General features: G+C 63.8%; 51 protein-coding genes and 1 tRNA gene (1 of these 52 only partly in view). 35 read left to right on the top strand and 17 right to left on the bottom strand.

What is annotated here, in order from left to right; all coding sequences use genetic code 11:
* From UP09_RS03925 to UP09_RS03900, 6 genes are all read left to right on the top strand, one after another.
* A protein-coding gene (locus tag UP09_RS03925; protein ID WP_052832947.1) for an EAL domain-containing protein crosses the window boundary here: on the top strand, positions 1-1,851 show its 3' portion. It extends 42 nt beyond the left edge of the window; the window shows 1,851 of its 1,893 coding nt (coding positions 43-1,893); its start codon lies beyond the left edge, outside the window; the stop codon is at positions 1,849-1,851.
* 96 nt (positions 1,852-1,947) lie between these two features.
* Complete coding sequence (locus UP09_RS03920; protein WP_044536680.1) at positions 1,948-2,133, top strand: hypothetical protein; 186 nt, start codon at positions 1,948-1,950, stop codon at positions 2,131-2,133.
* A 177-nt stretch (positions 2,134-2,310) separates the two neighbouring features.
* Positions 2,311-3,270 (top strand): catechol 2,3-dioxygenase, encoded by a 960-nt coding sequence (locus tag UP09_RS03915; RefSeq protein WP_044536679.1) that lies wholly within the window; start codon positions 2,311-2,313, stop codon positions 3,268-3,270.
* An 84-nt stretch (positions 3,271-3,354) separates the two neighbouring features.
* The gene (soxC, locus tag UP09_RS03910) at positions 3,355-4,632 is read left to right on the top strand and encodes a sulfite dehydrogenase (protein ID WP_044536678.1); all 1,278 of its coding nucleotides are present in this window, start codon (positions 3,355-3,357) and stop codon (positions 4,630-4,632) included.
* A gap of 31 nt (positions 4,633-4,663) precedes the next feature.
* Positions 4,664-5,164 (top strand): c-type cytochrome, encoded by a 501-nt coding sequence (locus UP09_RS03905; RefSeq protein ID WP_044536872.1) that lies wholly within the window; start codon positions 4,664-4,666, stop codon positions 5,162-5,164.
* 266 nt (positions 5,165-5,430) lie between these two features.
* Complete coding sequence (locus UP09_RS03900) at positions 5,431-5,736, top strand: BA14K family protein (protein WP_044536677.1); 306 nt, start codon at positions 5,431-5,433, stop codon at positions 5,734-5,736.
* Between the two features lie 251 nt (positions 5,737-5,987).
* Here UP09_RS03900 and aptA read toward each other — a convergent pair whose 3' ends face one another.
* Together aptA and UP09_RS03890 are read right to left on the bottom strand one after the other, a co-directional pair.
* Complete coding sequence (gene aptA / locus UP09_RS03895) at positions 5,988-7,334, bottom strand: omega-aminotransferase AptA (RefSeq protein WP_044536676.1); 1,347 nt, start codon at positions 7,332-7,334, stop codon at positions 5,988-5,990.
* Between the two features lie 12 nt (positions 7,335-7,346).
* On the bottom strand, positions 7,347-8,282 hold the full coding sequence (locus tag UP09_RS03890; RefSeq protein WP_044536675.1) for a GntR family transcriptional regulator: 936 nt from the start codon (positions 8,280-8,282) through the stop codon (positions 7,347-7,349).
* Between the two features lie 56 nt (positions 8,283-8,338).
* Here UP09_RS03890 and UP09_RS03885 point away from each other — a divergent pair, with 56 nt between their 5' ends.
* The 6 genes from UP09_RS03885 to ggt all read left to right on the top strand — a co-directional run bounded on the left by UP09_RS03885 (position 8,339) and on the right by ggt (position 16,308).
* On the top strand, positions 8,339-9,499 hold the full coding sequence (locus tag UP09_RS03885; RefSeq protein ID WP_044536674.1) for a C45 family autoproteolytic acyltransferase/hydrolase: 1,161 nt from the start codon (positions 8,339-8,341) through the stop codon (positions 9,497-9,499).
* Positions 9,499-11,070 (top strand): ABC transporter substrate-binding protein, encoded by a 1,572-nt coding sequence (locus UP09_RS03880; RefSeq protein ID WP_245301751.1) that lies wholly within the window; start codon positions 9,499-9,501, stop codon positions 11,068-11,070. Before UP09_RS03885 ends, UP09_RS03880 begins: the two co-directional genes overlap by 1 nt.
* A 16-nt stretch (positions 11,071-11,086) precedes the next feature.
* Positions 11,087-12,031: an ABC transporter permease gene (locus tag UP09_RS03875; protein WP_044536673.1), complete on the top strand. Its 945-nt coding sequence runs from the start codon at positions 11,087-11,089 to the stop codon at positions 12,029-12,031.
* The gene (locus UP09_RS03870; RefSeq protein ID WP_044536672.1) at positions 12,028-12,840 is read left to right on the top strand and encodes an ABC transporter permease; all 813 of its coding nucleotides are present in this window, start codon (positions 12,028-12,030) and stop codon (positions 12,838-12,840) included. Before UP09_RS03875 ends, UP09_RS03870 begins: the two co-directional genes overlap by 4 nt.
* Complete coding sequence (locus UP09_RS03865) at positions 12,837-14,450, top strand: ABC transporter ATP-binding protein (protein ID WP_044536671.1); 1,614 nt, start codon at positions 12,837-12,839, stop codon at positions 14,448-14,450. The genes UP09_RS03870 and UP09_RS03865 overlap by 4 nt, the downstream gene beginning before the upstream one ends.
* A 121-nt stretch (positions 14,451-14,571) precedes the next feature.
* Positions 14,572-16,308, top strand: a complete 1,737-nt coding sequence (ggt, locus tag UP09_RS03860) for a gamma-glutamyltransferase (protein ID WP_044536670.1) — start codon at positions 14,572-14,574, stop codon at positions 16,306-16,308.
* Between the two features lie 42 nt (positions 16,309-16,350).
* Here ggt and UP09_RS03855 read toward each other — a convergent pair whose 3' ends face one another.
* Positions 16,351-16,779 carry a hypothetical protein gene (locus UP09_RS03855; RefSeq protein ID WP_044536669.1) on the bottom strand — a complete coding sequence of 143 codons (429 nt, stop codon included), beginning with the start codon at positions 16,777-16,779 and terminating at the stop codon, positions 16,351-16,353.
* Positions 16,780-17,187: 408 nt separating this feature from the next.
* On the opposite strand from UP09_RS03855, the gene UP09_RS03850 reads away from it, so the two are divergent.
* From UP09_RS03850 to cyoD, 9 genes are all read left to right on the top strand, one after another.
* Positions 17,188-19,683, top strand: a complete 2,496-nt coding sequence (locus UP09_RS03850; protein WP_044536668.1) for a penicillin-binding protein 1A — start codon at positions 17,188-17,190, stop codon at positions 19,681-19,683.
* 113 nt (positions 19,684-19,796) lie between these two features.
* Positions 19,797-20,273 (top strand): DUF2231 domain-containing protein, encoded by a 477-nt coding sequence (locus tag UP09_RS03845; RefSeq protein WP_044536667.1) that lies wholly within the window; start codon positions 19,797-19,799, stop codon positions 20,271-20,273.
* The gene (locus UP09_RS03840) at positions 20,273-21,643 is read left to right on the top strand and encodes a PQQ-dependent sugar dehydrogenase (protein ID WP_082069954.1); all 1,371 of its coding nucleotides are present in this window, start codon (positions 20,273-20,275) and stop codon (positions 21,641-21,643) included. Before UP09_RS03845 ends, UP09_RS03840 begins: the two co-directional genes overlap by 1 nt.
* Before the next feature lie 50 nt (positions 21,644-21,693).
* Entirely contained in the window at positions 21,694-21,894 is a 201-nt protein-coding gene (locus tag UP09_RS03835) for a hypothetical protein (protein ID WP_044536666.1), read from the top strand.
* Positions 21,895-21,961: 67 nt separating this feature from the next.
* A complete protein-coding gene (locus UP09_RS03830; RefSeq protein WP_044536665.1) occupies positions 21,962-22,411 on the top strand; it encodes a PPC domain-containing DNA-binding protein in 450 nt (149 codons plus the stop codon).
* Positions 22,412-22,513: 102 nt separating this feature from the next.
* Positions 22,514-23,335: a ubiquinol oxidase subunit II gene (gene cyoA, locus UP09_RS03825; RefSeq protein ID WP_044536664.1), complete on the top strand. Its 822-nt coding sequence runs from the start codon at positions 22,514-22,516 to the stop codon at positions 23,333-23,335.
* Positions 23,335-25,329 carry a cytochrome o ubiquinol oxidase subunit I gene (cyoB, locus tag UP09_RS03820; protein ID WP_044536663.1) on the top strand — a complete coding sequence of 665 codons (1,995 nt, stop codon included), beginning with the start codon at positions 23,335-23,337 and terminating at the stop codon, positions 25,327-25,329. The genes cyoA and cyoB overlap by 1 nt, the downstream gene beginning before the upstream one ends.
* The gene (gene cyoC, locus UP09_RS03815; protein ID WP_044536662.1) at positions 25,329-25,970 is read left to right on the top strand and encodes a cytochrome o ubiquinol oxidase subunit III; all 642 of its coding nucleotides are present in this window, start codon (positions 25,329-25,331) and stop codon (positions 25,968-25,970) included. The genes cyoB and cyoC overlap by 1 nt, the downstream gene beginning before the upstream one ends.
* Positions 25,967-26,356 (top strand): cytochrome o ubiquinol oxidase subunit IV, encoded by a 390-nt coding sequence (gene cyoD, locus UP09_RS03810; RefSeq protein WP_044536661.1) that lies wholly within the window; start codon positions 25,967-25,969, stop codon positions 26,354-26,356. Before cyoC ends, cyoD begins: the two co-directional genes overlap by 4 nt.
* A gap of 16 nt (positions 26,357-26,372) precedes the next feature.
* Here the strand turns inward: cyoD and UP09_RS03805 are convergent, their stop codons facing one another.
* A complete protein-coding gene (locus tag UP09_RS03805) occupies positions 26,373-28,448 on the bottom strand; it encodes a methyl-accepting chemotaxis protein (protein WP_044536660.1) in 2,076 nt (691 codons plus the stop codon).
* Positions 28,449-29,360: 912 nt separating this feature from the next.
* On the opposite strand from UP09_RS03805, the gene UP09_RS03800 reads away from it, so the two are divergent.
* Entirely contained in the window at positions 29,361-29,672 is a 312-nt protein-coding gene (locus tag UP09_RS03800) for a hypothetical protein (protein ID WP_044536659.1), read from the top strand.
* Positions 29,673-29,730: 58 nt separating this feature from the next.
* Here the strand turns inward: UP09_RS03800 and UP09_RS03795 are convergent, their stop codons facing one another.
* Positions 29,731-30,456 (bottom strand): PdaC/SigV domain-containing protein, encoded by a 726-nt coding sequence (locus UP09_RS03795; protein ID WP_197082593.1) that lies wholly within the window; start codon positions 30,454-30,456, stop codon positions 29,731-29,733.
* Positions 30,457-30,598: 142 nt separating this feature from the next.
* Positions 30,599-31,120, bottom strand: a complete 522-nt coding sequence (locus UP09_RS03790; RefSeq protein WP_044536868.1) for a hypothetical protein — start codon at positions 31,118-31,120, stop codon at positions 30,599-30,601.
* 361 nt (positions 31,121-31,481) lie between these two features.
* On the opposite strand from UP09_RS03790, the gene UP09_RS03785 reads away from it, so the two are divergent.
* Together UP09_RS03785 and UP09_RS03780 are read left to right on the top strand one after the other, a co-directional pair.
* Positions 31,482-31,555, top strand: a tRNA-Gln gene (locus UP09_RS03785).
* Between the two features lie 332 nt (positions 31,556-31,887).
* The gene (locus tag UP09_RS03780; RefSeq protein WP_197082592.1) at positions 31,888-32,916 is read left to right on the top strand and encodes a transporter substrate-binding domain-containing protein; all 1,029 of its coding nucleotides are present in this window, start codon (positions 31,888-31,890) and stop codon (positions 32,914-32,916) included.
* 137 nt (positions 32,917-33,053) lie between these two features.
* Here the strand turns inward: UP09_RS03780 and UP09_RS03775 are convergent, their stop codons facing one another.
* Genes UP09_RS03775 through UP09_RS03765 form a run of 3 tightly spaced genes read right to left on the bottom strand, consistent with a single transcriptional unit; the run spans position 33,054 to position 37,972 of the window.
* Positions 33,054-33,590, bottom strand: a complete 537-nt coding sequence (locus UP09_RS03775; protein WP_044536656.1) for an invasion associated locus B family protein — start codon at positions 33,588-33,590, stop codon at positions 33,054-33,056.
* Positions 33,591-33,647: 57 nt separating this feature from the next.
* Positions 33,648-36,794, bottom strand: a complete 3,147-nt coding sequence (locus tag UP09_RS03770) for a multidrug efflux RND transporter permease subunit (protein ID WP_044536655.1) — start codon at positions 36,792-36,794, stop codon at positions 33,648-33,650.
* Complete coding sequence (locus UP09_RS03765) at positions 36,791-37,972, bottom strand: efflux RND transporter periplasmic adaptor subunit (protein WP_044536654.1); 1,182 nt, start codon at positions 37,970-37,972, stop codon at positions 36,791-36,793. The genes UP09_RS03770 and UP09_RS03765 overlap by 4 nt, the downstream gene beginning before the upstream one ends.
* 180 nt (positions 37,973-38,152) lie before the next feature.
* On the opposite strand from UP09_RS03765, the gene UP09_RS03760 reads away from it, so the two are divergent.
* The 8 genes from UP09_RS03760 (at position 38,153) to UP09_RS03725 (ending at position 45,404) form a co-directional block, all read left to right on the top strand.
* Positions 38,153-38,614, top strand: a complete 462-nt coding sequence (locus UP09_RS03760; RefSeq protein ID WP_044536653.1) for a MarR family winged helix-turn-helix transcriptional regulator — start codon at positions 38,153-38,155, stop codon at positions 38,612-38,614.
* 126 nt (positions 38,615-38,740) lie between these two features.
* Positions 38,741-38,980 carry a hypothetical protein gene (locus UP09_RS03755; protein WP_044536867.1) on the top strand — a complete coding sequence of 80 codons (240 nt, stop codon included), beginning with the start codon at positions 38,741-38,743 and terminating at the stop codon, positions 38,978-38,980.
* A 274-nt stretch (positions 38,981-39,254) separates the two neighbouring features.
* The gene (locus UP09_RS03750; RefSeq protein ID WP_052832946.1) at positions 39,255-41,819 is read left to right on the top strand and encodes a TonB-dependent receptor; all 2,565 of its coding nucleotides are present in this window, start codon (positions 39,255-39,257) and stop codon (positions 41,817-41,819) included.
* Positions 41,820-41,840: 21 nt separating this feature from the next.
* Positions 41,841-42,530 (top strand): Fe2+-dependent dioxygenase, encoded by a 690-nt coding sequence (locus UP09_RS03745; protein ID WP_044536652.1) that lies wholly within the window; start codon positions 41,841-41,843, stop codon positions 42,528-42,530.
* 293 nt (positions 42,531-42,823) lie between these two features.
* Entirely contained in the window at positions 42,824-43,042 is a 219-nt protein-coding gene (locus tag UP09_RS38920; protein ID WP_156164432.1) for a DUF2946 family protein, read from the top strand.
* 111 nt (positions 43,043-43,153) lie between these two features.
* Positions 43,154-44,125 carry a tonB-system energizer ExbB gene (exbB, locus tag UP09_RS03735; RefSeq protein ID WP_044536650.1) on the top strand — a complete coding sequence of 324 codons (972 nt, stop codon included), beginning with the start codon at positions 43,154-43,156 and terminating at the stop codon, positions 44,123-44,125.
* Between the two features lie 3 nt (positions 44,126-44,128).
* A complete protein-coding gene (gene exbD / locus UP09_RS03730; protein WP_044536649.1) occupies positions 44,129-44,596 on the top strand; it encodes a TonB system transport protein ExbD in 468 nt (155 codons plus the stop codon).
* A gap of 10 nt (positions 44,597-44,606) precedes the next feature.
* A complete protein-coding gene (locus UP09_RS03725) occupies positions 44,607-45,404 on the top strand; it encodes a TonB family protein (protein ID WP_044536648.1) in 798 nt (265 codons plus the stop codon).
* A 134-nt stretch (positions 45,405-45,538) separates the two neighbouring features.
* Here the strand turns inward: UP09_RS03725 and UP09_RS03720 are convergent, their stop codons facing one another.
* From UP09_RS03720 to UP09_RS03705, 4 genes are all read right to left on the bottom strand, one after another.
* On the bottom strand, positions 45,539-46,759 hold the full coding sequence (locus UP09_RS03720) for an ABC transporter substrate-binding protein (RefSeq protein ID WP_044536647.1): 1,221 nt from the start codon (positions 46,757-46,759) through the stop codon (positions 45,539-45,541).
* A 255-nt stretch (positions 46,760-47,014) separates the two neighbouring features.
* Positions 47,015-47,446, bottom strand: a complete 432-nt coding sequence (locus UP09_RS03715; RefSeq protein ID WP_156164431.1) for a hypothetical protein — start codon at positions 47,444-47,446, stop codon at positions 47,015-47,017.
* A 30-nt stretch (positions 47,447-47,476) separates the two neighbouring features.
* The gene (locus UP09_RS03710; RefSeq protein WP_044536646.1) at positions 47,477-48,157 is read right to left on the bottom strand and encodes a site-2 protease family protein; all 681 of its coding nucleotides are present in this window, start codon (positions 48,155-48,157) and stop codon (positions 47,477-47,479) included.
* Positions 48,158-48,260: 103 nt separating this feature from the next.
* Positions 48,261-49,172 (bottom strand): DMT family transporter, encoded by a 912-nt coding sequence (locus UP09_RS03705; RefSeq protein WP_044536645.1) that lies wholly within the window; start codon positions 49,170-49,172, stop codon positions 48,261-48,263.
* A 107-nt stretch (positions 49,173-49,279) separates the two neighbouring features.
* Between UP09_RS03705 and UP09_RS03700 the strand changes: the two genes are divergently transcribed.
* Positions 49,280-50,143 carry a LysR substrate-binding domain-containing protein gene (locus UP09_RS03700; protein ID WP_044536644.1) on the top strand — a complete coding sequence of 288 codons (864 nt, stop codon included), beginning with the start codon at positions 49,280-49,282 and terminating at the stop codon, positions 50,141-50,143.
* Here the strand turns inward: UP09_RS03700 and UP09_RS03695 are convergent.
* The 4 genes from UP09_RS03695 to gntR form a co-directional block, all read right to left on the bottom strand.
* Positions 50,140-50,886, bottom strand: a complete 747-nt coding sequence (locus UP09_RS03695; protein WP_044536643.1) for an SDR family NAD(P)-dependent oxidoreductase — start codon at positions 50,884-50,886, stop codon at positions 50,140-50,142. The two genes, UP09_RS03700 and UP09_RS03695, sit on opposite strands and share 4 nt — an antisense overlap.
* A gap of 26 nt (positions 50,887-50,912) precedes the next feature.
* Positions 50,913-51,644, bottom strand: a complete 732-nt coding sequence (locus UP09_RS03690; RefSeq protein WP_044536642.1) for an SDR family oxidoreductase — start codon at positions 51,642-51,644, stop codon at positions 50,913-50,915.
* Positions 51,645-51,773: 129 nt separating this feature from the next.
* Positions 51,774-53,618 carry an IlvD/Edd family dehydratase gene (locus UP09_RS03685; protein WP_044536641.1) on the bottom strand — a complete coding sequence of 615 codons (1,845 nt, stop codon included), beginning with the start codon at positions 53,616-53,618 and terminating at the stop codon, positions 51,774-51,776.
* A 203-nt stretch (positions 53,619-53,821) separates the two neighbouring features.
* Positions 53,822-54,850 (bottom strand): HTH-type transcriptional regulator GntR, encoded by a 1,029-nt coding sequence (gntR, locus tag UP09_RS03680; protein ID WP_044536640.1) that lies wholly within the window; start codon positions 54,848-54,850, stop codon positions 53,822-53,824.
* Positions 54,851-55,058: 208 nt separating this feature from the next.
* On the opposite strand from gntR, the gene UP09_RS03675 reads away from it, so the two are divergent.
* Both UP09_RS03675 and UP09_RS03670 read left to right on the top strand, forming a co-directional pair.
* Positions 55,059-56,120: an ABC transporter ATP-binding protein gene (locus UP09_RS03675; RefSeq protein ID WP_044536639.1), complete on the top strand. Its 1,062-nt coding sequence runs from the start codon at positions 55,059-55,061 to the stop codon at positions 56,118-56,120.
* 47 nt (positions 56,121-56,167) lie between these two features.
* Positions 56,168-57,481, top strand: a complete 1,314-nt coding sequence (locus UP09_RS03670; RefSeq protein WP_044536638.1) for an ABC transporter substrate-binding protein — start codon at positions 56,168-56,170, stop codon at positions 57,479-57,481.
* Positions 57,482-57,518 lie beyond the last annotated feature (37 nt).

Below are 57,518 nucleotides of genomic sequence, written 5' to 3'. Positions count from 1 at the left end.
AGTGGCTCGACCAAGGGGCTTGCCTTCTGCGCAGGCATGTTGGTCGGCAGCCTGCTCGGAAGTGCCACGGCGGGCTGGAGCGTGCGCGAGGGCCTGCTGACGGCGGCCGTCGTGATCCTGGCCGTCATTGTCGTCCTGGTGCTGAAGCGGCATCAGGTCTCGGACCAGCGGCTCGCGATCGAGCGTCGTAACCTCTCGACCGCTGTGAACAACATTCCGCAGGGACTGGTTCTCTACGACGCATCGGCGCGCATCATCATCTGCAACCAGCCCTACGTCGACATGTTCGGCCTCTCGTCCGACGTGGCCCAGCCGGGCTGCACGATGCAGCGGCTGATCGCGCACCGCCAGGAGACCGGCTCGTTCGATGGCGACGTCGACGAGTTCTGCGATGCCATCATCCGCAATGTGGCGCTTGGCAAGGGAACGCGTCAGCTCACGGAGGCGCCCGGTGGGCGCGCCATCGAGATCGTCAACAAGCCGCTGCCGCAGGGTGGATGGGTGGCGACGATCGAGGACATCACGGAACGCACCCGCGCCGACGAGAAGATCGCGCATATGGCGCACTATGATGCGTTGACCGATCTGCCGAACCGCGTGCTGTTCCGCGAACGGCTGTCGCAGGCGCTGAAGGCGATCCGGCCGGGCGAGCAACTGGCCGTGATGTATATCGACATCGACGAATTCAAGAGCGTCAACGACGCGCTCGGCCATCCGGTTGGTGATGCGCTGCTCAAGGCGATCGCCGATCGCCTGCGCTCCTGCCTTGGGGATGCCGATGTCGCGGCACGGCTCGGCGGCGACGAGTTCGCCGTGATCCAGACCGCAATCCGCAGTCACACCGAAACCATGCAGCTGCTTGCCGCGATCTATCAGACCATCCGCCAGCCGATCGATTGCAACGGACACCTGATCGCCACCGATGCAAGCATCGGCATCGCGCTCGCACCCGGCGACGGTCTCGACATCGACCAGTTGCTGCGCAACGCCGACCTCGCCCTCTATGGGGCGAAGAGCGACGGCCGCCGCACCTACCGGTTCTTCGAGGCCGGCATGGACGCGCGCGCCAAGGCGCGACGCAGCCTGGAGCACGAGCTGCGTCAGGCGATCGCCGACAGCAGCTTCGAACTTCATTATCAGCCACTGCTGCATCTCGAGGACGGCACGGTCAGCTGTTGCGAAGCACTGCTGCGCTGGCGTCATCCCGAACGCGGCATGATCTCGCCCGCCGATTTCATTCCGGTTGCCGAGGATACCGGCCTGATCAACGATCTCGGCCACTGGGTGCTCAACACCGCCTGCAGGGAAGCGGTGAACTGGCCGGATCACGTCAGCATCGCGGTCAACGTGTCCCCGATCCAGTTCAAGAGCGAGACCCTCGCGCTGCACGTCGCCGCCGCACTCGCGGCATCGGGGCTTGCGGCGTCGCGGCTCGAACTCGAGATCACCGAGGCGGTGCTGATCCGCGACGATGAGGCCGCGCTCGATATCCTGCATCAGTTGCGCGACCTCGGGGTCCGCATCGCGCTCGACGATTTCGGCACCGGCTACTCCTCGCTGAGCTATCTGCAGCGCTTCCCGTTCGACAAGATCAAGATCGATCGCGCCTTCATCAAGGATCTTGCCAGCACGGGCGCATCGTCCACGATCGTCCAGGCCGTCGTGAACATCGCCGCCGCCAGCGATATGACCACCACCGCCGAGGGCGTCGAGACCGAGCAGCAGCGCAACCTGCTGCGCACTCTCGGTTGCACCGAGATGCAGGGCTATCTGTTCAGCCGTCCGGTCCCGGCGGTCGACATCCGCAAGCTGCTGTCGTCGTACCGCGAGAAGACCGCCTCGGTCGCCTGACGGTCGGCTGCGGCCGTTCCTGGTAATGTGATATTGGCCACGGAATATCGTGCGATGGCCCGCCATCTTGTATCTACGCAACAGGAGGGCTCCGCCATGTACTATCTCGTCAACGCGCTTCTGGTTCTTGCGATGGCGTTCTTCTTCGTGCTGCCAATGACCGACCATCGGACGGCGCGCATGAAGCTTTGCGTGGTGTGCGCGCTCGCTGTGGCGCTGACGATGTCGGCGACCGCGTTCCGGCCATACGCACCGGCGCCCATCATGATGTCGCGGGGCTGAGCGCGGGCCCCAATCCTTCACGGGCTCCAATCCCTTCAGCGTCCGGCGCCAACCCAATAATTTGTTGACGAGACCTAATCTCTTGTACAGTAGTACAAATAGGTATGCGACGCGTAAGTCCGCCTGGGCGATGGCTTGCCGCGTCCGTTCGGCGCCGCCGCGGAAGGAGATTGCCCCATGCAGCCGGAACCGATCTTCGACCTCGCCCATCTCGGGCACATGGAGCTGCTGACACCGAAGCCGGACGAGAGCCTGGCATTCTTCGTCGACGTCATGGGCATGACCGTCAGTGGCCGGAAGGACGAGTCGGTCTACCTGCGCGGCTGGGACGACTACGAGCGCTATTCGCTCAAGCTCACGGCGTCGACAACGTCGGGCATGGAGCACATGGCGCTGCGCGCCCGCAGCCAGCAGGCGCTGGAGCGCCGCGTCGCCGCGCTGAAGGGCTCCGGTTTTGAGATCGGTTGGGTCGACGGCGATATGGGGCAGGGGCCGGCCTTCCGCTGCCGCGATCCGGACGGTCATGTCATCGAGCTCTATTACGAGACCGAGTGGTACCAGCCCCCGGCCGAGCTGAAGCCGGCGCTGAAGAACCAGGCGCAGCGCTTCCCGGCGCGCGGCGTCAACGTTCGCCGGCTCGACCATCTCAACTGCCTCGCGGTCGACATCAAGGCCAACCGACTGTTCTTCGAAAACTATCTCGGATGCCGGACCACCGAGCAGATCGTGTTGAATGACGGCACGGAAGCGGCGATGTGGATGACGATGTCGAACAAGAGCTACGACTTCGCCTACACGCGCGACCATTACGGCAAGACCGGCCGCTTCCACCACGTCACCTACGCGCTCGACAGCCGCGAGGAGATTTTGCGCGCCGCCGATATCTTCCTTGAGCACGGCGTGCATATCGAGACCGGGCCGCACAAGCACGCCATCCAGCAGACCTTCTTCCTCTACGTCTACGAGCCCGGCGGCAACCGCGTCGAGGTCGCCAATGCCGGCGCGCGGCTGATACTCGCACCGGACTGGAAGCCGATCGTGTGGACCGAGGAGGAGCGCAAGAAGGGACAGGCCTGGGGATTGAAGACGATCGAGTCGTTTCACACCCATGGTACGCCGCCAGTCGCGGGCAGTTGATCGCACGCCGCGCTTTGGATCGTTGCGAGGCCTCGGGCGTTTGGTGCTAGGTTGCACTGAGACGAACGTCAGAGGAAAACGTCGATGAGTGAACAGGCGACGGACAAGCGCGTGCGAGAGGCGTCTCGCAGGCATTTCCTTCAGGCGGGTGCTGCCTTGGCAAGCGGTTCTGCGATAGCAGGTCTCGCTGGCACAAATGCACTCGCCGGGTCCGACAGCAATCTCCCACCCAACGTGCCTGAATGGATGAAGGCGCCGGGCGATTCGATGGGAAGCCAGCCTTACGGCGCGCCATCGGTCCACGAGAAGGGCGTCGTCAAGAACATCTCGAAGACGCTGCCGCAATATATCTCGGCCTCGGGCCGTACGCCGTTGCAGGAGCTCGACGGCATCATCACGCCGAACGGCCTGTTCTACGAACGTCACCATGGCGGCGTGCCGACCATCGATCCGGCCGAGCACCGGCTGATGCTGCACGGCATGGTCGACCGCCCGCTGGTGTTCACGATGGAGGACATCCGCCGCTTTCCGTCGCAGTCGCGTATCCACTTCATCGAGTGCTCCGGCAATCCGGTCTACACCAAGCCCTATGGCAAGACGGCGTCCGATCTCGTCGGCCTCGTCAGCTGCGCCGAATGGACCGGCGTGCCGCTGAAGACGGTGCTGGATGAGGCCGGCTTGCAGCCGGGCGCCAAATGGATCGTGGCCGAGGGCGCCGATGCCGCCGCGCTGACGCGCAGCATCCCGATCGAGAAGTGCCTCGATGACGCCATGCTGGTCTACAGCCAGAACGGTGAGCGACTGCGTCCGCAGCAGGGTTATCCGCTGCGCCTGCTGCTGCCCGGCTTCGAAGGCAACATGAACGTAAAGTGGCTGCGCCGGCTCAAGGTCGTGGCCGAGCCCGCTTATTCGCGCGAGGAGACCTCGAAATACACCGACCCGATGCCGGACGGCACCTCGCGCGAATTCACCTTCACCATGGAAGCCAAATCGATCATCACGCGGCCCTCCGGCGGGCAGAAGCTGACCACGCAGGGCTTTCACGAGATCACCGGGCTTGCCTGGAGCGGTCGCGGCAAGATCAAGCGCGTGGAGGTCTCGGTCGATGGCGGCAAGAGCTGGCAGGATGCGGCGCTGCAGGAGCCGGTGCTGACGCGCGCGCTGACTCGCTTTCGCTTTCCCTGGCATTGGGACGGGGCGCCTGCGCTGATCCAGAGCCGCGCCATCGACGAGACCGGCTACATGCAGCCGACGCTTGTTGAACTGGTGGCGGTACGTGGGCTCAACTCGTTCTATCATAATAACGCGATCTGGCCGTGGCGGATCGATGCGAACGGCGAGGTGAGCAATGGCCAGGCTTGAGCTCACAACTGCGCTTCTGACCAGCGCGATCATGACAGTCGTCGTCGCGGCACACGCGGAAGAGCGTTACGGCATTGGCAGCCCGGCAACGCCTGCGGAGATCGCCGGCTGGAACATCGATATCGGCCGCGACGGCTCCAATTTGCCGCCCGGCAGCGGCAGCGTCGAGCGTGGCCGCGTCGTGTTCAGCGAGCAATGCGCGGCGTGCCATGGCGACAACGGGCAGGGCGGCGTCGGCGACCGCCTGGTCGGTGGGCAGGGCACGCTGGCAAGCCCGAAGCCGATCCGCACCGTCGGCAGCTACTGGCCCTACGCCTCGACGCTGTTCGACTACATCAGACGTGCGATGCCGCAGAACGCGCCACAGTCCCTGAGCAATGAGGACGTCTACGCGGTGTCCGCCTACATCCTCAGCCTCAACGGTGTCGTTCCGGCCAACGCGGTGCTCGACGCCAAGTCGCTCGCCGCCGTCAAGATGCCGAACCGCGACGGCTTCGTCAGCGACCCGCGGCCGGACGTGCACGACCGCTAGAGCCGTTTCCGTTCCGACGGAATCGGAACGGGGCTCTAGAATTTTGTTTTGACGCGTTTTCTTCACGCGAACCGGCATCCACTTCGCTCGAAAACGCTCTGGGGGCGCGCCGCGGTGGCGATGCGTCGCCGCGGCCACGTCGCGGCTTTGTGATCCGGTGTCTCCCTGCGGCCGGAATTTCCGTCTCACCCGATCGGTCCTTGATGTGAACGGGGGCGGTAGCGCTGTCCTCGGGCGGTTTTCAATCGACGCATCGGAGATGTCATATGACCGGACTCAAGGTGGTTGCAGCCGTCGTGCTGCTATCGGGAGCGATGTTCACACCGGCCGCGGCCCAGATTTCGGAACCTGCGGCATTCGACGCCCAGAATCCCGGGCGCAGCGCGATCAACGGCGGCGCCCTCACGCCATGGGGTGAGCAGCAATTGGCGGCCGAGCACCGCGGTGAGGCTGTCAACGCCTACGGCGCCATGGTCCCGTCGACGCCGTCGGCCTGCGCGCGTTACCATTCGTTCGATTCCGCGACCGGCACCTTCCGCAGCCGCGACGGCCGCCGACACGCCTGCCGGTAGTGGGCTGGCGCCGATCGCAGCCGGTTCGGTGTCATCACCCGCGCATGCGGTTGATCCAGTATTCCAGAGACAGACGTGCTTGAGCCGACGGGCTGCGGCGTACTGGGTCGCCCGGTCCATGTGCGCAATTGCGCACAGGCCGGGCGATGACAGCAGTAAATGGGGACGCAGCTTCGCGTTCTCGCGACATGATTTGTCCGAGCTTTGCTCTTCGTTCCACCCTCTCTTGGATTCCGTTGCGAGCCGAAGCTTTACTCGATCGCATCCAGCGCGCGGCGGATCGTCGAGAATATATCCTCGATCTGCTGCTCCGTGATGATCAAGGGCGGTGAGATCATCAGCGTGTCGCCGGCGGCGCGGATCAGGATGCCGTCGTCGTAGCAGCGGGTAGCGCATTCCGGGCCGCGTGCGGCCGGTGCGCCGTCGCGCGGCTTGAGATCGATCGCCGCCAGCAAGCCAATATTTCTGATGTCGGTGACATAGGGCGCGTCCCTCAGGGCATGGGCCGCGGTCTCCCAGACCGATGCGATCTGCCGCGCGCGGTCGAACAGGCCGAGATCCTGATAGACGTCGAGTGCGGCTAGCCCCGCTGCGCAGGCGAGCGGATGCGCCGAATAGGTATAGCCGTGGAACAGCTCCACGGTGTTCTCCGGGCCATTCATCAGCGCCTGATAAACCTTGCCGCTGGTGATGACGCCGCCCATCGGCACGGCGGCGTTGGTCATCCCCTTGGCGCAGGTGATGAGGTCAGGCGTCACGCCGAGCGCGTTGGCCGCGAACGGCGCACCGAGCCGTCCGAAGCCGGTGATCACCTCGTCGAAGATCAGCAGGATGCCGTGCTGATCGCAGATCTTGCGCAGCCGCTCGAGATAACCGACCGGCGGCGGGAAGACGCCGCCGGAGCCGGTGACGGGTTCGACGATCACGGCCGCAACCGTCGAGGGATCGTGGATCAGCAGCAGCTTGTCCAGTTCATCGGCGAAATGTGCGCCCCATGCCGGTTGCCCGCGCGAGAACGCCGCGTGCTCGGGATCATGCGTGTGCGAGAGGTGGTCGACTTCGGGCAGCAGCGGGCCGAAATCGCGGCGATGGCGGGAGAGGCCGCTGACCGACAGGCCGCCCCAGCCCATGCCGTGATAGGCTTTCATACGCGAGATGAAGCGGATGCGGCTCGCTTCGCCGCGCGCGCGGTGATAGCCGCGGGCGATCTTGAGCGCGGTGTCGACCGACTCCGAACCGGAATTGGTGAAGAACACATGGTCGAGGCCTTCAGGCGTGATTTCGGTGATGCGTCCGGCGAGCTCGAATGCGGCCGGGTGGCTCATCTGGAATGAGGAGACGAAATCGAGCTTCGCGGCCTGGGTCTGGATCGCCTCGACGATCCGCTTCTGGCCGTGCCCAGCGTTGACGCACCAGAGCCCGGCCATGCCGTCAAGAATGCGCCGCCCGTCCTGCGTGGTGTAGTGCATGCCCTCGGCGCCGGTGAACAGGCGCGGGCTGGACTTGAATTGACGATTGGGCGTCATCGGCATCCAGAACGGCTCCAGTGCCTCGCGGTTGAGGGGCGTGTTCGATGTTGCGGCGTGCGGTGTATGCATGGAGGCCTCCTGTTACTTGCTGTTGTTGTTGCGGCCGTCGGCCAGTTCGATCGTTTTCAGTCTGGCTGCGCTTTCGAGGTGACCGCGCAACAATTGCGCCGCGGCCTCGCGCTCGCCGGCCTCGAGCCGGTCGAGGATCGCAAGATGCTCGCGGCAGTTCACCACCACGCGCTCATACCCGAAGACCCAGTCGTAGTTCGCGAAGCGGCGCAGCCGGTTCTGCTGCTGCACGGCGACCAGGAGGAAGCGGTTGCCGGAGGCTGCCGCCAGTCCTTCGTGGAAGGCGGCGTTCATCTCGTAGAGCGCGATGCTCGCCGTCTCCTTCCACGGCTCTCGCAACGTCTCCTCGTGGCGCTGGCGCATCTCGGCGGCCCAGGCGGCATCGAGCTGGAAGTTCGGCTCCAGGAGGCCGGCCGGCTCGATCAGGATCCGGTAGCGGTAGCTTTCGGCGCGGGCTTGCACATCCGCGATGATCGGCTGGAAGCGCCAGCCGTGGCCCGGCTTGCGCTGCACAGCCGCAACCTCGGCCAGCTTCGCCAGTACGCGCTGCACCACGGGGCGGGTCGCATCGTAGCGCTGCATCAGGTCGCGCTCGGAGACGTCGATCGGAAGGCGCCCGCTGCGCCGGTCGCGCGCGATCGCAACGAACAGGCGGTCGGTATCCGCTGGCACGGGCTTCGCCGGCGCCTTCGGTGTAGCCGGAACCGTGTCCGCGACGAAATAACCTCGGCTTGCGCCGACCCGTACGAGGCGGCGGCGTGCCAATAATTTCAGCGCCGCGCGCACCGGCGTCCGCGAAACCCGCAGCCGCTGTGCGAGCGCCACCTCCGCAAGTCGCGTGCCGGGCGCCAGTTTTTCGGCCCGGATCAGCTCCAGGATGCCCGCGGACAGTTCGCGCTGCAGCCGGCTCGGGGCTGCCTTCGGAGTGGGCGAAGATTTTTGTTTCATGTACTTACAAAATACATTAGGCTTTCAGGAAACGCAAAAGGAAGTTGGCGCAAACGATGGTCGAACCGTTTCCCCTGATCGAAATCTCCGGTCCGCCGCATGAGCGCGGCAAGCAATATGGCCGCCTTGCCGCCGACCGCATCCGCAAGGGCACCTCGCATTACTTCGCCCAGCTCAAGGAACTCTCGCTCGACGCTGCCGGCGTCGCCGAACTGGTGCGCGACTATCTTCCCGTCATCGAGGCGTTCGAGCCCGCTTATATCGAGGAGATGCACGGCATCGCGGGCGGTGCCGGCGTTCCGTTCGAGGATATCGTGCTGCTCAATGCCCGCACTGAAATCCTGAAGCTCGCCGACCCCGAGGTGAGGGCGCGGCTGAAGACGCCCGACGAGCCCGATGGCTGCACCGGCGTCGTCGTGCTGCCGCAGGCCAGCGCGTCGGGGCGGCTGATCCACGCCCAGAACTGGGACTGGAAGCGTGAATGCGCCGAGACCGCGGTCGTGCTCAAAGTCCGCCGCGACGATGGTCCTGATCTCATGACCTTCACTGAAGCCGGCGCGCTCGGGCGCTGCGGCTTCAACGCGGTCGGCATCGCCATCACCGCGAATTATCTGCAGAGCGACCGCGACTATCGTCAGGTCGGCGTGCCGCTGGCGCTGATCCGGCGCAAGGTGCTGGAGAACGGGCATCTCGCGCTGGCGATGCGCTCAGTCTATTGCACCAAAAAATCCGCTGCCAATAACATGATCGTCAGCCATCGCGACGGCGTCGCGATCGATTTCGAATGCGCGCCCGACGAGACCTTCCAGGTGCACCCCAATCAGGGGCTTCTGGTGCACGCCAACCATTTCGTCAGCCCGGTCGCGCTTGGCAAGCTCAAGGACACCGGCGTCGCGAGCACGCCCGACAGCCTCTACCGCGACATCCGCGTCCGCGACCTCTTGCAGCCGCATCTCGGCGCCATCGGCTTCGATACCGTAAAAACGGCGCTGTTCGATGATTTCGCCTATCCCTGGTCGGTCTGCCGTCCGCCGCGACTCAACCTCGGCAACAATCTGAGCGCCACGGTCGCGATGATCCTGATGGAGCCGGCGAGCGGGCTCATGGAAGTGGCACCCTTGCCGTCGCTGAACCGGAAGTTCACGACCTATCGGCTCGACGTGGAAGCGAGCGCGAAGAACGACGCTGCGCCGGCCGCGATCGCGAAGGCATCGTGATGAATGCGCGTCGGCCATCATGTGTGATGATGGCCGGCCTGATAGCGCTGGCTGCGATGCTGGCGGCGGCGCCGGTGCGCGCCGGCGCCGAGACCCTGCTGCGCACCCGGCTCAACGCCGATATCCGCTCCACCGATCCCGGCACCAACCGCGACGCCAACACCGATGGCGTGATGGCGCACCTCGTCGAGGGGCTGGTCGCGTTTCGTGACGATACGTCGATCGGGCCGATGCTGGCGGACAGCTGGGATGTCTCGAACGACGGCAAGACCTACACGTTCCATCTGCGCCAGGGCGTCAAGTTCCACAACGGCGCCGTCATGACATCAGCCGACGTGGTCTGGTCGTTGAAGCGCTGGCTCGATCCGGCCACGCAATGGCGCTGCCTGTCCGAGTTCAGCGCAAGCGGGATCGCCCAAATCGAAAAGATCGAGGCGCCCGATACGCAGACCGTCGCCATCACGCTCGACCGGGCGACCGCGCTGTTCCTGCCGACGCTGGCGCGGCCGGATTGCGGGCAGGCCGCCATCATCCATCATGACTCGGTCGGGCCCGATGGCAAGTGGATCGCGCCAGTTGGCACCGGGCCATTCAAGCTCGGCGACTGGAAGCGCGGCCAGTATGTCGATCTCGTGCGCTTCGACGGTTACGTCGCGCGCAGCGAGCCGCGCAGCGGCAATGCCGGCGCCAAGACCGCGGACGTTGATCGCGTCCGCTTCAACATTATCCCCGACAGCTCGGCGGCCAAAGCAGGCCTGCTCTCCGGGGCGCTCGACGTGGTCAGCAATCTTTCGATTCCGGACCTCGAAGATCTCAAGGGACGGCCGGACGTGCAGCTCAGCATCACGCCGGCGCTCGGTCTCACCGGCATCCTGTTCCAGACCCGCGATCCCCTGCTGAAGGACTTGCGCATCCGCCGGGCGATCGCGCTCAGCCTCGATACGCCTGAGATCGTCGATGCGGTAATGGAGGGCACCGCGCGCGCAAATAATTCGGCGCTGCCGATCGGCAGCCCGTTCTACGGCGAGGCGGAAGCGCACGGCTACACCCAGAACGTCGCGGAAGCCAAGAAGCTGCTGGTACAGGCCGGCTATCACGGCCAACCGATCAAGATGATCGCCAACAAGCGCTATAGCTACGTGTTCGATTCCGCGGTTCTGGTGCAGGCGATGGCGCAATCCGTCGGCATAAATATCGAGATCGAGGTGCTGGACTGGGCCGCCCAGCTCGATCGCTACAACCGCGGCGACTACCAGTCTATGGCCTTTACCTATTCGGCGCGGCTCGATCCTTCGCTCTCGTTCGAGATGCTGACGGGGCCGAAGGCGACCCAGCCGCGCAAGGTTTGGGACAATCCGGAGGCGCAAGTGATGATGCAGCAGTCGATGATGATCGACGACAAGGCGAAACGCCAGGAGCTGTTCGACGAGATGCATCGCCGCTTCATCGACGACGTGCCGATGGTCGTGCTGTTCAACGGCTCCGAGATCGCCGGCCTGCGCAAAAACGTAAAGGGCTATGCCGGCTGGCTGTTCGCGCAACCGCGCTTCTGGGGCGTGAGCATCCGTTAAGGGAGGGATCGCGGCGATGCTGGGCTATCTTACGCGACGGCTGGCGATGACGATCCCGACGCTGTTCTTGGTGGCGATTGCGGTGTTCACGCTGGTGCGTCTGATTCCGGGCGATCCGGTTCAGGTGATGCTGGGCGACAACACCGACGCGGCTCAGGCCGCGCAGCTCCGCGCGCAGCTTGGGCTCGACCAGCCGGTGCCGCTGCAGTTCCTGTACTGGCTCGGCCATCTCGCGACCGGCGATCTCGGCCATTCCATCACCAACAATCTTCCGGTGTTGCCGCTGATCCTGGAGCGCTTCCAGGTCTCTGCCGTCATCGTGCTGGTGGCGGTCGGCCTTGCCGCCTGCATCGCGGTTGTGGCCGGGCTGATCGCGGCCTGGAAACAGAACAGTGCGCTCGACCTTGCGATCGTCGGCGGCGCGACGCTGCTGCTGTCAATCCCGAGCTTCTGGCTCGGCCTGCTGCTGCTGTTGCTGTTCGGCCTGAAGCTGAAATGGCTGCCGGTGATCGGCTATGTGCCGTTCTCGGAGAATTTCTGGCAGGCGGCTATGTTCATGCTGCTGCCGATCGCGACGCTCACCATCGTCGAAATCGGCGTGCTGACGCGGATGGCGCGCGCCGCCTCGATCGAGGTGCTGCGGCTCGAATATGTCACGCATGCGCGCGCCAAGGGCGTCCCGGAATGGCTGGTGCTCGGCCGCCACGTGCTGCCGAACGCCTTTGCGCCGACCTGGACGCTGATCGGGCTGGTGCTCGGCCATCTGCTCGGCGGCATCGCCGTGATCGAGACCGTGTTCACGCTGCCGGGCCTCGGGCGGCTGCTGGTCGATTCGATCTTTGCGCGTGACTATCCGGTGGTGCAGGGCTGCCTGCTATTCACCGCGGTGATCTATGTCGTGGTCAATTTGATCGTCGATCTCTGCTATCCGCTGTTCGACCCGCGGGTGGCCGTGGCATGAGATGGCGCGCCAACACCGCCATCGGCGGCACTTTGATTGCGCTGCTGCTCGGCACCGCTGTCGCGGCGGCGTTCTGGACGCCGTTCGATCCGCTGCGCATCAACCTGAAGGCGCGGCTGCAGCCGCCGTCGTCGCTGCACTGGCTCGGCACCGACGAATTCGGCCGCGACGTGCTGAGCCGGCTGATGACCGGCGCGAGCGCGAGCGTGGTGGTGGCGCTGGCCACCGTCCTGATTGCCGTCAGCATCGGTGTGCTGGTCGGCGGCGTCGCAGGTTATCTGCGCGGCTGGACCGATCGCATCATCATGGCCGTCAACGACGCGCTGCTGGCGTTTCCCGGCATCCTGCTGGCGCTCGCAGTGATGATCGTGGTTGGCGCCAACAAGACCGGCCTCGTGCTGGCGCTGGGGCTCGCCTACATCCCGTCGGTCGCGCGTGTCGTGCGCGGCACCGTGCTGTCGATCCGTGAGAGGGAGTATATCGAGGCCTCGCGCGTGATCGGAAACTCCGAATTCTATTCGATGGTCCGCCACGTGCTGCCCAACGCGATGGCGCCGGTGGCGGTGCTCGCGACCAGCATGTTCGGCTGGGTGCTGCTGGCCGAGAGCGCGCTCAGCTTCCTCGGCCTCGGCGTGCCACCGCCGGCACCGACCTGGGGCAACATGCTGGCGGCGAGCCGGCCCTATATGGAGACCGCCGCCTGGCTCAGCGTCGCACCGGGGCTCTGCATCGCGCTCACGCTGCTCGGGATCAATTTGCTCGGCGATTCCCTGCGCGACCGCCTCGATCCCAGGATGGCACACGGATGACGGCGACGTTGCTCACGGTCGATCATCTGCGCATCGAGGCCGCCAGGACCGGCGCTGTCGTCGTCGACGACGTGTCGTTTGCGATCGAGCGCGGGGAGTTTCTGGCCGTGGTGGGGGAATCAGGCAGCGGCAAGACCGCCGCGGCCCGCGCCATTCTCGGCCTGCTGCCGTCGGGCCTGCGCCATGTCTCAGGCCAGATCCGGCTCGACGGTGAGGATCTCGCTGATGTCACGCCGCGGCGCATGCGGACGCTGCGTGGCCGGGCTATCGGCATGGTGTTCCAGGAGCCGATGGTCTCGCTCAATCCGGCGATCAGTGTCGGTGCGCAGATGGCCGAGGGGCTCGTGATGCACGAGAAGCTTGCCAGGAGCGAGATCAAGCGTCGTTGTCTCGAGATGCTGGCGCGGGTGCAGATCCGCGATCCCGAACGGACTTTCGATGCCTATCCGCACGAATTCTCCGGCGGCATGCGCCAGCGCATCATGCTGGCCTCGGTGATGTTGCTGAAGCCGAAGCTGCTGTTGGCCGACGAGCCGACCACCGCGCTCGATACGCTGAGCCAGCGTGAGGTGCTCGATTTGATGGTCGAGCTGGCGCGCGATCACGGCACCTCGGTGATGCTGATCACCCACAATCTCGGCCTGGTGTCGCGGTACGCGCAGCGCGCGGTGGTGCTGCGGCAGGGTCAGGTGGTGGAAACCGGCAGCGTCCGGCAGATACTATCAGCGCCGCGCGAGGTCTATACTCGCCAGCTCGTCGATGCGCTGCCGCGGCGCCGCGTTGCGACCCCGCGGCGCGCGGCCGGCGAGCCGCTGATCAGCGTGCGCGGCCTCAAAGTGTCGTTCGGCGGGCGACAGCGGCTGTTCCGCCGCGACGCCGATGTCGCGGCGGTCGATGGCGTCGATCTCGAGATCGGCGCGGGCGAAACCGTCGCCGTCGTCGGCGGCAGCGGCTCGGGCAAGACCACGCTCGGCCGCGCCATGCTGCGGCTGATCCCGTCGGCCGGCGGCGAGATCCGCTTCCAGGGCAGGGACGTAATCGCGACCCGCGACCGCGCGTTTCGCCTGGCGTCGCAGCTGGTGTTCCAGGATCCGTATTCGTCGCTCGATCCACGGATGCGCGTCGGCGAGATCGTCGCCGAGCCGCTGCGCCATGTGCCGAACCTTGCGACAAGCGAGCGCGACCGCCGCGTCGCGGCCATGCTCGACGAGGTCGGGCTCGCCGGCTTCGCGCAGCGCTGGCCGCATGAACTCTCCGGCGGCCAGCGCCAGCGCATCGCGATCGCGCGCGCGATCGTGCGGCATCCGTCCTTCGTGGTGGCCGACGAGCCGGTTTCTGCGCTCGACATGACGATCCAGGCCCAGGTGTTGAAATTGTTCGAGCGGCTGCAAACGCAATATGGCTTTGCCTGTCTGTTCATCAGTCACGATCTCGCCGCGGTCGAGCAGGTTGCCGACCGCGTGGTCGTGATGCAGGGCGGCCGTATCGTCGAGCAGGGTTCGCGCGACGACGTGTTCGACCATCCCCAGCATGACTACACCAAGGCGCTGCTCGCGGCGGCACCGGTGCTGGATTTCGCCGGCGCGCCGGGCGCGCTGGCGTCGGGCTGAGGCGATGTCAAGGACGGAACTCGCGCGACGGCTATAGTGCGTGTGGGCACAGCCTGCTAGATTTGCGCCCTCAAATAGCAATATACGCCGCAACAATCGGCGTTGTCCGGGGGGAGTTCCAATGCGAAATCCAAGGATCGGCGCGCGGTGGATGGCTGCCGCGATCGTAACTGTTGGCGTCGCGGCCGCTGCGCCGGGTCACGCCGCATCTGTGGCGCCGGTCGCCTCCGAAAACGGGATGGTGGTTGCGGCCCAGCATCTGGCGACGCAGGTCGGTGTCGAGGTGCTGAAGCGCGGCGGCAACGCCATCGATGCGGCGGTCGCGGTCGGTTACGCGCTCGCCGTGGTCTATCCGGCGGCCGGCAATCTGGGCGGTGGCGGCTTCATGACCATCGAGCTTGCCGACGGCCGCAAAACCTTCCTCGATTTCCGCGAAATGGCGCCCAAGGGCGCCACCGCTAACATGTATCTCGACAAGGACGGCAACGTCATCAAGGGCCTGTCCACCAAGGGACATCTCGCGGTCGGCGTGCCCGGCTCGGTGGCGGGCATGGAATATGCGCGCGAGAAGTACGGCACCATGAAGCGCGCGGACGTAATCGCGCCGGCGCTGCAACTGGCCGAGGATGGCTTCGTGCTGGACCAGGGCGACATCAGTCTGCTGCTGACGGCAACCGATGATTTCAAGGACGATGCGGCCTCGGCCGCGATCTTCCTCAACAATGGCAAGCCGTTCCAGGTCGGCGAACGGCTGACGCAACATGAACTCGCCGAGACCCTGCGCGAGATCAGCAAGCGCGGCACCGACGGCTTCTACAAGGGCTGGGTCGGCACCGCCATCGTGGCCTCGAGCCAGGCCGGCAAGGGCCTGATCACGCAGGAGGACCTCGACAATTACAAGGTCCGTGAGCTTGCGCCCGTCGAATGCGACTACCGCGGCTATCACGTGGTCTCGGCGCCGCCGCCCAGCTCGGGCGGGGTAGTGATCTGCGAGATCCTGAACATCCTGGAGGGCTATCCGCTCAAGGATCTTGGCTATCACTCCGCAGAGGCTGTGCACTACCAGATCGAGGCGATGCGCCATGCCTATGTCGACCGCAACAGCTATCTCGGCGATCCCGACTACGTGAAAAATCCGCTCGACCGCCTGCTCGACAAGGCCTACGCCGCCAAGATCCGTGCCGTGATCGACCCGACCAAGGCCAGCGTGTCGAAGGACATCAAGCCCGGCGTCGCGCCGCATGAGGGCAGCAACACCACGCATTATTCGATCGCCGACAAGGACGGCAACGCGGTGTCGGTCACCTACACGCTGAACGACTGGTTCGGCGCCAAGGTGACCGCGGCGAAAACGGGTGTGCTGCTGAACGACGAAATGGACGATTTCACCGCCAAGATCGGCGTGCCGAATCTCTACGGCCTGGTACAGGGCGAGGCCAATGCGATCGCGCCCGGCAAGCGTCCGCTGTCCTCGATGAGCCCGACCATCGTCTCCAAGGACGGCAAACCGATCATGGTGGTGGGCACGCCGGGCGGCAGCCGCATCATCACGGCCGTGCTGCTGACGATGATCAACGCCATCGACTACGGCATGAACGCGCAGGAAGCCGTCGACATGCCGCGCTTCCACCAGCAGTGGCTTCCGGACCTGACCAATCTGGAGGACTACACGCTGTCGCCGGACACGCGGAAGATTCTGGAAGGGATGGGCCACAAATTAGGCCCGCCGCAGCCGGCCAATCACCTCGCGGTCATCATCATCGGCGCGCCGTCGCTGGGCGGCACGCCGGTCGGCAACAATCGCTTCTATGGGGCGAATGATCCGCGCCGCAACAGCGGATTGGCTGGAGGCTACTGATCGTCGTCGCGGGCGGGCTTCGCCGGCGGCGAGGGACTCGTATCAGGCGACGGCCGGCGACCTGCCGTCCGCTTGTTCGCCTGTGAGAAGCAGCCGCCTGCGAATCGCGTCCTCGACCTGCGCCAGCGTCTGCCTGGCCTCGCGTGCCTCGGTTTCGGCGACCTGGGCGCGAAATTCGAGTGCCGCCAGCTGGTCCTGCTGGGTCACGATGCGCTTTTGAGCCTCTTCCAGCGCCTTGGAAGCCTCTCTCAGCTTGCGCTCGGTCGTGCCGATGATGTCGAACTGTGCTCGTTCGGCGGCATCGGCCCGCATTTCGGTGGCGCGGACCCTGTCCTCGATGCCGCGGAACAGGTCCGCAGCCTGGTAGACGAGGTCGAGAGCCTGAGCGCCCGTGTTGGGCGAGGGCGGCCTTGGAAGCCCAAGGACGTTCTCGTCGGTTAAGAATGGTCTTCTGAAACCGCGCTGTGCCATGCAATTCAGCCCCGTCGCGAGAGAATTATCGGCTAACACGATGCGGCCGTTATGGTAAATGCAGGGTTAAAGGTTGCATCGACGCCGGTGATCGACCTATTCCCGCCGGTGATATCAGGAGCAGGGAGCCTCGCGCGAAAGGGGCCCTTTCGGCGCGATCCGATCGCTTCGCGCGGGTGACCCTCCACGCAACCGGGAGCGGGAATCGATCCAGCCGCCAGCTGTGCCTTTGGGACGCCCCTGATTTGGCCGCGCGCGAGCCGGGCTCTATGGCATAAGTTTGGCGTCCCACCTGCTTTAATTCTCCACCCCTGAATTGCGGGCACGCGGAGCGACCGATATACGGGACCGCGATCTGGCAGGCAGCGGGCTCAGAACGAGCCGCGCGTTCGCCATGGGAACTGGTCAATGCGATTCCTGGTGCGATTTTTCGGATTCTTGTTCGCGGCAGGGTCCGTCGTGTTCCTGGTCGGCGTGGCAGCGGTTGCCGGGCTGATCTGGCACTTCTCCAAGGATTTGCCCGACTATACGCAGCTGCAGAACTACGAGCCGCCGGTGATGACCCGCGTGCACGCGGTCGACGGTTCCTTGCTCGGCGAATTTGCCAAGGAGCGTCGACTTTATCTGCCGATCCAGGCCGTGCCGAAGCTCGTGATCAACAGCTTCCTGGCCGCCGAGGACAAGAATTTCTACGAGCATGGCGGCATCGACTACACCGGCATGGCGCGCGCCGGCCTGTCCTACATCCAGAACTACGGTTCCAACCGCCGCCCGCAGGGTGCGTCGACGATCACCCAGCAGGTCGCCAAGAACTTCCTTCTGACCAACGAAGTCTCGTTCACCCGCAAGATCAAGGAAGCCTTGGTCGCGATGCGGATCGAAAAGACCTATTCCAAGGACAAGATCCTCGAGCTCTATCTCAACGAGATCTATCTGGGTCTCGGCGCCTACGGCATCGCGGCGGCGTCGCTGGTCTATTTCGACAAGTCGGTGAACGAGCTGACGATCGCGGAAGCGGCCTATCTGGCCGCGCTGCCGAAAATGCCGGCCAGCCTGCATCCGGTGCGCAACCGGGCGCGCGCCATCGAGCGGCGCAATTATGTGATCGACCGCCTGCAGGAGAACGGCTGGATCACCCAGGCAGACGCCGACACGGCGCGCAAGGAGCCGCTCACCGTTACCAACCGCTCGAGCGGCGCGCACACCTTCGCCGGCGAATATTTCTCCGAAGAGGTCCGCCGCGACATCTTCGAGCGCTATGGCGAGAAGAAGCTCTATGAAGGCGGCCTGTCGGTCCGCACCACGCTCGATCCGAAGATCCAGGTGATGGCGCGCAAGACGATGGTGGCGGGCCTCGTGAACTACGACGAGCAGCAGGGCTACCGCGGCGCGATCAGCAAGCTCGACATCTCCGGCGACTGGGGCGTGCCGCTGGCGGACGTCAAGTCGCTCTCGGACATCTCTCCATGGCGGATGGCGGTGGTGCTGGAAAGCAACGATCAGTCGGCGCGGATCGGCTTCCAGCCGGGCCGCGAGCTCGGCGGTGCCGTCAGCAAGCAGCGCGAGACCGGCATCGTCACGCTCGACGGCGTGCGGTGGGCGAGAGTGGTCTCCGGACCGCAGAAGGGCAAGACGTCGACCTCGGTGGCGCAGGTGCTGCAACCCGGCGACGTGATCTACGCCGACCCGCTTTACACCAAGGATGGCCAGCGCGTCGAAGGCCAGTATCGGCTGCGCCAGATCCCCGAGATTTCAGGCGCGATGGTGGCGATGGATCCGCGCACCGGCCGCGTGCTCGCGATGGTCGGCGGCTTCTCGTTCGACCAGAGCCAGTTCAACCGCGCGACCCAGGCTTATCGGCAGCCGGGATCGACGTTCAAGCCGATCGTCTATTCGTCGGCGCTCGACAATGGCTATACCGGGTCGACCATGATGGTCGACGCGCCGATCGAGATCGATCAGGGGCCGGGTGGCGGCGGCGTCTGGCGTCCGGAGAACTTCTCCTCGGGCAAATACCAGGGCCAGGTCACGCTGCGCAACGCGCTGCGGCTGTCGCTCAACACCGTGACGGTGCGGCTGGCGCAGGAAATCGGTATGCCGCTGATCGGCGAATACGCCAAGCGCTTCGGCGTCTATGACGAATTGCCGAACTATCTCTCCTATGCGCTGGGCGCCGGCGAGACCACGGTGATGCGGATGGCCACGGCCTATTCGATGATCGACAATGGCGGCCGTCGCGTGAAGCCGACGCTGATCGACCGCATCCAGGACCGCTATGGCCGCACCATCTTCAAGCACGACCAGCGCGAATGCCGCGGCTGCGACGCGCCGGAAGGATGGAAGAACCAGCCGGAGCCGCAGCTCGTCGATCGTCGCGACCAGGTGCTCGATTCCATGACCGCCTATCAGATCACCGAATTGATGGAGGGGGTGGTGCAGGCCGGCACCGGCATCGCGCTGAAGGAGGTCGGCAAGCCGATCGCCGGCAAGACCGGCACCTCGAACGAGGCCAAGGATCTGTGGTTCGCAGGCTTTTCGCCGGACCTCGTCGTCGCGCTCTATGTCGGCTACGACAAGCCGCGCTCGCTCGGCAGGAATGCGCAGGCCGGTCATACCGCAGCCCCGATCGCACGCGACTTCATGAAGCTCGCGCTCGCCGACAAGCCGCCCGTTCCGTTCAAGATACCGCCCGGCATCAGGCTGGTCCGCGTCGTCGCCAAGACCGGCTCGCGGGCCGGGCCCGGCGAGACCGGCGGCGTCATCCTCGAAGCCTTCAAGCCGGGTCAGGCGCCACCGAGCAACGATCTCGTCGCAGGTACTGATGTTATCGACGGAACGCAGGCCGGGATTTCGCCGGACGCGGATCGCGCGGTGATGCGATCGGGGACGGGCGGGCTGTATTGATGCTTGAGCGCGTCCGAGCCGCGCTTTCGTTCCTGCGATTCCCGATGAGCCTTCGGGCGTCTTAGGAACCTCGCCTCCAGCGAGCCGTTGACGGCATGTCCTGGAGGCCCCTGATGCAAGACGCCACGTCAGTCGCAATAGCCGATACGTCGAATCCGGAGTCGACGGCGCGGGTCGCCCGGCACCCGATCCATGTGATGCTGGTGCCGTTTCCGATCGTGTGCTTCGTTGGCACGCTGCTGACCGACATCGCCTATTGGCGGACCGCCCAGATGATGTGGGCGGATTTTTCGGCCTGGCTGTTGTTTGCCGGCCTGGTCATGGGCGGGCTCGCGGCTATTGCCGGTCTGATCGATTTCTTCGGCAGCCGCCGCATCCGCACGCTGGCGCCGGCCTGGTATCACATGGCCGGCAATGTCGTGGTCATGCTGCTTGCGCTGCTCAATGCGTTCGTTCACAGCCGTGACGTCTGGACCTCGGTCGTTCCCACCGGATTGGTGCTTTCCGCGCTCACGGTGATCGTGATGCTGGTCACGGGGTGGCTGGGCGGAGAACTGGTCTATCGCCATCGGGTAGGAGTTGCGGATTAATGCCTGCGATTTTTGACTTCATTGATATTCGTCACCTTCAGCTCGCTGCCGGTCTTGTCGCCGTCTTGTGCCTTGCAGGCTGCGACGAAACTGCGCCAGATGCCAAGACCCAGATCGGTGCGCATCCTGATCTTCCGGCGCAGCAGCAATATTTGATGCCGCCGATGCATGTCGCTGCGGTCGTGGGATGGCAGCAGGGCGAGAAGCCGACGGTGCCCGATGGTCTTCAGGTCGACGCGCTTGCCACCGGTCTGCAGCATCCGCGGTCGCTTTACGTGCTTCCCAACGGGGATGTTCTGGTGGCCGAGTCGAAGGCGCCGGGGACGGAGCCGATCAAGCGGCCCAAGGACTTCATCATGAAGTGGGTGGAGTCATGGGCGACGTCAGGCGGCGACACCGGAGCAAGCAATCGCATCACGCTGCTGCGCGACGCTGCTGGCGACGGCAAGCCGAAGGTGCAGAGCGTCTTCCTCGATCATCTCAAGTCGCCGTTCGGCATCGCATTGGTCGGCGAAGACCTGTATGTCGCAAACACGGACGCGATCGTCCGCTATCCCTATCATGCCGGCGACACCAGGATCACAGCCCCCGGCGAGACGCTGACACAGCTCCCTGGTGGGCCGATCGATCATCATTGGACCAAGAGCCTGGTCGCGAGCCTCGACGGCTCGCTGCTCTATGTCGGCGTTGGCTCGAACAGCAATATCACCGAGAACGGCATCGAGGTGGAAAAGAATCGCGCCGCGATCTGGGAGGTCGACCGCGCAACCGGCCGATCGCGGATTTTCGCGAGCGGACTGCGCAATCCGAACGGGCTGTCCTTCGAGCCGCAGAGCCACGCGTTATGGGCGGTCGTGAACGAACGCGATGAGCTCGGCCCCAACCTCGTCCCGGATTACATGACGTCGGTCAAGGACGGCGCCTTCTACGGCTGGCCCTACAGCTATTACGGTCAGAATGTTGATCCGCGGGTGCAGCCTCAGCGTCCGGATCTGGTGGCAAAGGCGATCGCGCCGGACTACGCGCTCAGTTCGCACGTCGCGCCGCTGGGCCTCGCATTCAATAGTGGCGATGCACTCACGGCGTCCTATCGCGGCGGTGCATTCATCGGTGAACACGGCAGCTGGAATCGACCGCAGCTCAACGGTTACAAGGTCGTGTTCGTCCCGTTCGCCGACGGACATCCAAATGGCCCGGCACAGGATGTCGTGACCGGCTTTCTGAGCAAGGATGAGAAGTCACGCGGCCGTCCGGTCGGATTGGCGATCGACAAATCGGGCGCCCTATTGATCGCGGACGACGTCGGCAACACCGTTTGGCGCGTCACAGGGACGAGCCGCCAGCCAACGCAAGCCTCGAGCAGACCCTGACCAGACGTTTCGCACGGGTGGTCCGGATCGATTGAACCAAGGAGACGGCAATGGGATTGGCGCAATATTCGGTGATCGCCGTTGAAGGCGATTGGGGCGTGCTGCATGACGGCAATCTGAGCAGTGGCTACGCCACCAAGGAGGCGGCGTTCGAATCGGCTGCGGCGGCCGCGTCGCTCGCGATACGCCAGGGGCACGAAGTTCACGTCAGTGTGCCGGCGCGAGAGGCCCTGACGCAACGCGCGAAATGACCTTCGTCGATCAGCCTGCATCGATCAGGCTTGGCGTCCGCCACAACGACCATAGAGAAGGACTTTTATGAAAGCCAAGCTTGTCGCCGACAAGGCGGGCGGGAGAACGCATGTTGTCGTTCTGGATTCGGGTGAGGAAGCCTTCACAACCCTCACGACGATCGCAAGAAATTTGGGAATAGCGGCCGCGTCCCTGACCGCGATCGGCGCGTTCGAGAAGGCGACGGTCGGCTGGTTCGATCTCGAGCGAAAGACCTACAAGAAAATTGAGGTGCGGGAGCAGTGCGAGGTGTTGAGCGCGATCGGCGATGTCGCAATCGCCGATGACGGCCAGCCGGGCCTGCACGTGCATGTCGTTCTTGGGCTCTCTGATGGGACCACCCGCGGCGGTCATCTCCTCGAAGCGACAGTCCGTCCGACTCTCGAAGTCGTGATGACGGAGACGCCGGTGCGGTTGCGGCGGACGAAGCGGCCGGAACTGGGGATTGCGCTGATAGATCTCGGAAAAGACGGCTAAGCCTCCCGGGGCTGATTGAGCCGGCCAAGCGCATTTTTTTCGGGAACCGGAAAGTTCCGGCGACGTTGACTGCCCTGCAGACGTTTGGGGCGGCGTCAATCCATGAACATTTTTGATCCCCAAGGCCCGGTTGCTGCGGCGGAGCGGACGATCCTGGTGGATTCGGTCGCGATCATGCTTGCGATCGTGTTGCCCACGATCGCCGCCATTCTCGGCTTCGCTTGGTGGTATCGCGCCTCCAACCGACGGGCGCAGTACCAGCCGGATTGGGCGTATTCCGGCCGGCTGGAATTGGTGGTGTGGGCGATCCCAACGCTCACCATTATCCTGCTCGGTGGTGTCGCCTGGATCGGGGCGCATCAGCTGGATCCGGCCCGTCCGGTCGAGGGGACCGGGCCGCCGCTGAGAATTCAGGTGGTCTCGCTCGATTGGAAGTGGCTGTTCATCTACCCCGATCAGCGGGTGGCCAGCTTGAACGCGCTGACGGTGCCTGTTGGGTCTCCCTTACAATTTGAATTGACGTCGTCGAGCGTCATGAACGCGTTCTTCATCCCGCAGCTCGGCAGCATGATCTACACCATGAACGGGATGGTGACCCGGCTGCAGCTTCGGGCTGACAATGAGGGCACCTATCAAGGGCTGTCCTCGCATTTCAGCGGCGACGGCTTTCCCGGCATGATGTTCGACGTCCACGTCGTCTCGCAGCTGTCGTTCACGGACTGGGCGTCGAAGGCCGCCGGAAGCAATCAGGCGCTGAACGCCGAGAGCTACGGCAAACTGGCGCGTCAATCGATCGGAGATGCCAAGGTTACCTACCGGCTGGATGACCCCTTGCTGTTTCAGGCGGTGGCCACCCAGCATATCCCGGCAGCGCCCGGTCCATCACCGGACCAGCAAGCTCAAGTCTCGCCACGGAGTCCCTGATGTTCGGCAAGCTCAGCTGGTCAGCCGTCCCGCTTGATCAGCCGATCCCCATGGCGGCCTCGGGCAGTGTAGCCCTGGTCATCCTCGCAGTGCTCGCCTGGATCGTGCTTGCCGGCCATCTGCCGTATCTCTGGCGGGAGTGGATCACCAGCGTCGATCACAAGCGGATCGGCGTGATGTACACGCTGCTTGCCACGGTCATGCTGCTGCGCGGCTTTGCCGACGCGCTGATGATGCGGGCCCAACAGGCCGTCGCGTTGCACTCGCAGGGCTTTCTGCCGCCGGAGCACTATAATCAGATCTTCTCGGCGCATGGCACGATCATGATCTTCTTTGTCGCGATGCCGTTCGTGATCGGCTTGATGAACCTCATCGTGCCGCTGCAGCTCGGCGTCCGCGACGTCGCGTTTCCCACCCTCAATTCCGTCGGCTTCTGGTTGACGGCAACCGGCGCGCTGCTCGTCAACATCTCGCTTGTGATCGGCGAGTTCGCGCGGACCGGATGGTTGCCCTATCCCCCATTGTCGGAGATGACCTATTCGCCGGGCGTGGGCGTCGACTATTATCTCTGGTCGCTGGAGATCTCGGGTGTCGGAACGCTGGTTGCCGGCATCAATCTCGTCACCACGGTGCTGAAGTTGCGCACCAAGGGCATGACCTATTTGCGCATGCCGATGTTCTGCTGGACCACGCTGGCCTCAAATCTCCTGATCGTCGCGGCGTTTCCGATCCTGACTGCGACGCTGGCGATGCTGATCCTCGACCGCTACCTCGGCTTCCACTTTTTCACCAACGAGGGCGGTGGCAATGTCATGATGTTCATGAACCTGATCTGGGCATGGGGCCATCCCGAGGTCTACATTCTCGTCCTGCCCGCATTCGGGATCTTCTCCGAGGTCGTGTCGACATTCTCCGGCAAGGCGCTGTTCGGCTACCGTTCGATGGTGCTGGCGACCATGGCGATCTGCGTCATCTCGTTCATGGTGTGGCTGCATCATTTCTTCACGATGGGCGCCGGGCCGAACGTCAATGCGATCTTCGGCATCGCCAGCATGATCATCGCGGTGCCGACCGGCGTGAAGATCTACAACTGGCTGTTCACGATGTATATGGGGCGGATCCGGTTTACGACACCCATGCTGTGGTCGATCGGCTTCATGGTGACCTTCCTGCTCGGCGGCCTCACCGGCGTCCTGGTCGCGGTGCCGCCGGCCGATTTCCTGCTGCACAACAGCCTGTTCCTGGTGGCGCATTTCCACAACGTCATCATCGGCGGCGTGCTGTTCGGTGCGTTCGCCGGCTACACCTACTGGTTTCCGAAGGCGTTCGGCTTTCGCCTGCATGAGGGTCTCGGCAAGGCCGCGTTCTGGTGCTGGCTGATCGGCTTCTATGTGGCGTTCATGCCGTTGTATGTCGTCGGCTTGCTCGGGATGACGCGTCGCATGCAGCACTACGACGTTCCGGAATGGCGTCCCTGGCTGCTGGTCGCATCGGTCGGCGCCATCATCATTCTGATCGGGATCGCGTTCCAGATCGCGCAGCTCGTGGTCAGCATTCACCGTCGCGAGGAATTGCGCGACCACACCGGCGACCCCTGGGATGGCCGATCGCTCGAATGGGCGACGGCATCGCCGCCGCCGGTGTTCAATTTCGCCGTCACGCCCGACGTGAGCGGGGAGGACGCTTATTGGTCCATGAAGGAGCGCGCACGGCGCCAGGGGACGAGCGACGACAGCGTTGCCTACACGGACATCGAGATGCCGCGGAATTCGCCGACCGGATTTATCTGTGCGTTCTTCGCGACCATCATGGGGTTCGCGCTGATCTGGCATATCTGGTGGATGGTCGCAGCCGGCGCAATCGGCGCCTTCGCGACCTTCGTCGCTTTTGCCTGGCGCGACCACGATGAGTACGTCATCGCGGCTGATGATGTGGCGCGGATCGACCAGGCCAATCTCGCCGAACGGCGCGCCGTGATGAGTGGAGCAGGCTAATGGCGACAGCAGCAGTTGCACACGCCGATCCGCATCAGTTGCGTGGCCTGGCCGCCGCGGCGGAGCATGCCGGGCCGGCGCCCAAGCGAATCGTGACCGCCTACGGCTTCTGGATATTCCTGCTCAGCGACATCATCATGTTCTCGTGCTTTTTCGCGGCCTATGCGGTTCTCTCGGGGCAGACCGACGGAGGGCCGAAGGGATCCGAGCTGTTCGACCTCCGCTCGGTCACCGCGGAGACGGGATGCCTTCTGTTGTCGAGCTTCACCTGCGGATTGGCCAGCATCGCCGCCGACGAGCGCGAGACGACGTTGTTCCAGTTGGCCATGGCGCTGACCTGCGCGCTGGGCCTGGCGTTCCTCTCGCTCGAGCTCCGGGAGTTCGCAACCCTCGTTGCCCGCGGCGCGGGACCGTCGCGCAGCGCCTTTCTCTCGTCGTTCTTCACCCTGGTGGGGTGTCACGGCCTGCATGTGTCGGCGGGCGTGCTGTGGCTGCTGACCATGATGGCGCAGGTCACGGCCAAGGGGTTTCGCGCCGACATCAGGCGCCGCATCGTGTGTTTCGCGCTGTTCTGGCACGCGCTCGACATCATCTGGGTGGCGGTCTTCTCGGTGGTCTACCTGCTCGGAGCCGGTCAATGAGCGATCAGTCCCTGGAATCTCATGCGACCGATGTCGCGCCCGGCGATGAAGGCGAAGGCCGTGTCCGGACCCGCATCCTCGGTTACGTCGTGGGCTTGGGCCTTGCGATCGTGCTGACCGCAACGTCGTTCTTCATCGTCGGCACGGATCTCGTGTGGCAGCCCAGCATTCCCGTCGCGATCGTCGTGCTCGCGATCGCCCAGATGGGCGTGCATTTGGTGTTCTTCCTGCACATCACGACCGGACCCGACAACACTAATAACGTGTTGGCACTGGCATTCGGCGTCCTGATCGTCATCCTCGTGATCGGCGGCTCGCTCTGGATCATGGCGAATTTGAACGCGAACATGATGCCGATGGATCAGATCATGCAGATGCAGCGGTAACAATAGTCGCAACGTCTCAGGCCGTCCGCACCGCGCCGAGAAAGCGGCCGACCTCGAGTTTGAGCCGCCCGCTTTCGCTCGAAAGCGACTTGGCCGCGGCGAGCACCTCTGCGGAAGAGGCCCCGGTCTCGCTGGCTCCGCGGCGCACGTCCGCAACGCTGGTGGAAACCTGCTGAGTGCCGTGCGCGGCCTGCTGCACGTTGCGGGAGATTTCCCGCGTCGCGGCGCCTTGCTCCTCCACCGCGGATGCGATCGTCGATGCGATCTCCGACATTTTGGCGATGGTGTTTCCGATCTCCTTGATCGCGCCGACGGATTCCTGGGTGGCGGACTGAATTCCGCTGATTTGCTGGCTGATCTCGTCGGTCGCCTTGGACGTCTGCTCGGCCAGCGCCTTGACTTCCGACGCCACGACGGCGAAGCCGCGCCCCGCATCGCCCGCGCGCGCCGCCTCGATCGTCGCATTCAGCGCCAGAAGATTGGTCTGCGCCGCAATCGTGTTGATCAGTTCGACAACGTCCCCGATGCGGGCTGCGGCCTTGGCCAATTCGCCGACGCGATCGTTGGTCTGATGGGCCTGTTCGACGGCGGCTTTCGCAATCCGCGCCGAGTCGTGAACCTGACGGCTGATCTCGTCGACCGACGACGTCATCTCCTCCGTGGCCGAGGCCACCGACTGGACATTGGTCGACGCCTGTTCGGAGGCCGCGGCAACCGTGGTGGCGAGCTCGCTTGAGTGCTCGGCGGTTGCCGAAAGCGCGTCCGCCGAGGCTTCGAGCTTGCTCGAGGCTGATGACACGACATTGACGATATCGCCGACCACGGCCTCGAATTCGCGGGTGATGCTGTCCACACGTTGCCCGCGCTGGATCTTGGCTTCCGCCTCCAATGCGGCGGCTTCGTCGGCACCCTTCTTGGCGATGAGCGCGTCCTTGAAGACCTGCAACGAGCCCGCCATCGACCCGATTTCATCGTCGCGGCCGGTTGATGGAATGCTGACGTCGTGGCGGCCGGCGGCAAGTTGACCCACGGACTCCGTCAGCGTCGCCAATGGGACGATCACGCGACGACGGAGCATCACGGTGACGCCGGCAAGCACGCCGAGCAGTGCCAGTACGGCCGCGCCCGCGAGCATGAGCATCAGCAACGCATCCTCGCGCGCAGCACCTGCGCGATCCGCGGCCTCGGCGAGCGCCACGTCGCGCAGACCGAGAATGGTCATGAGCGCCGGGACGGTTCCAGCAGCGAGCTCCTCGGTGGTGATGCCGAATTTGCCGTCGCTGCGCCCCGCCGGCAGTTCCTTATCGACCACAAGTGCCGCACGTCCGAAATAGGCGTCGGACGCCTCCTTGAACACTTTCGTCAGCCGGGCCGGATTGCCGAGCTGATCGATGCCGGCAACGATTCTCTCGCGGTCCACCTCGACGCGGCCCTGGCTGCGATCCATCGTCGAGAGCTCGGCCGCGGTCAGGACACGGCGCGTGCCGACCGCGGCCGACATCGTGGCCGCGCGGCTGCCCGCCGAAACGCGCAGGTCCTGCGCGGTGCGGGCGATGTTCAACAGCGCCGTCAGCGATGCGTCGGCTGCGGCGACCTGGTTTTCGAGGCGATTCAGGATCGGGTCGATGGTCGCGGTGACGTCGGCAATACCAGGCAGAAAGCCTTTTGTGACGTTGGGGTCGCGCGCGCTCAGCGGGACGGCAAGCGCGCGATCGGTGGCCGTGCAGAGATCATCGAGCTTGCTGGCCGCCTGCCTCAGGCCGTCCAGGATGACGGCGCTGTCATTGCTACCGCTGACGGCGGCACGCGCCTTCGCAAACACCACCTCTGTCGCCTGCCTGAACTTGGTGATGGTTTCGAGCTGTGCCGGCGTGGCGGGACCGTCCTGAAACAGCGGGCTGAGATAGGGCGCGCGGATGCCGGCGACCTGCTGGCCGGCGGCCAAGACCGTTCCGAACGCCTCGACCGCCTTGATCGCCTCGGACTTCCCCGCAAATGTACGGGCCTGCGGAATGAGAACTTCGGTGCCGAGGATGACGGTCAGCACCGTCACCGACAGCATCGACATTGCAAAGAGCCGACTGATGCGCATCGTCCAAATCCATTGGGTTTTCGATTTTTGATAGACTTATTCAAATCGGACTAAGATCGCATTAACGATTGGGGCGCGTGCGATCGTGGGCGCCGCGCGACAAGGTGTTGGCTTTGGCCTTCGGCGTAATCATCGTCATCTTCGGTGTCGTCGCCCGCGCATGCGGGCGATCCAGTATTCCAGAGGCCGTTGTGCTTGAGCCGATGGGCCGCGGCGTACTGGGTCGCCCGGTCCATGTGCGCAATTGCGCACAGGCCGGGCGATGACATCTGTGGATGGGGACGCAGTTTTACGTTCTCGCGACATGGATCGTCCGAGCTTTGCACTTCGTTTCGCCCCCTCATCGAATAGAGGGCGCAGGGAAAGCCGGGTGCACGCTGCACCCGCGGTCTCGTGTGCAAAGTGAGAGAAAGAAACGCACACGAGCATACAGGTTCAGCGGAGGCACTCCGGCTTTCCCTGCGCGATGGGCTACGGCTTATACGTGCTCTCCCCGGCGACGACCGGGCTTTTTTGTCACCGTCATCCGCGAGAGGCGCTTGCTCCTCACGAACTTTTGCCTGCCACTGGGGCGTCGGGACCACACGATTTCACCGTCCGCCTTGCGCGCTCTCGTCAGTCGCACGCTCGGCGTCCACCGCATCCCACCGCGCGTTCGTGACGTGCGCTCGCCCCTCAATCGGGTGGGACGGGGAGATTCATACACCGAGTTGCGGTTCGGATAAAGCGAAATAGTTTTGTCGAGAGGCCTTGCGCCGTCGGGCAACTCAGCGCTAAGGGCCGATTTCCATTTCCACGTCATTCTGCTGCGGTAACCGTCTCTCCTATCCAATTTGTAATCGGGCTTTCTTGAACCGGCCTACCTCCGCCGGCAACGCATGTCTGCAAACATACGTTGGAGGAGGAGAGATCATGAAACGCCTTCTTGTTGCGGCCATGCTGTTGTTGAGCGGCGTCGTTGCCGCGCAGGCCGACACGACAAACTGGACAGCAGCCCATCCCCCGCAGAGCGATTCCCAGCTCCACGCCGCCGCGCGATATTGCGACCTTCAAATCGGCGATCCGTTGGGCGTTCCGACATCGGCCGAGTACAAGAAATGCATGCGCAGTCAGGGTTGGATCTACCGCAGCATGGCTCGCGATGGTAACTGGGTTAACCGCCGCGGAATGGACTGCCATCCCATTCTCAACGGCGGTGGCTCGGAATGCGACAGCGTCTGGTGAGCGGCTGCCGCGATCCGATGGATCAGATCATGCAGATGCAGCGGTAGCCACGGGTCGGTCAGCCTGCGGTGAAGACGTCCTTCCACTGCGGCGTGAGATATTTCGCGAACACGGCGACCGGCACCGCCAGACGAAAATCGCCCAGCACATGCGGCCATATCTGCCCGGCGCCGTACAGCAGCACGATGCCATTGGCCGCCGTCTGTCCCTTGGCGTAGGTCAACGCATAGGGCTTGAGCTTCTCGGGATCGGCGGCGATGCCGTTGCCGGCGCGGTCGGTATCCTGGCCTGGGCTCTGACCGCTGCGCTGAGTGTAGATTTCTGTCCAGGCTTTGCCGGCGGCATCGGCGATGGCTGATAGCGCTGACTTGACCTGATCCGGCTGAAACAGCGCTTCGATCGGCACGGCACGGTTGGCCTTCTTGTCCCAGACGACGGTCTGGAAGGCCTGGTTCGGATGCGCTCCGCCGGTGTCGGCATTGGTGTCGCCTGACAGGCTCACCACCGCCTCGTTCTCGAACGTCACACGCCAGATCGTGTCGATGCTGTAGGGATGGAAGCCGGGGTTGTCTTCCTTGTCCTGCTTGGCGTCGGCTTTGGCCTGAGCTGCGTCGGCCCTGTACAGCGCCAGGATCTTTTGCTTGAGCGGCGCGATGGACATTGCCGTCTCGGGCACAAGCAGATGCAATTCAACCAACGGTGACTTTTCGGTCGTGTCGTAGTCGGCGCCCAAAGCCGGCGCGATGGTCAGTGCGAGGCACATCAGGCCCGCGGCCAGAGCCATTTCCATTCCGATGAAATCGGAACGGGGCTCTAGATTCTTATTTTGACGCGTTTTCCCAGCCCGAACCGGTATCCACTTCGCTCGAAAACGCTCCAGCGACGTCATCTTCAAACTTTCTTTGGAAGACGCGGGATCGAAAAGGTCAGGCGCAGGTCGTGTTCATATTGGTGCAGACCTGCCTGGTCCAGCCGGTGCCGATCTTGACATGAATCTTGAGAAATTCACCCCAGCAGCCCAGCAAGTCAACCTGCTGGTCACCGGCCGCGTGGAGATCGATCGGGCTGCTTCCGGTGTCGTGATTGCTGTAGATGGCGCCGCCGTTCTGTAGGCCGCTGACGCCGAGCACGCTCTTGTGCAGGTAGCCATGGCCGCGGAAGATCACGTTCTCTCCGGCAGGCAGATCGGCACCGCGGAGCTTCGCGCGGTCGATTTCGTACCAGTCACCGAGCTGGCCGGTGAGATGCACTTCGATCCAGCCGTCGCTGCTGGAATTCTTCAGCGACGCAATGACCGCGCCGCCCGGCGTGGCCCGCACATTGGTGCCCTTTGGATCGGTATCGGTGATGTCGACCGAGGCGTTGCATGCCTGCTTCTCGGCAGATTGGGCCCAGCAGGCCGCGGCCGGCGTTAGCATCAGGAATGCGAGTGTCAACGACGTCTTCATCGAGATGTCCCCGGGACCGTGGCAGCCGCGCATTGGTTGCACCTGTCGATATCAGGTTCAAGACGATCCGCGTCGCTGATGATGCGGCGGATTTCGTCGTGTACGCATTCAGCGTTTGCCGCCGCTGCAATGACCGGCGCTCTTGATTGGTGTTGGGTCGAGACGCACCGGCCAATGGGGGCCGACAAAGGCGTGGGGGATTTGCCCCTTGTTTTCCGGCCCCAAATCTCCGCCATCAATGCTTGCCAAGCCGGGGACCAAGCGGGTAGAAGGGCGCACTTGCGGGCGCTGATTGGAATGCGTTCTACCGCAACAAGATTGCCAAGTCATTCGGCTAAGCCATTGATACCGCAGCAATTCTTGGGGAATGGTGTAACGGTAGCACAACAGACTCTGACTCTGTTTGTCTAGGTTCGAATCCTAGTTCCCCAGCCAATCCGCCACATGGTGTGGCCGCCCTCGAAAAAACCCGACGCAACGAGTGCCGTGACCACGTGCGAGGACGTCGCATCCGCGCCGGCGATGTTGCCGCGATCGGCGATGACCTCGCCAACGTAGCCTGCGTCATGCTCATCGCATTCAAGCGGCGCGCCACACGGTGAGGATGTCGGTTGCTCCGCTGGGGCAGAAATATCCGTCATCGACGGGCGCTATCGTGCCGTATGGATTTTGTTTGTTTCATCAATTGCCGCGACATTGTCGGTCGCATCGCTGCCGCACGGGCGGGCCTTTGTCTGCTCATTCTCCTCGTGCTCGCCAGCGCGGGGATGGCAGCAGAGCCCGGCACGCCGCCGCCCCTGCACGTCGCGGTCTATGACGTCGAGCCCTATGGCGGGCGGGATCGCGACGGGCTGTTCACGGGAGCAAGCGTCGATCTCTGGCGTCGCGTCGCGGAGGATCGCCACTGGCGGTATGAACTGACACTGGTGTCGCGGATGGACGATGTGCTGTCGGGGCTGGAGCGGCACACCTACGATGTCGGGATCGGCGCCATCACGATCACGCCCGAACGGCTTGCGCGGGTGGATTTCTCCTATCCCACGCATCGGTCCGGTGCCGCCGCGGTGTTCGCCAAGCGAACCGACGCCGCATCTGCGTTCTATGACTACGGCGCGGCCGCCGGCGAGGTTGGCCTGCTGATCGTCGCGATCCTTGTGCTGCTGGCGGTGATCGGCGTGCTGATGTGGTGGTTCGAGCGATCCCGTGCGAAAGACAGCACATCGGAGGCCGCATCGGCCGTGACGTCATGGCATGAGGGCGTGTACTGGGCCGTCGTGACGATGACCACGGTCGGCTATGGCGACAAGACGCCGAAGACACATCTGGGCCGCGGGCTTGCCGTGGTCTGGATGGTCGGAAGCCTCGTGCTGGTCTCGCTGCTGACAACCAATCTGATCGCGCGCATCACCGTGAGCCGTGTCGAGGGCATGGTCGCGAACCGCACCAGCGACCTCACAGGCAAGCGGCTCGGCGCCGTCTCGGCGTCGTCGGGCGCTGAATATCTCGACGGCCAACACCTTGCCTATCAGAGGTTCGAGAATCTCCCCGATGCCCTCAATGCCGTTGCCTCCGGAAAGTTGGATGGCGTCGTCAACAGTATTGGTGCGTTGCAATATTTGGCGCGGACGCGCTTTACCGATGCGATTGCGCCGCCGCACGGCGTGTTGGCGCCTGCCTACATGGCGTTTGCGCTGCCGATGGATTCGGTGCTGAAGCGGCCGCTCGATCGCGCACTCACGATCGTCTCCGCAAGCCCGGAATGGCGGTCCGTCGAGGACACTTATTTCGGCCCATGAGACGCGGCACCCGGCGCGCGCAATGTTTGCGCGCAGCGCGTGGGCCTGACGCGGATGGGTGGAGCGAAGCGATACCCATCACCTTCAAGCGGCACGATCGATGGGTATCGCTTCGCTCCACCCATCCTTGTGAGCAACTACTTGATCTTCTCGTACACTGTCGCGAAATCGGCGAGCGGCATTGGGATGGTGATCGTTTCCTTGGAGAGGTTCTGGAACGATACCTTCAACTGCTTGCCCGATTTCAGCGCGGCGAGGATGTCGGCGCCGACAGGGGTGTTGATATAGCAACCGCGTGCCTCGCAGGTCTGCACCGGTACGTCGACGGTCTTGCCCTCGTCGACCTGCAGCCTGGCGCCCATCGGCAGGTTCAGCCCGAGCGGCAGCTGGATCAGCGCGACGGGCGCGCGGGTGTCGCCGGGGATGCGGATATTGACCAGCACGACAAGCTGGCCGGTCTTGCTGAGAACAGCGGTCTGCTCCATCGCGCATTCGAGCGGGGCGTCTCGGCTTGCAGAGGTGCAGCGTGCGACCCAGCCGGGATTGGCGGCGGGCGCGGCATCGGCGGGAGAAGGAGCCGGTGCCGTCTTGGCCTTGGAGGTCTGGGCGTGGCCGAGGCCGGCCGCACCGAACACGGCAAACAGAATGAACAGCGACTTTGCGACAATCTTCACGGCAGCAACTCCGAAAGGAACGCCCTTCGGATGTGCCGGTAGAAGGGCAAAGTCAAGTCACTCGGCGGCCTGCTTGACCGAACCGTCCTCGCCGTGATCCGCGTGGTCATCGGCGCGCGACGAGCGGCCCCAACTCGCAAAGGCGTTGGAGAGCCGGTCGAGATAGAGATAGACGACGGGGGTGGTGAACAGCGTCAGCGCCTGGCTGACGATCAGGCCGCCGACCATTGCGTAGCCGAGCGGTTGACGGATTTCCGAGCCGGTACCGGTGCCGAGCATCAGCGGCACGCCGCCGAGCATGGCGGCCATCGTCGTCATCATGATCGGGCGGAACCGCAGCAACGCCGCCTTGCGGATCGCCGCCTCCGGCTCCAGGTGCTCGTCGCGCTCGGCGGCGATCGCGAAGTCGACCATCATGATGCCGTTCTTCTTGACGATGCCGATCAAGAGGATGATGCCGATCAGCGCGATCAGGCTGAAGTCGAAGCCGGCAGCCATCAGGATCGCCAGCGCGCCGACGCCGGCCGAGGGCAGGGTCGACAGAATCGTGATCGGGTGGATGTAGCTTTCGTAGAGAATGCCGAGGATCAGGTAGACGACCACGAGCGCGGCCAGGATCAGCAGCGGCACGGTCGACAGCGATTGCTGGAACGCCTGCGCAGTGCCCTGGAAGCTCGAGCTCAGCGTCGGCGGTGCGCCGATCTCGACCATCGCCTTTTGCACCGCTTCCGTCGCCTGACCGAGGGCTGTGCCCTGAGCCAGATTGAACGAGATGGTAATCGCCGGAAACTGGCCCTGGTGGCTGATCGAGAGCGGCCGCACCGGCACGCTGGTCCATTTCGCAAACGCCGACAGCGGCACCTGGTCGCCGGTGGCCGGTGACTTGATGTAGATATTGTTCAGCGTGTCGATCGCGCCCTGCAGCTCCGGCAGCACTTCGAGGATCACGTGGTAGCTGTTGAGCTGGGTGAAGTACTGCGTCACCTGGCGCTGGCCGAACGCGTCATAGAGCGTGTCGTCGACCAGTTGCGGCTGGATGCCGTAGCGCGAGGCGGTGTCACGATTGATTTTCAGCTCGAGCGTGGTGCCGTTGGTTTGCTGGTCGGTCGCTACGTCGCGCAGTCCTGACAGCGTCTGCATCTTGCCCAGGATCTTGGGCGCCCATTCGTTCAGCTCGGCAAGGTTGGCGTCCTGCAACGTGAATTCGAACTGGGTGCGCGTCGGGCGGCCGCCGAGGCGGACGTCCTGCGCGGCCTGCATGAACAGCCGGGCGCCTTCGACCTTCTCCAGCTTCGGCCGCAGGCGGGCGATGATCTGCTGGGCGTTCGCATCGCGCTCATTCAACGGCTTCAGCGTGATGAACATGTTGCCGTTGTTGCCGGCGCGGCCGCTGCCGCCGATGTTCATCGCCACCGTTGCCACCGCAGGATCCTGCATCACGATCTTGCCAAGCGCCTCCTGCTTCCGCTTCATGTCGGCGAAGGAGATGTCCTGGTTGGCTTCCGACGTCGCGGAGATCAGGCCGACGTCCTGCTGCGGGAAGAAGCCCTTCGGGATGACCACGAACATATAGACCGAGAGCGCAAGCGTTGCGAAGAACACCATGAGCGTGGTGCGCTTCCAGCGCATGGCGAGGTCGAGACCGCTCTCGTAGCCGCGCAGCATGGCGTCGAAACCGCGCTCGCTGAGCTGATAGAAGCGGCCATGTCTCTCCTCGTTGTGGGCGCGCAGGAAGCGCGACGCCATCATCGGCGTCAACGTCAGCGACACGAACATCGAGACGAAGATCGTCATCGCCAGCACCACCGCGAATTCGCGGAACAGGCGGCCGATGATGCCGCCCATCAGCAGCAGCGGGATCAGCACTGCGACCAGCGAGATGCTGATCGAAACGATGGTGAAGCCGATTTCGCGCGAACCCTTGAAGGCCGCGGCCATCGGCTTTTCGCCTTCCTCGATGTAGCGGCTGATATTTTCCAGCATCACGATGGCGTCGTCGACCACGAAGCCGACCGCGATCGTCAGCGCCATCAGCGACAGATTGTCCAGCGTGTATCCGAACACCCACATCAGCGCGCAGGCGCCGAGCAGCGCCAGTGGCACCGTCACGGCCGGAATCACGGTTGCCCAGAAACTGCGCAGGAAGACGAAGATCACCATGACCACCAGGAAAATGGTCAGGAGCAGGGTGGACTGGACGTCTTCCACCGCGGCGCGGATCGTGGTGGTGCGGTCGCTGATGACCTCGATCTTGATCGCGGGCGGAATGGCGGCGACGAGACGCGGCAACGAGGCTTTGATCTTGTCGACGGTGTCGATGACGTTGGCGCCCGGTTGCTTGAAGACGACCAGGAACACACCACGCTTGCCGTTGGCCCAAGCCGCCTGCTTGGCGTCTTCCGCCGCATCGACCGCCTGGCCGATGTCGCGGATCCGCAACGGCCCGCCGTTGCGGTAGGCGATGATGACATCGTTCCAGGGCGACGCCGTCAGCAACTGGTCGTTGGCATAGATGGTATAGGCGCGGGTGTCGCCGTCGATATTGCCCTTGGGACTGTCGACGGTCGCGATGTTGATCGCGTTGCGGACGTCCTCCAGCGACAGGCCTTTGGCGACCAGCTTGGCCGGATCGATCTGGACGCGGACCGACGGTTTCTGCTGCCCGCCGATGAGGACCTGCGCGACGCCGGACACCTGGCTGATCTGCTGGGCAAGCTGGGCGTCGACGGAATCGCTGACCGTGATCAGCGGCAGCGTGTCGGAGGTCGCCGACAGCAGCATGATCGGCGAATCCGCCGGGTTGACCTTGCGATAGGTCGGCGGCGACGGGAGGGTCTTGGGCAGTTGGCCGCTCGCCGCGTTGATCGCGGCCTGCACGTCGTTGGCGGCACCGTCGATGCTGCGGTTGAGATCGAACTGGATCGTGATCGCCGACGTTCCAAGATAGCTCGTCGAGGTCATCTGCGCGATGCCGGGAATCTGCGCGAACTGGCGCTCCAGCGGCTGGGCGACCGAGGTCGCCATCGTTTCCGGGCTGCCGCCGGGCAGCGACGCGGTGATCTGGATGGTTGGGAAGTCGACCTGCGGCAGCGGCGCGACCGGCAGCAGGGGGTAGGCGACCAGACCGACAAAGAGAATGCCGGCCATCATCAGCGAGGTGCCGATGGGGAAGCGAATGAAGGGTGCGGAAATTCCGTCGCTCATTCCTGCGTAACCTTCGCCTTGAGCTGATCCTTGGGCTGATCCGAACTCGCTACCGCCGTGGTCACCAGGGTTCCCGGCGAGACCTTGTACTGGCCTCCGGTGATCACCTGCTGTCCGGGCGAAAGACCGTCGTCGATCACCGACTTGCCATCGACCGACTGGCTGACCTTGATCTTGCGAAGCTCAGCCTTGTTCTCCTGATTGACCGAAAATGCGTAGAGGCCGTCGGTGCCATGTTGCACTGCTTCGTCAGGGACAACGGCGGCATCCTTCAAGGTCCGCACCAGCAGCCGGGTCGAGACCGATTGGCCTGGCCACAGCGCATGGTCCTTGTTGTCGAACACCGCCTTCAGCCGAATAGTCCCGCTCGTGGTGTCGACCTGGTTGTTGATCAGCGCCAGGGTGCCGGTGGACAGCACCCGCTTGCCGTCGGTCGACAGGGCAATGGCCTTCGGCGGCGCCACGGCAAGTGCGGCCTTGATATCAGGCAACTGGTCCTCGGGCGCGGTGAAGATTACCGTGATCGGCTCGATCTGGGTAATCGTGACGATCGCGGTCTGGGTCGCGGCGTTGACGATGTTGCCGATATCGACCAGTCGCAGGCCGACGACCCCGTCGATCGGCGACTTCACCGTCGCATAGTCGAGCTGGGTCTCAGCGTTGAAGATGGCCGCGTCGTCGGCCGCGATCTGGGCGGTCAGCTGGGCGACGGTGGAGCGCTGCGTATCGAGCTGCTGGCGTGTGGCGAACTCGCCGAGCTTGGTGTAGCGCTGCAAATCGAGGTTGGCGTTGGCGATATTGGCCTCGTCCTGGACCTTCTTGGCCTTGGCCTGGTCGAGGGCGGCTTGATAGGGCCGCGGATCGATCTCCACCAGTGTGTCGCCGGCCTTGACGAACTGGCCTTCCTTGAACGCCATCTTGGTGATCTGGCCGTCGACCCGGGTGCGGACCTGGACGGTGTTGAAGGCCTGCACGGTGCCGAGGCTGAGCAGGTAGACCGGGAAATCGGCCTTTTCGACCGGTGCGGTCTTGACCGGAACCGCGGGCCGCACCGCGGCGCGCCTTTGCGCGGCCTCGGCAGCCAGCTTGTTGTCTGTGTATTTCTGCCAGCCGAAATAACCGGCTCCGCCGACCGCGGCGATCAGCAGGACCCAACCAATGGTACGTGAATTCGACATGCGGACTCTTGGGTTGCGCAAGCAATAATGGGTGATCGAAACGGTTCCCAGAGCTTGCGGATATAATATGCGTGCACTTAATGTGTAAACACACTACGACTTGAGAATCCTAAACATTTGGAAAGGTTTAGGCAAGAAACGAACAGAAACAAACGCCTTGGGAACGCTCCGGGGACCCCTATGTCGCAGGATCTCAAACGCCAGTTCATTGCCCAGCTCGTCGAAAGCTCGCGGCTGCTGCGCAACTATATCGATCATCGCGCCAAGGCGCGAGGGACAACCCGCGCCCAATGGATCGTGCTGTTCCGCCTGCGCGAGCAGGAGGGGCTCTCCCAGGTCGATCTCGCCGATGTCCTCGAGCTGCAGCCGATCTCGCTGGTGCGGCTGCTCGATCGTCTGGTCGAGCACGGCCTGCTGGAAAGGCGGCCTGATCCAAGGGATCGTCGCGCCAACAGGCTTTTCCTGACCAGGAGCGGACGCCAGCTCGTCGATGACCTCGACAGCTTGCGCGACGCGATCGCGAGCGACGTGCTGGGCGACGTGCCGGCCGAGCATGTCGAAAGCGGGCTCGCCACGCTTCGCGAGGTCAAGGATCGCATCAAGACTCTCGGCGAGGGACCCGAGCGCATCGCTGCGAAATAGCGCACGCCTCGTCGCGCAACGCCATTTTCGATCCGCTCGCGTCACCCGGCTGATGCAGTGCAGTTGAAACGCGGCATGATGTCGTTCATATCGCGCACATCGGTGTTGCGAGACGAGGGGGCCGCGATGGATGAATTGAACGGGCGCATGATGGCGTGTCAGATCCTGGTCACGGGGTTGATCGCGCGGGTCGCCAACGAGCAGCGTGATCCCTTGCGCTTCCTCACCGACTTCCGCGACGAGATCAGAGCGGTGGTGAGCGGCGTCAACATCGCCGGCATGGAGAACACCGAGCAGGTGCGGCAAGTCGCGCAGCGAACCGTCGACGAGCTGTTTTCGCTAATGAAGCCGCCAAGCACCGAGTGAAGCGGCCAACGTTGAAGCGGTTGGTATGCATCCAGCAGTGCTTGCGAAGCTGCTCAAAGCGGCGTGCAATAATTTAGAACGATTATTAGAACGCTTACAAAGTAGATTTAGAACCATTGCAGACTGCAGATTAGAATCGCTTTGAATTATGGCGATTCAAGCGCGCTGTTGCAGCAATCGCATTGACCCAAAATTTCACGCTCGGTAACCGATAGAGACAGTTCGTCGCACTGCGATGTCGCAGATGAGCTTGCTTTTTTGGGGGCGTTTGGAAATGAACACGGTGAAGGCACCGAGGTCGCTGCGTTTCGACTCGGTCATGGGCTCGGCCAACGATCAAACAACTTATTCCGGCACGAAGGTTTCCGCGGTCGCAGGCCTGATCGCGGTGGCATCCTTTTCGGGTGCTGAAGCGCAGCAGTCCAACCTCCCGCCGGTGACGGTCGATGCCCCGGTCGCTCGCCCGCGTCCTGTTACGTCTCAGCCTTCGCCGGACCAGGTCCGCGCCCGCACCGCGCTGCGCCGCGCCGCGCGCCGCAACCAGCAGGCGCAGCAGGCCCCGGTGCCGTTCCCGAACGCCGGCAGTCTTTCTGCCGACCGCAATCCCTATGCGGATGCAGCTGCGCCCTACAAGGTCGACCACGTCCAGGCCTCCGGTAAATTCCCCGAGCCGATCCTGAACACGCCGAAGACGATTACGGTGTTGTCGAAGGAAGTGCTGGCGGACGAAAACGCCACTTCGTTGAAGCAGGCGGTCCTGAACACCGCCGGCGTCACGCTCGGCACCGGTGAGGGCGGCAACGCCTTTGGCGATCGCTTCTTCGTCCGCGGCTTCGATACCCGCAACGACGTCTTCATCGACGGCGTTCGTGATTCCGGCGTCAGCGTCCGTGAGAATTTCTTCACCGAGCAGGTCGAGATCCTGCGTGGTCCCGGCTCGTCATTCGCCGGCCGCGGCACGACGGGTGGCGCGATCAACATCGTGACCAAGCAGGCGACCACCGAGAAGTCATTTTACAACATGGACACGACGTACGCGAGCGACAACACCAAGCGCGTCACGCTCGACGTCAACCAGGTGATCAGCCCGACATTGGCCATTCGGGCCGGCGGCGTGTACCAGGATGCGGGCGTTGAAGGCCGAAGCTTTATCACTGACAATCGCGGTGGCGGCTTTGTGGCTTTGACCTGGAAGCCGGTCGATGCGGTGAAGGTGACCGCGGATTACGTTCACACCGATATCTACGGAATGCCAGACTTTGGCGTGCCGTACCTGCGGACGGGACCCACCAACGCCCTCGGTCAATATACGACCACCGCCGGCGGCCCGGCACCGGAATATGGCGTTAATCGCGATAATTTCTACGGCTACGTCAACCGCGATTTCTTCGAGGTCCATCAGGATATCGCCACCGTCAATGCCGAAGTGAAGATCACTCCCGACTTGACCTTCAGCAACAAGGTTCGGGGTTCGGAGTCGCTGCTGAATTACATCGGTACGATTCCGGAGTCGCCCAACGTTGTAGCGAATACGCTGACCGCCAACACGCTGAGCCGCTATCAGCCCACGGATGTCGTCGCCAACCAGAGCGAGTTCACCTACAAGTTTGATACCGGACCCTGGCGCCACACCGCAGTGGCCGGCGTCGAGGTTTCGCGTGAAACCTCCAGCATCGATACGTATACCGGGCTGAACGGGGAGAGCCTCAACGGTGTGGTTAACAACGCCACCGGCTCGGCAACCAATGTGAGCATCACCAATCCGCAATTCACATTCGCGCTGCCCACGTCGCAGCCCGCGCTCACGGGCAAGCCGACGCAAATCGCGATCGACACGACGAGCGGCTATTTGATGGATTCCGCCAATTACCGCGATCTGCTGATCCTCAATGGCGGCATCCGCTTCGATGACTACAACATCAAGGCTAGCGGTTACGGGACATCAGGCAAGGCGGCGGGTGTCTTTGGGTCGCAGGCCGCGGAGTCTGGCATGCCGAACTTCAATCTCGGCCTGACGCTGAAGCCACTGCCGATCACCAGCATCTATGTCGCCTATGCGACATCATCCAACCCGGTTGGTGCCGAATTTGACGGTACCAGTGCAGCTTATGGAGGGCTTGCGCCTGTCCTCAACGGTGGCTCGAACCAGATATTCGGGCCGATGAAGAACACGGCGATCGAAGTCGGCAACAAATGGGAGCTGTTTGATCGCCATTTGCTCGTAAGCGGCGCTTTGTTCCAGACCAACGTCACCAATGCGCGAGAGTCGGTGAACGTGACCTCAACAGCAAACCAGACGGCAACTTGCCCATATAATGTTACGATAGGGGGCACGCAGCCTTGCATCACTGCCGGGGCAGCCTATCAGATCCGCGGCATCGATCTCGAAGTTGCCGGCAAGATCACTGACAAATGGAGCGTGTTCGGCGGCCTCGTGCTGATGAAGTCGGAGGTGACGAAGTCGCTGGTCGCCCCGGCCAACCCCGCATTGTACAGCTCAAACGTGGGGCTGCCGCTGGCCAACATCGCCAATCAGTCGTTCAGCCTGCTCAGCAAATACAAGATCGACGACAGGTGGGAGGTCGGCGGCCAGGCCGTCTATCGTTCCAAGATGTATGGCGGCACCTTGCTTGCGGCAAACCAGGGCACGTCGCTGCCGAGCTTCTGGCGTTTCGATAGCTTCGCGGAGGCCAAGATCGACAAGAACTGGACTGCGAAGCTGTTCGTCAACAACATCTTCAACAAGCTCTATTACACCGCGTTTTATCAGAGTGCGGCGCCATTCACTCTGGAAGCACCCGGGCGTACCGTGGCGTTCGTGCTCTCCGCACGTTACTGACGGAGGCATCAAGGCGGCGCGATGCTGATATGCGTTCCAAATGTCCTGAGCAAAAGCGATGTGGCGGACTTCCGCCGCATCATGGACGCCAGCGCGTGGGAGGACGGCCGCTCGACCGCCGGCGCGGCCTCCGCGCTGGTCAAGCGCAACGAGCAGCTGCCGCCCGACAGCGAGGTCGCGCGGCAGCTCGGCAACCGCATCATGTCGGCGCTGTCGGCGAGCCCGCGCTTCATCTCGGCGGCGATCCCGCTGAAAATCTTTCCACCCCTGTTCAACCGCTACGCCGCCAGCGACGGGCACCATTTCGGCCTGCATGTCGACAACGCCGTGCGCGGCGACAAGCTGACGGGCCTGCGGATCCGCACCGACCTGTCGGTCACGCTGTTTTTATCGGAGCCGGATGAATACGATGGTGGTGAGCTCGTCATCGAAGACCTCTACGGATCCCACGAAATCAAGCTGTCGGCGGGCGATCTGGTACTTTATCCTGCGTCCAGTTTGCATCTGGTCACGCCGGTCACGCGGGGGACGCGGGTTGCGTCTTTTTTCTGGCTGCAGAGCATGATACGAGATGCACACGCGCGCAGCCTGATCTTCGATCTCGATACGGCGATCCAGGCCTTGGTGGAGCGACTGGGACGTGATGACCCCGAAACGGTCAAATTGGCCGGCATCTATCACAACCTGATCCGCCACTGGGCCGAGGTATGAAGACTTCGCTAGGTGCTGATCCAAGGATGTTATATTGTAACATCGGGGGTTCCGGCCTATCAGCTGACGTCCCGGTCAAGGCGCATGTCGACATGAAGTGGTTCCGAGCAAACATCAGACAGGGTTCGCGGCTCGCGCTGTTAGCGCTCGCAATTCAGTTTGTGCTGTCGTTCGGACATCTCCACGAAAGCTTTGCGCAGGCAGCCCGGGACGCCCCGCGGCACGTCGTTCGCGCTACGGTAACACATACATCGCACGACGCCTGGGATGCGGTCGCATCCTGGGTCGTCCGCTTGAAGACGCCCGCGGGCCATCATTCCGACGATGGGCTCGCCGATGATTGCCCGATCTGCGCCGTGCTGGCGCTCGCCAACGCGACGCTATCGGCGACATCGCCCTTGCTGCCGGCGCCTCAGGCTGCCGAGTTCGCCTATTTGATCACCAACGCGACGTCGGTCGATCTGGGGTGCGCCGACGCTGCGTTCCAACCTCGCGCTCCGCCCGTCGCCTGACAACGTTGGCCGGCGTTGACGCGTCGCGGCCGCAATCTCGGCATCAGGCACCGGCCGCAGCTGACCTGATGCATTCGTCATGATTGAATGATCCAGTTCCCGGGCCGAAGTATGAATATGTCACCGTTTCGAGCTTCCCGTTGTTTGATCCTGGCACTGGCGATGCTGTCGCTCGCGTCGCCCTTGTCGGCACAACAGGCCCCGCCTCCCGCGCCAAAACAAGTTCCCGCGCCGACGCAAGCGCAGGCCCCACCGGCACCGGCAGCCGTGGCGCCGGTGCAGGCGCCCGCATCGCCCGCTGCTGCGCCGTCGGCAGAACCCGCGCCGCAGGCGATCGCGGCACCGGCGGATAGCGAGAGCAAGCCGCTGAAGTCCACCAGCACCGGCATGCACGAGCTGTCGCCGTGGCTGATGTTCATGTCGGCCGACGTGATCGTCAAAGCCGTCATGATCGGCCTTGCCTTCGCCTCGCTCGTCACCTGGACGATCTTCATCGCCAAGATGATCGAGTTGACCGTGGTCCAGAACAAGCTGCGCGGTGCGCTCGCCAAGATCAGCGACGCGCGGTCGCTGGCGGAAGCGCAGTTCGCGCTCGGCGCCAAGGGCAGCGTCTTGTCGTCCTTCATCGCGGCCGCGATGCGTGAGGGACGGCTGTCGGCCGGGATCTCCAGCGACAGCGGCATCAAGGAACGCGCGGCCTCGAGCTTTGCCGAGATCATGCGCTCCGAGGCCCGCCGTATCCGGCTCGGCATGGGCTTGCTCGCCACCATCGGCGCGACGTCGCCCTTTGTCGGCCTGTTCGGCACCGTCTGGGGCATCATGAACAGCTTCATCGGCATTTCGAAGTCGCAAACCACGAACCTTGCCGTGGTCGCGCCAGGCATCGCCGAAGCGCTGCTGGCGACCGCGATCGGCCTGGTCGCGGCGATCCCCGCCGTGATCATCTACAACCACTTCTCGCGCGTCACGAAGGGCTATCTGGAACTGGTCAGCCGCGCTTCCGGCGCCGCCGGGCGTCTGTTGTCGCGCGATCTCGATCGCACCCATGGCGAGGTTCCTCGCGCGCGCGCGGCGGCGGAGTAGGCGATGGCAGTTTCGCTCGCAGACAACGATAGCGACGACGAATTCGCCGAATCGCACGAGATCAACGTCACGCCGTTCATCGACGTGATGCTGGTGCTGCTGATCATCTTCATGGTGGCCGCGCCGCTCTCGACCGTCGACTTGCCGATCGATTTGCCGACCTCGACGGCGACGCCGACGAAGAAGCCGGACAAGCCGACCTATGTCAGCATCAAGCCGGACCTCGCGGTCGCGATCGGCGAGAACATGGTCAAGCGGGTCGATCTGGTGCGCACGCTCGACGGCATGGCCGACATGGGCAAGGACAAGTTCATTTTCCTGCGCGCGGACCGTGCGGTCCCCTATGGTGAGCTGATGGACGTGCTGGAAATGCTGCGCGCGGGGGGCTATTCCAAGATCAAGCTGGTGACGCTGGAGGGGGTTCCGGACGCCGCGGCGCAGCAGGGCGCGCCGGCGACAGCGAACCCATGACGAAGGCCTGATGCCGATGTCCGATCTCGAACAGAAGCCCTCCCGGATGCTGTGGGTATCTGCCGCGGTGGTTGCGCTCGCGCTTCATCTCGGCGGCGCCGCGCTCGCACTCACCAGTCTGCAGGCCGAGGAGCCCGACGACGACGCGCTTGGCGCCTCGGCGATCGAAGTCGGCATCGATCTCGCCGCCGTGCATCGCGAGGCGACCGACCTGCCGCCGGGTCCGGACACCGACGCCTCCGTGGCCTCGCCGCAGCTCGTCGAGCAGAAAGCCGAGGTGAAGGAAACCGATCTGCCCAAGGACACTCCGACCGAGACCGAAGACGCTGATCGGGTGGTGACCGAGAACGACAACAAGAAGCCGAAGGAAGAGGAACAGAAGGTCGCCGCGGTCCAGACTGCCGCATCGCAGGAATCGATTGCGGCCGAGGCGACCGCGACGCCGAGCTCCGAGGTGATCCCCGAGGGCCAGAAATCGGTCGCGCCCGTGCTCGGCACCGGCGACACCGCCCGCCGCGTGCGCGCCACCTGGCAGAAGGAGCTGATGGCGCATCTCGACAAGCACAAGAAATATCCCGCCGACCGCGCCCTCAAGACAGCCGAGATCTATGTCCGTTTCACGCTCGACCGGGTCGGCCACGTGCTCGATATGGCGATCGAGAAGGGATCGGGCGATGCCGCGTTCGACGAGGCCGCGCTTGCGATGGTCAAACGCTCCGATCCCGTTCCCGCGCCGCCGCCGCTCGTCGCCGACGAAGGCCTGAGCTTCACGCTCCCTGTGATCTTCCGCGTCAAGAACAAGAGCTGAGGCTCCGAGAATTCGGAATTTTCCGTCATTCCGGAGCGCGACGAAGTCGCGAACCCGGAATCCATTTCACCATTGAACGGGTCGCCCGATGGATTCCGGGTTCTCGCTTCGCGAGCCCCGGAATGACGCTTGGGTCAGCTCTTCTTCACCAGCGGGCAGACGCTCTTCTCCAGCGGCAGCCAGGCTTCGTCCGCGGGGATGGTCGCGACCAGCTTGTAATAGTCCCACGGATATTTCGATTCCGCCGGTGTCTTCACCTCGAACAGATAGGCCGGGTGGATCTTGCGGCCGTCGGCGCGGATCGAGCCCTTGCCGAACAGCGGATCGTCGGTCGGTAGCTCCTTCATCTTGGCGACCACGGCGCGGCCGTCATGCGGATTGCCGCCGAGCGCCTCCAGCGCCTTGAAGTAATGGATCAGCGACGAATAGACACCGGCCTGCACCATGGTCGGCGGGTTCTTCTTGAAGCGTTCCATGAAGCGCTTCGAGAAGGCGCGGGTCTGGTCGTTCATGTCCCAGTAGAAGGTCTCGGTGAAGTTGAGGCCCTGCGCGACGTTGAGGCCGAGCGCGTTGACGTCGGTGATGAACATCAGCATGCCTGCAAGCTTTTGGCCGCCGGCGACGATGCCGAATTCGGCCGCCTGCTTGATCGCGTTGGTGGTGTCGCCGCCGGCATTGGCAAGGCCGACGATCTTGGCCTTTGAGCTCTGCGCCTGCAGCAGGAACGAGGAGAAGTCGGCGTTGTTGAGTGGGTGCTTGACGCTGCCGAGCACCTTGCCGCCATTCGCGATGACGACCGCCGACGTGTCGCGCTCGAGCGCCTGGCCGAACGCGTAGTCCGCGGTGAGGAAGAACCAGCTGTCGCCGCCGGATTTGACCAGCGCCTTGCCGGTGCCGTTGGCGAGCATGTAGGTGTCGTAGACCCAGTGCACCGTGTTCGGTGAACACTGCGCGCCCGTGAGGTCGGATGAGGCCGAGCCCGAGTTCAGATTGACGACGTTCTTGTCCTTGGCAAGGTTGGCGATCGCAAGCCCCACGCCCGAGCTTGCGAGATCGACGAACACGTCGACCTTCTCGACGTCGATCCACTGCTTGCCGATGTTGACGGCGATGTCGGGCTTGTTCTGGTGATCGGCCGAGATGACGTCGATCTTCCAGCCCTTGGCGAGCAGCCGGGAATCCTCGATCGCCATCTGCGCCGCGATCGTCGAGCCGGGTCCGCCGATGTCCTGATAGAGGCCGGATTGATCGCCGAGGCTGCCGACCTTGACGACCTTGTCCATCGTCTGCGCCAGCGCGGCGCCCGCAAATACCAGGCTCGTGGTCAAAACCAATGCTGCAATCGAACGCTTCATTGCCCCTCCAAATGCTCTTTTGAGTGAATTGATTTGTATTGTGACTATGCCCGGCATTCGGTTCCCCGCCTAGCTAAGCGCGGCCAAACGTCCGATATTCCGTGGGGTGGGGAAATGCAGCGAAAGCGCCACAGCCGTCAATTGCGAGGAGCGATAGCGACGAAGCAATCCATATTGCCGCTTGTGCCGCTATGGATTGCTTCGCTTCGCTCGCAATGACGGGAAGCAGCCGCGCCAGGCGGGTGGAGGGAGCGGCTACCGCCAGTAATACCGGATCGCCACATACACCACGACGAGGCAGACGAAGATCAGCGCGACCGGCAGCGGACGCTTGGCGTTCAGGCCGGATGCGCCCGGCTTCGGCTTGGCGGGCAGGCGGCGGAAGGCAGTGACGGTTCCGGTGTCGGTGACCGGTTCGCGCGCGCGGGCAGGAACCTCCGGCGCTGCGCCGGCGCCGCCCATCTCGGCATAGTAGCTGCGGTACATCAGCTGGATCGTGGCCTCGCTCGCCTCGGCGTCTTCCATCTTTTCCGAGAGCTTCTTATAGCTCGTCAGGAAAGTCTGCGCCTCCGGCGGCAAAGCGGAGGCACCGTTCAGCTTGGCCATCATCCGCCAGGTCGCAAAGTCAGCCCGCGCACGGGTGTCGGCGCGTCGCGCAATCAGCATATCGGCAGCTTTGATCACCATGGCCTCGACGCGTTCCCACCTGAAATAGAGCTACGTGTTCCCGGTGATAAGGAGAAGGGCCTGGATCACATAGCCGGTCAGTGTTCGCAGTATTGTCGAAATAACATCAAGATTTAGGCCGAAGCGGGTGCCGACCATCGGCAGCAGGATCAACAGGGCGATCAGGATCAGCATCCCGTAGGGCTCCAGCCGGGACAGCGGATAGGCCAGCGGCCGCGGCAGCAGCCCAACCGCGACCCGGCCGCCGTCCAGCGGCGGAATCGGCAGCATATTGAAGATCGCGAGCACGATGTTGATCAGGAACGCGTTTTTCAGGTTGTCCGCGGTCCATTGTTCGGCATTTGCCGGCACGAATGGCAGCGCGTGGAATGCCAGCGCCGCCGCGGTCGCCAGGATGATGTTGGTCACCGGGCCCGCCAGCGCGACCCACACCATGTCGAGCCTGGGGTGATTGAGGTTGCGGAAGTTCACCGGCACCGGCTTGGCGTACCCGAACAGGAACGGCGATTGCGCCAGCAGCAGCACAGCGGGCAGGATGATCGTGCCGAACGGATCGATGTGCTTGAGCGGGTTGAAGCTGACGCGGCCGAGCTGCCAGGCAGTGTTGTCGCCGAGCCGGTGCGCGACAAAGCCGTGCGCGGCCTCGTGGAAGGTGATCGCGATGATCAGTGGCAGCACCCAGACGGAGACGCCATAAAGGGAAACGTTCAATTCGCGCCGCCTTGGATTCGCTTTGGGGCAATCAAGCTAGCACGGATTTACAACGGCTTTTGCGGCAAACGCCGGCAATTTGACGCGGGTTCCGGGCTTGTCGTCAACGCACGTCCGGCGCGGCGACAGCCTCGCTGCGCGTCACCCGCGGCTGGGTGGTGGCGATCCAGATGCCGACGAAGACGGTGACGATCCCGGCCATCAGATTCCAGCGCAGCGGCTCGCCCAGCAGCACTGCTCCGACCAGCGAGGCCGCGATCGGGTTGACGGTGACTGATATCGCGACCCGCGTCGGTGTGGTCCGCTCCAGCGCGAAGGCCCAGAGATAGAAGGTCAGCGCAGCGCCGAACGCGCCGAGATAGATCGCGCCGAACCATTGCGGTGGACCGAAATCCGCAACCGGCGTGAAGCTGCCGTGGACCAGCGAGGCTGAGATCAGGACCACGGCGCCGGCCGCCATCGCCAGCGTGGTGAAGGGAATTGGCCCGGAGCGGCGGATGAAGGGCTTTGACCAGATGCTGTAAAGGGCCATGCAGAGGGCGGCGGCGACCATCAAGAGGTCGCCACGCCATGCGCCCGGCGGCGCGGTGGCGAGGCCGGACAGTAGCGCCATCGAAACCCCAAGGATCGTGATGAGGACGCCTGTGGTCTTTCGGGCGGTCAGCGGCTCGCTCCCGAGCGCGGCGCCGACCACCATCGTCAGCAGCGGCAACGTTGACAGCGCAAGCGCGCCGCGCGCCGCCGTCGTTGACATCAACGACGCGTTGAACAGGATCGGAAACGCCGCAAAGAACAGCAGCCCAAGGCCGGCCACGGCAGGCCAGTCGCGCCGCGGCGGCCAGTTCCGCAGCCCTGACAGCGCGAGCGGCAGCAACAGCAGAACGCCAATCCCGAACCGGAACGAGCCGATCGCCAGGGGATCGATGGTGCCGACCAGAAACCGCGTCGCCCCGATCGAGGTTCCACCGAGCGTACTCGACAGCACCGCCGCCAACACTCCCCAAGTTTCACCCATTAAGCGTCGCCCGTTCCGTTCGATCCCTTGGTTTCGCTTGCGCAAGCTAGGGAACGGGAGCTAATCAAGAAATGGAATATTGTTGATAGATCAAATCGCAGTTCGTGATGAGTGCCCCGGTCCTGGATCCCGATCTCCTGCAAGCCTTCGTCGCGGTGGCGGACCATCGCTCCTTCACCCGCGCCGCCTCGGCGCTGAACCGCACGCAGTCGGCGGTCAGCATGCAGGTAAAGCGGCTCGAGGAGCGGCTGCAGGCCGAACTGTTTCACCGCACCAAGGCCAATGTCGATCTGAGCGCGGCCGGCGAGGGGCTGCTCGGCTACGCCAGGCGCATTCTCAGCCTCAACGACGAAGCGGTCGGCCGAGTGCGCGCGCATGGAATGGATGGGCGCGTTCGCCTCGGCGTGATGGACGACTATGGGACCTTGCTCGTCCCGCCACTGCTGGCGGGCTTTGTCGCCAACTATCCGCTGATCCATGTCGAGATGGAGACCGGGCTGACGTCCACGATGACCGGCCGGCTCGGCGAAGCCTACGACCTCGTGATCGCCATGCATCCGGAAGGACGCGGCGAGGGCGAGTTGCTGCGAACGGAGCAGGCGGTGTGGGCCGCGAGTGCCGAGCATCGCGTCGAGCAACGCGATCCGCTCCCGGTCGCACTCTATCCGCACGGATGCCTGTTCCGGAGCTGGGCGATGCAGGCGCTGGATGAAGCGAACCGGCCGTGGCGGCTTGCCTTTGTCAGCCATAGCCTCGCGGCTGTCGAGGCGATTGCGGCGCAAGGCCTGGCGGTGACTGTGGTCAAGTCAGGCACGTTTCCGCCGTCGCTGCGACGCCTGACCGCGCGCGACGGCATGCCGCGATTGCCGCGCGCGGAAATCCGCCTGCACCGCGCGGCAAACCTTTCGCGAGCAGCATCGCTGCTCGCCGATCATCTGGTGGCGGCGCTCCGTCAGCCGCGGGGACGCTAGTACGTCGCGCGACCGCCGGAGATGTCGAACACCGCGCCGGTCGAGAACGCGCAATCTTCGGAGGCCAGCCACGCCACCATCGCAGCGAGTTCTTCGACCAGCACGAAGCGACCCTTCGGGATTTTCGACAGCATGAAGTCGATATGCGCTTGCGTCATCTGGTCGAAGATCGCGGTCTTCGCCGCCGCCGGCGTCACCGCATTGACCAGAATGTCATGCCGCGCGAGTTCCTTGCCAAGCGATTTCGTCAGCGCAATCAGGCCGGCCTTCGACGACGAATAATGCGCGGCGTTCGGGTTGCCTTCCTTGCCGGCGATCGAGGCGATGTTGACGATGCGGCCGTATTTCTGGCCGATCATCGCAGGCACGATCGATTTGCAGACGATGAAGGGGCCGTCGAGATTGATGCGCAGCACCTTGCGCCATTCGTCGAGGTCGGTTTCCCAGACCGGCTTGTTGATTCCGGCGATGCCGGCATTGTTGACCAGGATGTCGATCTTGCCGAACGCCTTCAGCGTTGCGTCGCGCGCGGCGTCCACGGCGGCCGGATCGGTGACGTCGACCTTGATCGCGGTCACGTTGTCGCCGATCGCCTTGGCGGTCTTTTCGGCCAGCGGCAGGTCAAAATCCCAGATCGCGACCTTCGCGTCGGAGGCGACAAGGCGCTCGGTGATGGCGCGGCCAAAGCCCTGCGCGCCGCCGGTAACGACGGCACAGCGGCTGTTGAGATCGATCTTGTTCATGTTGAGAGCCTTTGATCGCGGGAATGTCAGAGCATGAAGCCGCCATCGACGACCATGTCGACGCCAGTGGTGAATGCGGCTTCGTCGCTTGCAAGATAGACTGCCATCGCCGCGATTTCCTCTGCGGTGCCGAGCCGGCCCATCTTCTGCCGGGCAACGAATTTCTCGCGTCCATCGGGGCCCGCGGCGGCCGCGCGATCGAGCATCGAAGGCGTCTCCACGGTGCCGGGGCAGATCGAGTTGCAGCGGATGCCCTGGGTGATGAAGTCGAGCGCAACCGCGCGCGTGAGCAGCGAGACCGCCGCCTTCGACGCACTGTAGACATAGCGGTTGGCCGGAGGCCGCAACGCCGCGCAAGACGAGATGTTGACAATGCTGCCGCCACTACCCGCCAGCATCGAAGGCAGGAACGCCTTGATGGTCCGGTGCATGGATTTGACGTTGAGGTCGAACGAGAAATCGAAATCTTCGTCGGAGCACTCCAGAATAGTGCCGTGGTGGACGAAGCCCGCAGCATTGAGCAGGATGTCGATCTTGCCGACACGCTTGGCGAACGCGTTGACCTCGGCCGTGTTGCGAACGTCGAGCCGTGTCGTCTCGGCGACGCCTTCCTTGCCGAGAGTGGCGATGCCGCTTTCATTGATGTCGGTGGCGATCACGGTGGCGCCTTCACGTGCGAATGCGATTGCGCATGCGCGCCCGATGCCCGCCGCCGCGGCGGTAACAACAGCGCGCTTTCCCTTCAGTCGGTCTGACATTGATTTCTCTCCCTGTTTCCTTGAGTCATTCCGGGACGCGCGCAGCGCGGGCCCGGAATCCATACCCCCGATCGTGGTTATGGATTCCGGGCTCGGCCCTACGGGCCGCCCCGGAATGACGGTGATGGTTTAGTGATTGTCGCGCGCAACACCGACCGTGCCGGCGATGTCGTGGTACCGCGTCGCGAGTTCGAGGCAGGCGCCGGTCGATTGCTGGCCGACGGTCTGGCGGTACAGCTCCTGCCACGGCGTCTGGTTCGCCGGGTAGGGGAAGCCGCCCTTGGCCTTCAGCTCGGCGCGACGGGTGCGCAGCTCGTCCTCCGAGATCAGGATATTGGCGCTGCCCTTGCTGAGGTCGACGCGCACCTGGTCGCCGGTCCTCAGGATTGCGAGGCCGCCGTCGGCCGCGGCTTCCGGCGAGGCGTTGAGGATCGAGGGCGAGCCCGAGGTGCCGGACTGGCGGCCATCGCCGATGCAGGGCAGGGCGAGGATGCCACGTTTGATCAGCGCCGCCGGCGGCTGCATGTTGACGACCTCGGCGCCGCCGGGATAACCGATCGGACCGGTGCCGCGGACGAACAGAATGCAGTGCTCGTCGATCTCAAGCGCGGGGTCCTCGATGCGGTGGTGATAATCCTCCGGTCCCTCGAATACGATGGCGCGGCCCTCGAAGGCGTTCAGGTCCTTCGGGTTGGAGAGATAGCGGTCGCGGAATTCCTTTGATATCACGCTGGTCTTCATGATCGCGGAATCAAACAAATTGCCACGCAGCACGAGGAAGCCGGCGTCCTTCACCAGCGGCTTGTCGTAGCCCCAGATCACGTCGCTGTCGGGCACCGGCGCATCCTTGCAGTTCTCGCCCATGGTGCGGCCGTTGACGGTGAGGGCGCCCTCATGAATGCGCTTGTGCTTCATCAATTCGCGCACCACTGAAGGCACGCCGCCGGCGCGGTGATATTCCTCGCCGAGATAGAAGCCGGCCGGCTGCATGTTGACCAGGAGCGGCACGTCGTGGCCGTATTTTTGCCAGTCGTCGATCGACAGCTCGACGCCGACATGGCGCGCCAGCGCGTTGATGTGGATCGGCGCGTTGGTCGAGCCGCCGATCGCTGAATTGACCACGATGCAGTTCTCGAACGCCTCGCGCGTCAGGAAGTCCGACGGCTTCAAATCTTCCCAGACCATGTCGACGATACGCTTGCCGGTCTCATAGGCGATCTGGCCGCGCTCGCGATAGGGCGCCGGGATCGCCGCGCAGCCCGGCAGCGAGAATCCCAAGGCTTCCGCGAGCGAGTTCATCGTCGAGGCGGTGCCCATGGTGTTGCAATGGCCGACCGAGGGCGCGGAGGAGGCCACGATCGACATGAACTCCTCATAATCGATCTCGCCGGCGGCGAGCCGTTCGCGCGATTTCCACACGATAGTGCCGGAGCCGGTGCGCTCGCCATTGTGCCAGCCATTCAGCATCGGGCCGCCCGACAGCACGATCGCGGGCAGGTTGACGGTGGCGGCCGCCATCATGCAAGCCGGCGTGGTCTTGTCGCAGCCGGTGGTCAGCACCACGCCGTCGAGCGGATAGCCGAACAGGATCTCGACCAGGCCGAGATAGGCGAGGTTGCGGTCGAGCGCCGCGGTCGGGCGCTTGCCGGTCTCCTGAATGGGGTGCATCGGAAATTCCATCGCGATACCGCCGGCGGCGCGGATGCCCTCGCGGACCCGATGCGCCAGTTCGAGGTGATGCCGGTTGCAGGGCGACAAATCATTGCCGGTCTGGGCGATGCCGATGATCGGCTTGCCCGATTGCAGTTCCTCGCGGGTCAGGCCGTAATTGAGGTAGCGCTCGAGATAGAGCGCGGTCATGCCGGGATTGTGCGGGTTGTTGAACCACTCCAGGGAGCGAAGCTTGCGGCGCTTGCCCTTGCTGTCCTTGCCCTGGTTTGCGGCGTCGTGCCCGTTGGTGTGGGGTTTTGTCATTGGATTCTCCCGCAGTGCAAACTCGCTTCGGCCCGTTCTAAGGGCTCTGGTTTCTACCTTGCGCAAATTGTCGCGCATTACAAATCGGAGCGATCACGCACCGGCGTCGCATCTGAGGAATTGGACCTTAGTTGAGGCTCTTTGGTTGCGCTATCATTTTGTCATTTTTGACCCTTCTGTGACAGGCCCCTGACGGGTGGATGTCAGGTGCGTCGCGCCGAGCTTTGCCGTTCCATGACACTGAAGCCGAGATCGACCACCGGCGCGGCCGGCCGGCGTCCCTCCAGCGTTTCGATCACCATCATGGCAGCGTTCCTGCCCATTTCGTAACGGTTGGTGCGCACGCTGCTCAGCGTCGGCTCGCTCGATGCCATGAATTCGAGATCGTTGAAGCCGACGATCGCCATTTGGTCTGGCACCATCATATGCCGGCGCTTGCATTCGAACAGTGCGCCGAGCGCGATGTCGTCATTGACGCAGAACACGGCATCGATGTCGGGCGCCTTGGCGAGCAGGTCGGCGAACAGCGTGCCACCTAATGTTACCGAGGTCGGTACCGCCGTGGTGACGATCAGCCGCGGGTCGAACAGCGCGGCGTCGGTCATTGCGGATCGATAGCCGTCGAGCCGCCGCTGCACCCGCGGATCCATGCGTGCGCCGAGCAGGCCGATTCGGCGGTAGCCCTGCACGATAAGGTGGGAGATTGCGGCTTTTGCGGCGTCAAAATGCGAGAATCCGATCATCATGTCGACCGGTGCCGGGCCGACCTCCATGATTTGGACGATCGGGCAATCGACCGTCTCCATGATGGCGCGAGAATCGGCAGTCTGGTTGATGCCGGTCACGATGAGGCCGGCCGGCTTCTGTGCCAGAAACAGACGCAGCAGGCGCTCTTCCTGGAGGATGCTGTAGCGGGTGTTGGCGAGCTGAATGCTGTAGCGGCTGCCTTCGAGCGCGTCATAGATGCCGCGCAACACGTCGGCGAATACATTGTTGGTCAGCGACGGGATCAGGACACCGATGACTTCGGTGCGTTGCGAGGCGAGCGCCCGCGCGGCCAGGTTGGGGACGTAGCCGAGCTCATTTGCCGCACTTTCGACCCGCGCGCGCTTGCCGTCCGAGAGGGCTTCAGGGTTTCTGAAGAAGCGAGAGGCCGTGATCGGGCTGACGCCGGCGAGCTTGGCGACTTCGGTGAGCCTGATCTTCCCTGGCGTGATGCGCTTTCGGGCCATTTTCCGCTCATATCACAGGCACCGCCGGTGACAAACTGATATTGACAGCGCTACCAAGCCGTTGCTAATCGAACGATTGCCAAAACCGGATAAACTGCGGACAATAACGTCAGTCCAATCGAGCCGCGCGCCCAGCGTGGCCTGAGCAAAAACAGAGCGGTCGCGGCACTCGTCGTACGTCGCCGGGAAACTTGAGGGAGGGAAGTGGATGTCGTCGGTCCAGATTCGGGACGTGCGCAAATCGTTCGGCAATTTTGAAGTCCTGCACGGCGTGTCGATCCCGATCGAGGATGGCGAGTTCGTCGTGCTCGTCGGTCCCTCCGGCTGCGGCAAGTCGACCCTGCTGCGCATGCTCGCAGGGCTGGAGAACATCACCTCGGGCACGATCTCGATCGGCGACCGCGTCGTCAACAATGTCCAGCCCAAAGAGCGCGACATTGCGATGGTGTTCCAGAACTACGCGCTCTATCCGCATATGACGGTCGCCGACAATATGGGCTTCTCGCTCAAGCTGCGCGGCGCCAAGGCCGAGGAAATCTCGAAGGGCGTCAACCGCGCCGCGGAAATCCTGGCGCTGACGCCGCTGCTCGATCGCTATCCCCGGCAATTGTCCGGCGGCCAGCGCCAGCGCGTCGCGATGGGCCGCGCCATCGTGCGCGATCCCCAGGTGTTCCTGTTCGACGAGCCGCTGTCGAACCTCGACGCCAAGCTCCGGGTTGCGATGCGCACCGAGATCAAGGAGCTGCATCAGCGGCTGCGCACCACCACCGTTTACGTCACCCACGATCAGATCGAGGCCATGACCATGGCCGACAAGATCGTGGTGATGCATGACGGTATCGTCGAGCAGATGGGCTCGCCGCTCGACCTCTATGACCGTCCGGAAAACCAGTTCGTTGCCGGCTTCATCGGCTCGCCCGCGATGAATTTCCTGAAAGGCAATGTGAAGGTCAACGGCTCGGCGTATTTCGAGGGTCCGAACGGCGTCAAGCTGCCGCTGAAATCGGCGCCGGCCAATTCCGACGGCAAGCCCGCGGTCTACGGCGTGCGGCCCGAGCATTTCACCATCGCCGATGACGGCGCGGAGGCCGAGATCGTCGTGGTCGAGCCGACCGGCTCGGAGACTCAGGTGTTCGCCAAGCTCGGCGGCGAGCAGGTCGTCGCGGTGTTCCGCGAGCGGCACCAATTCAATCCGGGCGACAAGGTTCGGCTCAAGCCGGACCCTTCGCTCGTCCATCTGTTCGACGATGCGACCGGCAAACGTATGTAGCGACGTAGAAACCAACCCATACAAATATAAAATTTAGGGAGGGAACCATGAGCGATTTTAACAGGCGTGATGTCCTCAAGGCCGGGCTTGGCGCGACGGCCGTTCTGGCCGGTCCGGGAATCGTTCCGGCGCGTGCCGCGACCTGGACCAACACGCCGGAGCCCAATGCCTCGATCCGGGTGCTGCGCTGGAAGCAGTTCATTCAGGCCGAGTACGACAAATTCGCTGAGCTCACCAAAAAATTCTCCGAGACGACCGGCGTCAAGGTGAAGCTCGAAGCCGAGAGCTGGGAAGACATCCGGCCGAAGGCCGCGGTCGCCGCCAATGTCGGCGCCGGCCCGGACCTGATCCTCGGCACGCTCGACGATCCCCACAAATTCCCGGACAAGCTGATCGACGTCACCGACGTTGCCGAGTATCTCGGCGCCCAGTATGGCGGCTGGTATCCGGTCGCGGAGAAGTACGGCAAGAAGGGCAATAGCTGGATTGCGATCCCGCAAGGCGCGACCGGTGGCTGCCTGAACTACCGCATCAGCCACATGAAGGCGGCCGGCTTCGATGAATTCCCAAAGGACACGGCCGGCTTTCTCAAGCTCTGCCAGGCCCTGAAGAAGAACAACACGCCGGCCGGCTTCGCGCTCGGCCATGCCACGGGTGACGCCAACGGCTGGTGCCAGTGGGCGCTGTGGGCGCATGGTGGCAAGGTCGTCAACGAGAAGAACGAGGTCGTGATCGACTCTGCGGAGACGGTTGCAGCGCTCGAATACGTCAAGCAACTCTATCAGACGTTCATCCCGGGCGTACTGTCGTGGAACGACTCCAACAACAACAAGGCGTTCCTCGCCGGCGAGCTCAGCCTGACCCTGAACGGCATCTCGATCTGGACGGTCGGCAAGAACTCCCCGGATCCGAAGCAGCAGGAGATCGCCAAGGATATGGACCACGCGCCGATGCCGATCGGCCCGGTCGGCCACTCGACCGAGCAGCAGAACGTGCTGGTCGCCTACGGCTACAAATATTCCAAATACCCGAAGGCGGTGAAGGAATACATCCGCTTCATGTGGGACAAGGAAAATTACGACGCGTGGGAGGTCTCCTCCAACGGCTACGTCTCGCCGCCGCTGCCGGCCTACAACGACAATCCGGTCTGGACGTCGGACCCCAAGATCACGCCGTACCGCGACTGCTTGAAGCGCTGCCTCGACAACGGCTTTGCCGGTGACCTCGGCTATGCCTCGGCCGCCGTCATGGGCGACTTCGTCGTGGTCGACATGTTCGCGGAAGCCGCCTCCGGTTCGGTGACGCCAAAGGAAGCGGCAGCGCGGGCCGCCGAGCGCGCCAAGCGCTACTATCAAGTCTGATCCGCTACTCCGGCGGCGTCCAGCTTGCTTGCTGAAC

Source organism: Bradyrhizobium sp. LTSP885 (assembly GCF_000938305.1).
GTDB lineage: Bacteria > Pseudomonadota > Alphaproteobacteria > Rhizobiales > Xanthobacteraceae > Bradyrhizobium.
The sequence above is the reverse complement of the archived record's forward strand: the minus strand, read 5'-3'. Positions and strand labels throughout refer to the sequence as shown.

Bases quoted from the DNA above. Each gene is read 5' to 3' on its own strand.
- UP09_RS03685 (WP_044536641.1), bottom strand. From the start codon at position 53,618: ATGACAAAACCCCACACCAACGGGCACGACGCCGCAAACCAGGGCAAG.
- UP09_RS03695 (WP_044536643.1), bottom strand. From the start codon at position 50,886: ATGAACAAGATCGATCTCAACAGCCGCTGTGCCGTCGTTACCGGCGGC.
- UP09_RS03675 (WP_044536639.1), top strand. From the start codon at position 55,059: ATGTCGTCGGTCCAGATTCGGGACGTGCGCAAATCGTTCGGCAATTTT.
- soxC (WP_044536678.1), top strand. From the start codon at position 3,355: ATGAGTGAACAGGCGACGGACAAGCGCGTGCGAGAGGCGTCTCGCAGG.
- UP09_RS03835 (WP_044536666.1), top strand. From the start codon at position 21,694: ATGGGATTGGCGCAATATTCGGTGATCGCCGTTGAAGGCGATTGGGGC.
- ggt (WP_044536670.1), top strand. From the start codon at position 14,572: ATGCGAAATCCAAGGATCGGCGCGCGGTGGATGGCTGCCGCGATCGTA.
- UP09_RS03885 (WP_044536674.1), top strand. From the start codon at position 8,339: ATGGTCGAACCGTTTCCCCTGATCGAAATCTCCGGTCCGCCGCATGAG.
- cyoC (WP_044536662.1), top strand. From the start codon at position 25,329: ATGGCGACAGCAGCAGTTGCACACGCCGATCCGCATCAGTTGCGTGGC.
- UP09_RS03875 (WP_044536673.1), top strand. From the start codon at position 11,087: ATGCTGGGCTATCTTACGCGACGGCTGGCGATGACGATCCCGACGCTG.
- UP09_RS03690 (WP_044536642.1), bottom strand. From the start codon at position 51,644: ATGTCAGACCGACTGAAGGGAAAGCGCGCTGTTGTTACCGCCGCGGCG.
- UP09_RS03725 (WP_044536648.1), top strand. From the start codon at position 44,607: ATGCCGATGTCCGATCTCGAACAGAAGCCCTCCCGGATGCTGTGGGTA.
- UP09_RS03890 (WP_044536675.1), bottom strand. From the start codon at position 8,282: ATGAAACAAAAATCTTCGCCCACTCCGAAGGCAGCCCCGAGCCGGCTG.
- UP09_RS03750 (WP_052832946.1), top strand. From the start codon at position 39,255: ATGAACACGGTGAAGGCACCGAGGTCGCTGCGTTTCGACTCGGTCATG.
- UP09_RS03760 (WP_044536653.1), top strand. From the start codon at position 38,153: ATGTCGCAGGATCTCAAACGCCAGTTCATTGCCCAGCTCGTCGAAAGC.
- UP09_RS03850 (WP_044536668.1), top strand. From the start codon at position 17,188: ATGCGATTCCTGGTGCGATTTTTCGGATTCTTGTTCGCGGCAGGGTCC.
- UP09_RS03700 (WP_044536644.1), top strand. From the start codon at position 49,280: ATGAGTGCCCCGGTCCTGGATCCCGATCTCCTGCAAGCCTTCGTCGCG.
- UP09_RS03870 (WP_044536672.1), top strand. From the start codon at position 12,028: ATGAGATGGCGCGCCAACACCGCCATCGGCGGCACTTTGATTGCGCTG.
- UP09_RS03770 (WP_044536655.1), bottom strand. From the start codon at position 36,794: ATGAGCGACGGAATTTCCGCACCCTTCATTCGCTTCCCCATCGGCACC.
- exbB (WP_044536650.1), top strand. From the start codon at position 43,154: ATGAATATGTCACCGTTTCGAGCTTCCCGTTGTTTGATCCTGGCACTG.
- UP09_RS03765 (WP_044536654.1), bottom strand. From the start codon at position 37,972: ATGTCGAATTCACGTACCATTGGTTGGGTCCTGCTGATCGCCGCGGTC.
- gntR (WP_044536640.1), bottom strand. From the start codon at position 54,850: ATGGCCCGAAAGCGCATCACGCCAGGGAAGATCAGGCTCACCGAAGTC.
- UP09_RS03795 (WP_197082593.1), bottom strand. From the start codon at position 30,456: ATGGCTCTGGCCGCGGGCCTGATGTGCCTCGCACTGACCATCGCGCCG.
- UP09_RS03915 (WP_044536679.1), top strand. From the start codon at position 2,311: ATGCAGCCGGAACCGATCTTCGACCTCGCCCATCTCGGGCACATGGAG.
- UP09_RS03790 (WP_044536868.1), bottom strand. From the start codon at position 31,120: ATGAAGACGTCGTTGACACTCGCATTCCTGATGCTAACGCCGGCCGCG.
- UP09_RS03800 (WP_044536659.1), top strand. From the start codon at position 29,361: ATGAAACGCCTTCTTGTTGCGGCCATGCTGTTGTTGAGCGGCGTCGTT.
- cyoB (WP_044536663.1), top strand. From the start codon at position 23,335: ATGTTCGGCAAGCTCAGCTGGTCAGCCGTCCCGCTTGATCAGCCGATC.
- UP09_RS03670 (WP_044536638.1), top strand. From the start codon at position 56,168: ATGAGCGATTTTAACAGGCGTGATGTCCTCAAGGCCGGGCTTGGCGCG.
- exbD (WP_044536649.1), top strand. From the start codon at position 44,129: ATGGCAGTTTCGCTCGCAGACAACGATAGCGACGACGAATTCGCCGAA.
- cyoA (WP_044536664.1), top strand. From the start codon at position 22,514: ATGAACATTTTTGATCCCCAAGGCCCGGTTGCTGCGGCGGAGCGGACG.
- UP09_RS03840 (WP_082069954.1), top strand. From the start codon at position 20,273: ATGCCTGCGATTTTTGACTTCATTGATATTCGTCACCTTCAGCTCGCT.
- UP09_RS03905 (WP_044536872.1), top strand. From the start codon at position 4,664: ATGACAGTCGTCGTCGCGGCACACGCGGAAGAGCGTTACGGCATTGGC.
- UP09_RS03845 (WP_044536667.1), top strand. From the start codon at position 19,797: ATGCAAGACGCCACGTCAGTCGCAATAGCCGATACGTCGAATCCGGAG.
- UP09_RS03720 (WP_044536647.1), bottom strand. From the start codon at position 46,759: ATGAAGCGTTCGATTGCAGCATTGGTTTTGACCACGAGCCTGGTATTT.
- cyoD (WP_044536661.1), top strand. From the start codon at position 25,967: ATGAGCGATCAGTCCCTGGAATCTCATGCGACCGATGTCGCGCCCGGC.
- UP09_RS03900 (WP_044536677.1), top strand. From the start codon at position 5,431: ATGACCGGACTCAAGGTGGTTGCAGCCGTCGTGCTGCTATCGGGAGCG.
- UP09_RS03855 (WP_044536669.1), bottom strand. From the start codon at position 16,779: ATGGCACAGCGCGGTTTCAGAAGACCATTCTTAACCGACGAGAACGTC.
- aptA (WP_044536676.1), bottom strand. From the start codon at position 7,334: ATGCATACACCGCACGCCGCAACATCGAACACGCCCCTCAACCGCGAG.
- UP09_RS03780 (WP_197082592.1), top strand. From the start codon at position 31,888: ATGGCAGCAGAGCCCGGCACGCCGCCGCCCCTGCACGTCGCGGTCTAT.
- UP09_RS03920 (WP_044536680.1), top strand. From the start codon at position 1,948: ATGTACTATCTCGTCAACGCGCTTCTGGTTCTTGCGATGGCGTTCTTC.
- UP09_RS03715 (WP_156164431.1), bottom strand. From the start codon at position 47,446: ATGGTGATCAAAGCTGCCGATATGCTGATTGCGCGACGCGCCGACACC.
- UP09_RS03830 (WP_044536665.1), top strand. From the start codon at position 21,962: ATGAAAGCCAAGCTTGTCGCCGACAAGGCGGGCGGGAGAACGCATGTT.
- UP09_RS03805 (WP_044536660.1), bottom strand. From the start codon at position 28,448: ATGCGCATCAGTCGGCTCTTTGCAATGTCGATGCTGTCGGTGACGGTG.
- UP09_RS03880 (WP_245301751.1), top strand. From the start codon at position 9,499: ATGAATGCGCGTCGGCCATCATGTGTGATGATGGCCGGCCTGATAGCG.
- UP09_RS03705 (WP_044536645.1), bottom strand. From the start codon at position 49,172: ATGGGTGAAACTTGGGGAGTGTTGGCGGCGGTGCTGTCGAGTACGCTC.
- UP09_RS03865 (WP_044536671.1), top strand. From the start codon at position 12,837: ATGACGGCGACGTTGCTCACGGTCGATCATCTGCGCATCGAGGCCGCC.
- UP09_RS03755 (WP_044536867.1), top strand. From the start codon at position 38,741: ATGGATGAATTGAACGGGCGCATGATGGCGTGTCAGATCCTGGTCACG.
- UP09_RS03745 (WP_044536652.1), top strand. From the start codon at position 41,841: ATGCTGATATGCGTTCCAAATGTCCTGAGCAAAAGCGATGTGGCGGAC.